General features: G+C 35.5%; 53 protein-coding genes, 1 pseudogene and 1 CRISPR repeat array (1 of these 55 running past the window's edge). Of the genes and pseudogenes, 40 read left to right on the top strand and 14 right to left on the bottom strand.

What is annotated here, in order from left to right:
• The 4 genes in view from AC6UD1_RS06495 to AC6UD1_RS06480 are tightly spaced (at most 31 nt apart) and all read left to right on the top strand, a layout consistent with a single transcriptional unit that may run on beyond the window.
• Nucleotides 1-542: the 3' portion of a MetQ/NlpA family ABC transporter substrate-binding protein gene (locus AC6UD1_RS06495; protein WP_500696375.1), read on the top strand. The gene continues 298 nt to the left of window position 1, outside the view; the window shows 542 of its 840 coding nt (coding positions 299-840); its start codon lies beyond the left edge, outside the window; its stop codon occupies nt 540-542.
• A gap of 9 nt (nt 543-551) precedes the next feature.
• A complete protein-coding gene (locus tag AC6UD1_RS06490; protein WP_500707620.1) occupies nt 552-1,607 on the top strand; it encodes a methionine ABC transporter ATP-binding protein in 1,056 nt (351 codons plus the stop codon).
• Entirely contained in the window at nt 1,607-2,311 is a 705-nt protein-coding gene (locus AC6UD1_RS06485) for a methionine ABC transporter permease (RefSeq protein ID WP_500695429.1), read from the top strand. The genes AC6UD1_RS06490 and AC6UD1_RS06485 overlap by 1 nt, the downstream gene beginning before the upstream one ends.
• Before the next feature lie 31 nt (nt 2,312-2,342).
• Nucleotides 2,343-3,491, top strand: coding sequence for an ArgE/DapE family deacylase (locus AC6UD1_RS06480; protein WP_500707619.1), 1,149 nt, complete (start codon nt 2,343-2,345; stop codon nt 3,489-3,491).
• Nucleotides 3,492-3,614: 123 nt separating this feature from the next.
• Here the strand turns inward: AC6UD1_RS06480 and AC6UD1_RS06475 are convergent, their stop codons facing one another.
• The gene (locus AC6UD1_RS06475) at nt 3,615-4,943 is read right to left on the bottom strand and encodes an enolase C-terminal domain-like protein (RefSeq protein WP_500707618.1); all 1,329 of its coding nucleotides are present in this window, start codon (nt 4,941-4,943) and stop codon (nt 3,615-3,617) included.
• 171 nt (nt 4,944-5,114) lie between these two features.
• Here AC6UD1_RS06475 and AC6UD1_RS06470 point away from each other — a divergent pair, with 171 nt between their 5' ends.
• On the top strand, nt 5,115-6,005 hold the full coding sequence (locus tag AC6UD1_RS06470) for a LysR family transcriptional regulator (protein WP_500707617.1): 891 nt from the start codon (nt 5,115-5,117) through the stop codon (nt 6,003-6,005).
• A gap of 37 nt (nt 6,006-6,042) precedes the next feature.
• Here the strand turns inward: AC6UD1_RS06470 and AC6UD1_RS06465 are convergent, their stop codons facing one another.
• Both AC6UD1_RS06465 and AC6UD1_RS06460 read right to left on the bottom strand, forming a co-directional pair.
• Nucleotides 6,043-7,170, bottom strand: a complete 1,128-nt coding sequence (locus tag AC6UD1_RS06465; protein WP_500707616.1) for a lactonase family protein — start codon at nt 7,168-7,170, stop codon at nt 6,043-6,045.
• Between the two features lie 18 nt (nt 7,171-7,188).
• Complete coding sequence (locus AC6UD1_RS06460; protein ID WP_500695424.1) at nt 7,189-8,406, bottom strand: mandelate racemase/muconate lactonizing enzyme family protein; 1,218 nt, start codon at nt 8,404-8,406, stop codon at nt 7,189-7,191.
• 346 nt (nt 8,407-8,752) lie between these two features.
• Here AC6UD1_RS06460 and AC6UD1_RS06455 point away from each other — a divergent pair, with 346 nt between their 5' ends.
• Both AC6UD1_RS06455 and AC6UD1_RS06450 read left to right on the top strand, forming a co-directional pair.
• A complete protein-coding gene (locus AC6UD1_RS06455) occupies nt 8,753-9,733 on the top strand; it encodes a hydroxyacid dehydrogenase (protein ID WP_500707615.1) in 981 nt (326 codons plus the stop codon).
• A gap of 19 nt (nt 9,734-9,752) precedes the next feature.
• Nucleotides 9,753-11,150, top strand: a complete 1,398-nt coding sequence (locus AC6UD1_RS06450; RefSeq protein ID WP_500707614.1) for an SLC13 family permease — start codon at nt 9,753-9,755, stop codon at nt 11,148-11,150.
• Between the two features lie 92 nt (nt 11,151-11,242).
• Here AC6UD1_RS06450 and AC6UD1_RS06445 read toward each other — a convergent pair whose 3' ends face one another.
• The 7 genes from AC6UD1_RS06445 to greA all read right to left on the bottom strand — a co-directional run bounded on the left by AC6UD1_RS06445 (nt 11,243) and on the right by greA (nt 19,020).
• Nucleotides 11,243-11,389, bottom strand: a complete 147-nt coding sequence (locus AC6UD1_RS06445; RefSeq protein WP_500695421.1) for a hypothetical protein — start codon at nt 11,387-11,389, stop codon at nt 11,243-11,245.
• Nucleotides 11,390-11,457: 68 nt separating this feature from the next.
• A complete protein-coding gene (locus tag AC6UD1_RS06440) occupies nt 11,458-12,126 on the bottom strand; it encodes a type II toxin-antitoxin system death-on-curing family toxin (RefSeq protein WP_500707613.1) in 669 nt (222 codons plus the stop codon).
• An 88-nt stretch (nt 12,127-12,214) separates the two neighbouring features.
• Complete coding sequence (locus tag AC6UD1_RS06435; protein WP_500707612.1) at nt 12,215-13,303, bottom strand: baeRF3 domain-containing protein; 1,089 nt, start codon at nt 13,301-13,303, stop codon at nt 12,215-12,217.
• A gap of 80 nt (nt 13,304-13,383) precedes the next feature.
• A complete protein-coding gene (locus AC6UD1_RS06430) occupies nt 13,384-14,043 on the bottom strand; it encodes a TVP38/TMEM64 family protein (RefSeq protein WP_500696383.1) in 660 nt (219 codons plus the stop codon).
• Between the two features lie 131 nt (nt 14,044-14,174).
• Nucleotides 14,175-16,091, bottom strand: coding sequence for an acyltransferase family protein (locus AC6UD1_RS06425; protein WP_500707611.1), 1,917 nt, complete (start codon nt 16,089-16,091; stop codon nt 14,175-14,177).
• A gap of 157 nt (nt 16,092-16,248) precedes the next feature.
• Nucleotides 16,249-18,390, bottom strand: coding sequence for an ATP-dependent Clp protease ATP-binding subunit (locus tag AC6UD1_RS06420; RefSeq protein WP_500693328.1), 2,142 nt, complete (start codon nt 18,388-18,390; stop codon nt 16,249-16,251).
• Nucleotides 18,391-18,552: 162 nt separating this feature from the next.
• Nucleotides 18,553-19,020, bottom strand: coding sequence for a transcription elongation factor GreA (gene greA, locus AC6UD1_RS06415; RefSeq protein ID WP_500707610.1), 468 nt, complete (start codon nt 19,018-19,020; stop codon nt 18,553-18,555).
• A gap of 186 nt (nt 19,021-19,206) precedes the next feature.
• On the opposite strand from greA, the gene AC6UD1_RS06410 reads away from it, so the two are divergent.
• From AC6UD1_RS06410 to AC6UD1_RS06315, 20 genes and pseudogenes are all read left to right on the top strand, one after another.
• The gene (locus AC6UD1_RS06410) at nt 19,207-20,184 is read left to right on the top strand and encodes an LCP family protein (protein WP_500696385.1); all 978 of its coding nucleotides are present in this window, start codon (nt 19,207-19,209) and stop codon (nt 20,182-20,184) included.
• A gap of 99 nt (nt 20,185-20,283) precedes the next feature.
• Nucleotides 20,284-20,958 (top strand): sugar transferase, encoded by a 675-nt coding sequence (locus AC6UD1_RS06405; RefSeq protein WP_500707609.1) that lies wholly within the window; start codon nt 20,284-20,286, stop codon nt 20,956-20,958.
• 4 nt (nt 20,959-20,962) lie between these two features.
• A complete protein-coding gene (locus AC6UD1_RS06400) occupies nt 20,963-21,748 on the top strand; it encodes a DUF4422 domain-containing protein (RefSeq protein WP_500707608.1) in 786 nt (261 codons plus the stop codon).
• Between the two features lie 15 nt (nt 21,749-21,763).
• Nucleotides 21,764-22,822, top strand: a complete 1,059-nt coding sequence (locus AC6UD1_RS06395; protein ID WP_500707607.1) for a glycosyltransferase — start codon at nt 21,764-21,766, stop codon at nt 22,820-22,822.
• 14 nt (nt 22,823-22,836) lie between these two features.
• Nucleotides 22,837-23,961, top strand: coding sequence for a UDP-galactopyranose mutase (gene glf, locus AC6UD1_RS06390; RefSeq protein WP_500707606.1), 1,125 nt, complete (start codon nt 22,837-22,839; stop codon nt 23,959-23,961).
• 2 nt (nt 23,962-23,963) lie between these two features.
• Entirely contained in the window at nt 23,964-25,397 is a 1,434-nt protein-coding gene (locus tag AC6UD1_RS06385; protein ID WP_500707605.1) for a flippase, read from the top strand.
• A complete protein-coding gene (locus AC6UD1_RS06380) occupies nt 25,390-26,424 on the top strand; it encodes a glycosyltransferase (protein WP_500707604.1) in 1,035 nt (344 codons plus the stop codon). Before AC6UD1_RS06385 ends, AC6UD1_RS06380 begins: the two co-directional genes overlap by 8 nt.
• 18 nt (nt 26,425-26,442) lie before the next feature.
• A complete protein-coding gene (locus AC6UD1_RS06375; RefSeq protein WP_500707603.1) occupies nt 26,443-27,405 on the top strand; it encodes a glycosyltransferase in 963 nt (320 codons plus the stop codon).
• 337 nt (nt 27,406-27,742) lie between these two features.
• Nucleotides 27,743-28,591 (top strand): glycosyltransferase family 2 protein, encoded by an 849-nt coding sequence (locus AC6UD1_RS06370; RefSeq protein ID WP_500707602.1) that lies wholly within the window; start codon nt 27,743-27,745, stop codon nt 28,589-28,591.
• Nucleotides 28,592-28,605: 14 nt separating this feature from the next.
• Entirely contained in the window at nt 28,606-29,472 is an 867-nt protein-coding gene (gene rfbA, locus AC6UD1_RS06365; RefSeq protein WP_500707601.1) for a glucose-1-phosphate thymidylyltransferase RfbA, read from the top strand.
• 19 nt (nt 29,473-29,491) lie between these two features.
• Entirely contained in the window at nt 29,492-30,064 is a 573-nt protein-coding gene (gene rfbC / locus AC6UD1_RS06360; protein ID WP_500707692.1) for a dTDP-4-dehydrorhamnose 3,5-epimerase, read from the top strand.
• Nucleotides 30,065-30,084: 20 nt separating this feature from the next.
• Nucleotides 30,085-31,121: pseudogene (gene rfbB / locus AC6UD1_RS06355) on the top strand (dTDP-glucose 4,6-dehydratase).
• 29 nt (nt 31,122-31,150) lie between these two features.
• Complete coding sequence (gene rfbD, locus AC6UD1_RS06350) at nt 31,151-31,993, top strand: dTDP-4-dehydrorhamnose reductase (RefSeq protein ID WP_500707600.1); 843 nt, start codon at nt 31,151-31,153, stop codon at nt 31,991-31,993.
• Between the two features lie 107 nt (nt 31,994-32,100).
• The gene (locus tag AC6UD1_RS06345; RefSeq protein WP_500693341.1) at nt 32,101-32,544 is read left to right on the top strand and encodes an aggregation-promoting factor C-terminal-like domain-containing protein; all 444 of its coding nucleotides are present in this window, start codon (nt 32,101-32,103) and stop codon (nt 32,542-32,544) included.
• A 113-nt stretch (nt 32,545-32,657) separates the two neighbouring features.
• Nucleotides 32,658-33,416, top strand: coding sequence for an NADP-dependent (R)-specific alcohol dehydrogenase (locus AC6UD1_RS06340; protein WP_500707599.1), 759 nt, complete (start codon nt 32,658-32,660; stop codon nt 33,414-33,416).
• 269 nt (nt 33,417-33,685) lie between these two features.
• Nucleotides 33,686-34,678, top strand: a complete 993-nt coding sequence (locus AC6UD1_RS06335; RefSeq protein WP_500707598.1) for an NAD(P)-dependent oxidoreductase — start codon at nt 33,686-33,688, stop codon at nt 34,676-34,678.
• A gap of 11 nt (nt 34,679-34,689) precedes the next feature.
• A complete protein-coding gene (locus AC6UD1_RS06330; protein WP_500696398.1) occupies nt 34,690-35,679 on the top strand; it encodes an NAD(P)-dependent oxidoreductase in 990 nt (329 codons plus the stop codon).
• A gap of 18 nt (nt 35,680-35,697) precedes the next feature.
• Nucleotides 35,698-36,303 carry a nitroreductase family protein gene (locus tag AC6UD1_RS06325; protein WP_500707597.1) on the top strand — a complete coding sequence of 202 codons (606 nt, stop codon included), beginning with the start codon at nt 35,698-35,700 and terminating at the stop codon, nt 36,301-36,303.
• 123 nt (nt 36,304-36,426) lie between these two features.
• Nucleotides 36,427-38,154 (top strand): YfhO family protein, encoded by a 1,728-nt coding sequence (locus AC6UD1_RS06320; RefSeq protein WP_500707596.1) that lies wholly within the window; start codon nt 36,427-36,429, stop codon nt 38,152-38,154.
• A gap of 128 nt (nt 38,155-38,282) precedes the next feature.
• Nucleotides 38,283-39,329 (top strand): acyltransferase, encoded by a 1,047-nt coding sequence (locus tag AC6UD1_RS06315; RefSeq protein ID WP_500707595.1) that lies wholly within the window; start codon nt 38,283-38,285, stop codon nt 39,327-39,329.
• Nucleotides 39,330-39,390: 61 nt separating this feature from the next.
• On the opposite strand, the gene AC6UD1_RS06310 is transcribed toward AC6UD1_RS06315, so the two are convergent.
• A complete protein-coding gene (locus AC6UD1_RS06310; protein ID WP_500707594.1) occupies nt 39,391-40,518 on the bottom strand; it encodes a DUF3290 family protein in 1,128 nt (375 codons plus the stop codon).
• Between the two features lie 317 nt (nt 40,519-40,835).
• Between AC6UD1_RS06310 and AC6UD1_RS06305 the strand changes: the two genes are divergently transcribed.
• From AC6UD1_RS06305 to AC6UD1_RS06285, 5 genes are all read left to right on the top strand, one after another.
• A complete protein-coding gene (locus tag AC6UD1_RS06305) occupies nt 40,836-41,453 on the top strand; it encodes a hypothetical protein (protein WP_500707593.1) in 618 nt (205 codons plus the stop codon).
• Nucleotides 41,450-42,649: a hypothetical protein gene (locus AC6UD1_RS06300; RefSeq protein ID WP_500707592.1), complete on the top strand. Its 1,200-nt coding sequence runs from the start codon at nt 41,450-41,452 to the stop codon at nt 42,647-42,649. Before AC6UD1_RS06305 ends, AC6UD1_RS06300 begins: the two co-directional genes overlap by 4 nt.
• A 322-nt stretch (nt 42,650-42,971) precedes the next feature.
• Entirely contained in the window at nt 42,972-43,421 is a 450-nt protein-coding gene (locus AC6UD1_RS06295; RefSeq protein WP_500707591.1) for a helix-turn-helix domain-containing protein, read from the top strand.
• The gene (locus AC6UD1_RS06290) at nt 43,421-43,681 is read left to right on the top strand and encodes a hypothetical protein (protein ID WP_500696409.1); all 261 of its coding nucleotides are present in this window, start codon (nt 43,421-43,423) and stop codon (nt 43,679-43,681) included. The genes AC6UD1_RS06295 and AC6UD1_RS06290 overlap by 1 nt, the downstream gene beginning before the upstream one ends.
• A gap of 107 nt (nt 43,682-43,788) precedes the next feature.
• A complete protein-coding gene (locus AC6UD1_RS06285; RefSeq protein WP_500707590.1) occupies nt 43,789-45,624 on the top strand; it encodes a putative glycosyltransferase family protein in 1,836 nt (611 codons plus the stop codon).
• A gap of 45 nt (nt 45,625-45,669) precedes the next feature.
• Here AC6UD1_RS06285 and AC6UD1_RS06280 read toward each other — a convergent pair whose 3' ends face one another.
• Nucleotides 45,670-45,912, bottom strand: coding sequence for a Txe/YoeB family addiction module toxin (locus tag AC6UD1_RS06280; RefSeq protein WP_500707589.1), 243 nt, complete (start codon nt 45,910-45,912; stop codon nt 45,670-45,672).
• 14 nt (nt 45,913-45,926) lie between these two features.
• Complete coding sequence (locus AC6UD1_RS06275; RefSeq protein ID WP_500707588.1) at nt 45,927-46,199, bottom strand: type II toxin-antitoxin system Phd/YefM family antitoxin; 273 nt, start codon at nt 46,197-46,199, stop codon at nt 45,927-45,929.
• A gap of 181 nt (nt 46,200-46,380) precedes the next feature.
• On the opposite strand from AC6UD1_RS06275, the gene AC6UD1_RS06270 reads away from it, so the two are divergent.
• Complete coding sequence (locus AC6UD1_RS06270) at nt 46,381-47,127, top strand: hypothetical protein (protein ID WP_500707587.1); 747 nt, start codon at nt 46,381-46,383, stop codon at nt 47,125-47,127.
• A gap of 69 nt (nt 47,128-47,196) precedes the next feature.
• On the opposite strand, the gene AC6UD1_RS06265 is transcribed toward AC6UD1_RS06270, so the two are convergent.
• Nucleotides 47,197-48,243, bottom strand: a complete 1,047-nt coding sequence (locus tag AC6UD1_RS06265) for a zinc-binding alcohol dehydrogenase family protein (RefSeq protein ID WP_500707586.1) — start codon at nt 48,241-48,243, stop codon at nt 47,197-47,199.
• A gap of 131 nt (nt 48,244-48,374) precedes the next feature.
• Between AC6UD1_RS06265 and AC6UD1_RS06260 the strand changes: the two genes are divergently transcribed.
• The 7 genes from AC6UD1_RS06260 (at nt 48,375) to csn2 (ending at nt 56,508) form a co-directional block, all read left to right on the top strand.
• Complete coding sequence (locus AC6UD1_RS06260) at nt 48,375-48,872, top strand: methylated-DNA--[protein]-cysteine S-methyltransferase (protein ID WP_500699003.1); 498 nt, start codon at nt 48,375-48,377, stop codon at nt 48,870-48,872.
• Between the two features lie 129 nt (nt 48,873-49,001).
• Nucleotides 49,002-49,760: a hypothetical protein gene (locus tag AC6UD1_RS06255; protein WP_500707585.1), complete on the top strand. Its 759-nt coding sequence runs from the start codon at nt 49,002-49,004 to the stop codon at nt 49,758-49,760.
• A gap of 92 nt (nt 49,761-49,852) precedes the next feature.
• On the top strand, nt 49,853-50,293 hold the full coding sequence (locus AC6UD1_RS06250; RefSeq protein ID WP_500707584.1) for a helix-turn-helix domain-containing protein: 441 nt from the start codon (nt 49,853-49,855) through the stop codon (nt 50,291-50,293).
• 94 nt (nt 50,294-50,387) lie between these two features.
• Nucleotides 50,388-54,461: a type II CRISPR RNA-guided endonuclease Cas9 gene (gene cas9, locus AC6UD1_RS06245; RefSeq protein ID WP_500707583.1), complete on the top strand. Its 4,074-nt coding sequence runs from the start codon at nt 50,388-50,390 to the stop codon at nt 54,459-54,461.
• A gap of 193 nt (nt 54,462-54,654) precedes the next feature.
• Nucleotides 54,655-55,560 carry a type II CRISPR-associated endonuclease Cas1 gene (gene cas1, locus AC6UD1_RS06240; protein ID WP_500707582.1) on the top strand — a complete coding sequence of 302 codons (906 nt, stop codon included), beginning with the start codon at nt 54,655-54,657 and terminating at the stop codon, nt 55,558-55,560.
• Nucleotides 55,538-55,843 carry a CRISPR-associated endonuclease Cas2 gene (gene cas2, locus AC6UD1_RS06235; protein ID WP_500707581.1) on the top strand — a complete coding sequence of 102 codons (306 nt, stop codon included), beginning with the start codon at nt 55,538-55,540 and terminating at the stop codon, nt 55,841-55,843. Before cas1 ends, cas2 begins: the two co-directional genes overlap by 23 nt.
• Nucleotides 55,843-56,508: a type II-A CRISPR-associated protein Csn2 gene (csn2, locus tag AC6UD1_RS06230; RefSeq protein WP_500707580.1), complete on the top strand. Its 666-nt coding sequence runs from the start codon at nt 55,843-55,845 to the stop codon at nt 56,506-56,508. The genes cas2 and csn2 overlap by 1 nt, the downstream gene beginning before the upstream one ends.
• A 30-nt stretch (nt 56,509-56,538) precedes the next feature.
• A CRISPR array of direct repeats spans nt 56,539-57,630; the repeat unit is 36 nt; unit sequence GTTTTAGTAGTACGTCATTCTAATGAGATTAAGAAC.
• Nucleotides 57,631-57,671: the final 41 nt, after the last annotated feature.

The following is a 57,671-nucleotide window of genomic DNA, read 5'->3' as shown; positions in this document are numbered from 1 at the left end:
GGAATAAGCAAAATCATTCTGACATTGTTTCCGTTGGTAACACCTACATCGCTCCTATCAGACTTTATTCAAAGAAGTACAAGAACGTTAAGGATATTCCGGATGGTGGGACGATTGCCGTTCCAAACGATACTTCCAATGAGAGTCGTTCGCTTTACCTCCTTAAGAACGCGGGACTTATCACTTTGAAAAACCAGAAGGGCTTTTTAGGATTAAACGCCATTCAGAGTAATCCGAAGCACTTGAATTTCAAAGAAGTGGATGCATCACAAACCCCACGAGTACTAAACAGTGTCGATGGTGCCGTTATTAATAATACTTACGCCGTTCCCGCTCACTTAGGTGATAAGGAAACAATCTTTACCGAACCACTCAACAATGATTCGAAACAGTGGATCAATTTGATTGCTGCTAACAAGGACCAGAAGAATAACAAGAACTACAAAGACGTTGTAAAATCATTCCAGACCAAGAAGACCGAGCAACTGGTCAAGAAGTATTATGGAAACACCGAAATTCCTGCTTGGAATCGTAAATTTTAGGAGGAACTAATGAGTAATAATATTGTGCAATTCAAGGACGTCTCAGTTACGTTCAAACAAAAAAAGAATGTGATTCACGCCGTTTCCGACGTATCGTTGAAAATTCCCAAAGGTGAAATCTTCGGAATTGCTGGCTACTCCGGTGCCGGTAAATCGACGTTAGTTCGAACCATTAACCTGCTACAAAGACCAACCGACGGGGAAGTCGATGTGTTTGGGAAAACCTTCTATAAAAAAGAAGGCGACCAAGTTTCTTCAATTAATACGAAAGAGTTGCGTGACGAACGGCGCCAAATTGGGATGATTTTTCAACACTTCAACTTACTTGAGGAACAAAATGTCCAACGCAACGTTGAATTCGGATTAAAGCACAGTGGTCTAAAGGAAAAAGAACGTGAAGCGAAAGCCAAGAAGATGCTCGACATTGTTGGTTTGGGTGATTACCTAAAAGCCTATCCATCCCAACTCTCTGGTGGTCAACAGCAACGAGTAGCGATTGCTAGAGCGCTCGCTAACGACCCTAAGATTTTGATCTCTGACGAAGCCACATCTGCACTTGACCCTAAAAATACCGATCAAATCTTGGATTTACTGAAAGAATTGAACGAGAAATATGGCTTAACGATTATTCTGATCACCCATGAAATGGAAGCCATCAAACGCATTTGTCAGGAAGTTGCCATCATGAGTCAAGGAAAAGTGGTTGATGTTGGTAATCTACTTGATATCTTCGTTGATTCGAAGAATCCAACTACCAGAAAGATTGTTGGAAACAGTTTCAACGCACTTGAAATCTTGAAGTCGATGAACATTGACGTTAACAAGCGAAATCTAGTTCAGTTGACGTATCTATCAGATGACATTAGCGATCCAATCATCGTGAGCTTGTACGAGAAGTTCCATATTTCGGCAAGTATCATCTACAGTAATATTGAAAAATTGGGTGAGCAGGTCGTTGGAACGTTGATTGTTGATTTACTTGGAAGTCAAGAGGATCAAGAAGCAGCGGTTAAGTACCTTAATGGTCAAGACATCAAGGTCACTGAATTGAAGGAGGCAGAATAATGGGAGCTTGGTTTGCAACTCATTTTCCCAACGTGGTTTCACAGGGATTAAATGGTGAAGAAGGCTGGATTACAGCCGTTAATCAGACAATTTACATGACGTTTTGGTCCGCAATCTTTGGTGGAATTGCAGGAATCATCTTTGGAGTTTGTTTAGTGATTTTTGCGGATAACGGGATTATGCCGTGTCATCCACTGTTCTGGATTATCGACAAAGTTGTTTCGCTATTCCGAGCCGTTCCATTTATCATCTTGCTGGCCTTCATTGCCCCAGTGACGCAAAAGATTGTTGGAACCCAAATTGGAACGACGGCCGCTTTAGTACCTCTATCAGTCGGAGTCTTTCCGTTTTATGCGCGGCAGGTTCAAGTCGCCCTGGAGAGTGTCGATCATGGCATCATTGAATCAGCGGAATCACTAGGGGCCACGAACTGGGACTTAATCTTCGGCGTGTACCTTAGTGAAGCGCGTTCAGAGTTGATTCGAGTATCAACCGTAACTTTGATTAGTTTAGTTGGTTTAACCGCAATGGCCGGTGCCATTGGTGCTGGTGGTCTTGGTAACATGGCCATCTCATATGGGTACAACCGTTTCGCAAACGACACGACCTTGGTCGCAACAATCCTAGTTGTCATCATGGTTCTAATTATTCAAGTTGTTGGTGATGTCTGGGCTAAGTTTGCTAACCACGCCGATCGCGGTTAATAAATAAGAATTTAAAGAAGGGTGTTTAAGAATGGAAAAAGCAGAGAAAATCAAAATTCTACAGGATTTAATTCAGATTAAGTCCGTGAACGGTAATGAAATTGAGATCTCAGAGTACTTGTCGAAGCTGCTGAAAAAGCACGGTATTGACAGTAAGATTTTTCCGTTTGGCGACGGTCGTGCCAACCTGATTGCTGAACTTGGAACTGGTGAATCTGGGAAAGTACTGGCTTTAGAGGGACATCAAGACACAGTGGCAGTTGCTCATCCGGAAAATTGGAAGCATGATCCGTTTAAGGGTGAAATCGTGGGTGACAAGATCTACGGTCGTGGTGCCGCTGACATGAAGAGTGGGCTAGCGGCCGAGGTGATTGCGCTCTGTGAGTTAGCTGATAAGGGCGAAGTTCCTGATGGGAAGATTCGTTTGATTGCGACTTCAGGAGAAGAATTCGGTGCTCCTGGTGCTTATAAGATTGAACCAAAGTATATTGATGATGTGGACGCTATGATTGTTGGTGAACCTTCCGATGGTGATGTCACCTACGCTCATTCTGGAAGTCTGAACTATCAGATTACTAGTACTGGAAAACCAGCGCACAGTTCGACTCCTGATTTGGGTTTGAACGCTATTACGGGTTTGGTTAAATACATTCAAGCTGAGCCGGATTTCTTCAACGATTTACCAGTTGATCCAGTGCTTGGCAAAGTCCAACACAGTATCACCGTCATTAACGGTGGGGAACAGGTTAATATCATTCCTGGTTCGGCTAGTTTGCTTGGAAATGTCCGTCCGACCCCTGCATTTAATAACGACAACGTGATTGAATTGATTCAAACAATCGTTGATAAAGTGAACGACGAGACCCCATATCACCTCGAATTTAAGTTGGTTCACAACTTTTATCCAATTGAAACCGATAAGGACAATCAGTTCGTCCAGGATGCTTATGAGGTTACCAAAAAGGATTATCAGAATCGCAAGCCCGAGTTGATTGTCAATAACGGTGCGACTGATGCGAGTGTTTACGTTCAGGAAAACGACAAAATGGCCGTGATCTTATTAGGTCCCGATAAGAACAACACGTCACACCAGATTAACGAGTATACGACACTTTCGAGTTATCTTGATACGATTAATGCTTATCAAGATATTGCGAACGATTTCTTTGCAAAAAAGTAAAAAAAGGCCTTGAACTGTGGAGTTCAAGGCCTTTTTGTGTGGTTAGTTATATTTTAGAAAGCATTTTAATATATCTACAATTGTTGAATACAGTAATTTGTTGCTTTGCGTGAATTGTTTATATTAGCGAACTAAGGCAGGTCGTTTTGGATCAAACTTCCAACCTGGGATCAGATATTGCATTGCCTTTGCATCGTCACGTGCACCAAGTCCTTTGTCAATGTAAAGTTTATTTGCGGCTTTAACAGCATCCATATCAAGTTCTATTCCAAGGCCTTCGTTTGTGTGTGGCACAGTGATTTTCCCATTTTCAATTTTATATGGATTCTTAGTTAAGTTTTGACCATCTTGCCAAATCCAATGAGTATCGATATCGTAGACATTTCCCGGTGCAGCTGCTGCAGTATTAACGGCCATTGCTAACGAGATATCGAAATGATTGTTGGAATGAATGCCCCAATTTAAATCGAATGCTTCACATAATTGTGCAACTCGAACAGCACCTTCCATTGTCCAGAAATGAGGATCGGCTAGTGGGATTGAAACTGCGTTTAATGCAATGGCATGAGACATTTGACGCCAGTCCGTATCCACCATATTAGTTGCGGTTGGCATATGAGTTTTTTTCAAGAATTCTGAAAGAATTTCACGTCCAGAAAATCCATCTTCAGCACCACAAGGATCTTCAATATAATGCAGAACACCTTTAAGTTCACCAGCATACTTTAAAGCTTCTTTCAATGACCAGCTGCCATTTGGATCTAGATCGAGTTTTGCAGTGGGGAATGCTTTATGGAGAGCCTTCATTACTTCAACTTCTTTTTCACCGTCCATAACTCCACCCTTTAATTTAAAGGTTTTAAAACCATAGCGATCCTTTGCAGCTCTTGCTAATTTAACTATTGATTTAGCATCCATAGCAGGTTTACGACGTAATTTACCCCATTCATCAGAATTATCATCGTCTTTAATATAGGGTAAATCTGTCTTTGAAGGATCACCAATAAAAAATAAATAACCTAAAATACCAACATTTTCACGTTGTTGGCCGTCACCTAATAATGCAGCAACGGGAACGTGAAGGTATTTACCCATTATGTCTAAAAAGGCAGTTTCTACAGCAGTAATAACATGAATCGTCGTACGTAAATCAAAAGTTTGTGTTCCACGACCACTTGCATCGCGGTAACCATACTTTTTTTGTATTTCTTGAAGCACATGTTTATAGTTTCCAATAGAACTACCTAAAACAATATCTTTTGTGTCATTTAAAGTGTTGGTAATTGAATGACCTCCTGGCACTTCGCTTACACCAGTAAGTCCATTATTAGTTGTTAAAATAACTAAGTTACGAGTAAAGTAAGGACCATGAGCGCCGCTTAAATTCAATAGCATGCTGTCATAACCTGCTACTGGATATACCTCCATTTTTACAATTATTGGTGTTTTCATTTTAAATATACTTCCTTTGTTATTTATTTATCATTCACATAATTGTATTGTAATAGTCATAATAATGATGAAACAGTCACAAAAATGTCAGTATGGGAACCAAAAGTACATATGTATTATATTAGTTAATAATGTCACATGAGCTACAATGATAAAGTGGAGGTTTAGCTAATGGATATTAATAAATTGCATACTTTTTTGACGATTGCTAAGTACGGGAGTTTTAGAGCGGCAGCTGAGAAACTTTACTTGTCACCACGTGCAGTATCTAAACAAATGGATCAAATTGAAAATGAGTTGAAGGTTAAACTTTTTACCCGACAGAAGAATAACACTAGTTTAACGACAATCGGGCGTGAATTTATTGTCACAGCGACTGATATTTTTAATAGTTACATGGATGCATATAATAAAATTCAGTTAGAAAATACGCATGATGATCGCAAAGTCATTGTGGGATTTTCGTCACCTAATCAAGCTACTATTATGCAAAGAAAATTTTCTAATGTTTTGGCGAAAAAAGATGATATCCAACTCGAACTTCGAGAAGAAAGTGGGCAACAGTTGCTTAGTCTGGTTAAAGACGGTCAAATTCACCTAGCTGTCACTCCTGAATATTATCCGAATTTGACTTATGGAGACAATATTGGGGTAAAACGACTTATAGTTGGCAATATGGTTGTTGGAATTAGTCGATTGGATCCATTGTCTAACCAGGCAACAATTGATTTGAGTAATCTAGGTAATAGATATGTATTTTATTATAGTAATGTTCAATCAACGTATTTGAGAGATATTTTCTTCTCGAAATATAATAAGATTTTTCCTAGGGGCAATATTATACGAGTGTCTTCAATTGAGCAACGTGATATGATGGTCGCTACTAATAAAGGAATTGGGTTTTATCCAGAGCCATTGATATCAGTTGAAAATGTGCGAAATCCAATGATTAATTTCTTGAAAATAAGTGCTAAGGAAAGTTCTTATTATGCTTCCGTGCTACTTTATAATAAAAAAGAAGAAAACCCTGTAGTTCGTGATTTTTTAAAATATATTAAATAAAAAACGTGAAGCTTTTTAAAGCTTCACGTTTTGATTTTTAAGCTAGAAAATCCGTAGCCTCTACCACTCGAACACAAGCATCATGTTTAATATGGCGTTGAACTACGTGTAGAAATCCACTTTCTATATCACGTTTAAATAAAATTAAATCATTAGTATTTTGGTTTGCACAAAGAATAAAATTGCCATCTTTGCTTATTCCGAAATCTCGTGGAAAAACGCCCTCAGTTTTAATTTGTTGGTTTTTTTCTAGACGTCTTCCGCTATCTAGAACGCGATACATTGTCAAAGAATTGTGGCCTCTGTTGGAAATATACAAATGATTTTCATCAGAAGAGAGGCGAATTGCAGCAGATCCATTATGTCCGGCGTACCCTTCTGGAATATTGGAATAATCTTCGATAAAAGCTAGTTTGCCAGTTTTGGGATCGTATTCAACGACAGCAACTTTACTAGCTAGTTCTCCTAATACATAAATATAGTTGGTTTTGCTAGACATAGCGATTTGTCTAGGACCAAATCCTGGTTGCATTTTCAATTCGTAAACTAGTTTAAGCTTGGCGTTTCTAGTATCGACGTCAAAAACGAACAGCTTGTCACATCCCAAACCACAAACGATTAATCGACCGTCTGGTAGTAGTCGAGCATAGTGAATATGGGCGTGATCCTGTTCGACTTTGGGCCCGTTTCCCTTGATTGGATAGGTATTACGAGATAGGATTTGATAATTATTATCCATTTTATAAGTGTGAATAGCATTGGTATTGTAGTTTGCTGCAAATAAGATCTTGTGATTAGTATCAATTGAAATATAAGATGGAACGGTATATGTCAGTTCATTCCAAAAGTATAAGTTTTTTGTAGCATCATACGCTTCATAAGATCCATGTTGTTTTGGTAAATAGTTCTCAGAAGTGATTTGACCTGTTAAAGCATCAATAATGGCGACCCCACCTTCATTTTCGTTTTTTGTTAAAACGGTAGCGATTTTTTGATCTTTGTTGGAAAAGTTAAAAAAGGCTGGATTTTCAACTTTAGCAAGTAGTGAAATGTCAGTTATTTTTTCTTTATCAGTATCCAAAGTTGCTACGTAAAGTCCCTTTGACTGGTTGTTCTTAGTGTAATTATCACTTGTGTATCCACCTAAAATAAATTTATCGATCATGTTGGTTCACCCTCCTCGTTATTTAACGGTTATCATTTTGCTTGAAGCAATTGTTTCATCAGTTAATTCTTGACCAATTCCTGGACGATTGGGGATGTTTATGCGACCATCGACTGCTTGAAAGTCGTCGTACTTACAGGTTGAACGGTCTTTAATGTTTCTAGCGCGTTGATAAACTTCGTGAATTAAAAAGTTAGGAATAACTGCCTCAACTTGAAGGGCAGCCGCAACTGCAATTGGACTTCCACAAACGTGTACTTGGGCATTAACATCGTACGTATAAGCCATATCACAAATTTTTTTAGCTTCAGTGATACCACCACAAAGGCATATGTCAGGCTGAGCAATTTTGATTGACCGATTTTCAAAGAATGGTTTAAATCCAAATCGAGTAAAGAGTCGTTCTCCAGTTGCAATTGGAATATTAACTTTTTCTGAGACTTCCTTTGTGTTGTCAGGATTTAATGTTTGAACGGGTTCTTCATAATATAAGATATCTAGGTCTTCGATGGCTTGACCGATTTTTATTGCTGAGGTGGTATCAGAATTAGCATGCATATCAATTATTATGCCCAAATTATTTCCACCAGCTTTTCTTACTGCTTTAACCCGGTTATAAGCAACATTCAATACATGCCTAGAAATGGTCCCGCGAGTATTAAAATCTTCACGTCCACTAGGATCATTACTAAGTAGAATTGGATCGAATTTCATGGCATCGTAACCTTCTGCCATAACTCGTTTTGTAACCTCAGCATATTCATCTGGAGTATAAAGTTTTAGTTTTTTGATATTTTCACCCCAATTGTATTGTAATTGGCTAGCATAAGAACGTAAGTGATCATTCGTTTTGCCACCCAACAATTGATAAACAGGAGTGTGATAATATTTGCCTTTGATATCCCACAGAGCAATATCAATAGCACTAATTGCGGCATCAACAATAACTCCTCCAGCAATCCCCCAATAGGTGGTTGTTAGGAGTTTATTCCAAATCTTTTCAATGTTTAGAGGATTTTCTCCAAGAATAACGTGACTAAAGTCTTGTAGCATTCCAAATCCACCACGATATCCTTTTCCGTATGCTAGCCCAGCTTCACCAAATCCCGAAATGCCTTTATCGGTGTTGATGCGAATTACCAAGGGACTCCAAGCCTCTTGACTACCAGATCCATTTCCACTAAAACTTGGGTCTTTACTAGGGATTTGCATAATATCAATACTAGTGATTTTCATAATTAACCTCCTTAAAAATATAATTCCTATGCTGATAATAGTTATATTTTTATTTGGCTGACAGATACTTTTGGTTCCAATCACTTACTTATGATTCACGTTTATTATGAAAGAATTTTGTAAAAAATCAGAATACATACATTTGAAATCAATCAGCAAAAAAGATTCAGCGTAATTGGTTGTGATATTTTTTGCTATTTTAATTTGGTCTAATTATTACTACAGCTACTATTAGTTCGCCTGGAGACGTGTTGGTACCTTTATAATAGTGAATTATGTCACTTATAATCAGTTTAAAGTAACAAATTGTTATTTTAAACTGATTATTTATTAGGAGGTTACTTTTATGAAGAAAGTACTCATAAGTGAAAAAATTGATGATGCGGGTATCAAATTACTTAGAGACAATGGCTTTCGAGTGGTAATTTCACCAGATACTGATTTAGATACGATGAAAGAAGAAATTAAAGATGCTTATGCTGTTATAATGCGTTCATCACGTTTGTCAGGTGAAATGATCGCAGCGGGCAAAAAATTAAAAATCATTTCAAGAAATGGAACTGGAATTAATAACGTGGACGTGGCAAGTGCTACCAAACACGGTGTTTTGGTGGCAAAAGTAAATGGTGCCAATTCTTTTGCAGTTGCTGAATATGCTATCGCTACCATGCTGATGTTAACCCGAAAGATTGTAGCTGATGATAAAGCGGTTCGCGAAAACAAGGATAAATTAAGTAGATACGGATCCATGCCTAATTTTTCTAATGAAATGGGACTTAATGGAAACGAATTACGTGGAAAGACATTGGCGATTCTTGGTGTTGGAAGAATTGGACGTCAGTTAGCCAAATTCGCAGAAGCATTTGAAATGAATATTATTGGATATGATCCACACATTAAAGATGATCCAATAACGATGTACAAAAGTTTGGAAGATGTTTTACCAAAAGCTGATTTTGTTTCTATTCATATGCCATACACTAAAGAAACTGCCAATACTATTGGGTATAAACAGTTAAAAATAATGAAAAAATCGGCGTTTATCATTAATTCAGCTCGAGGTGGAATTATTAATGAAGCGGATTTGGCCCAAGCGTTAAACAATGGAGAAATTGCTGGGGCAGCCTTGGATTCGTTTTTGCCAGAACCTCCAAAGCCTGATAACCCTTTATATAATGCAAAGAATGTATTCATGACTTCTCATATGGCAGGGACAACAGTAGAAGCTAACCGTGCACTTGGGAAAGGGGCAGCACAAGCAATTATTGATTTTGCAAATGGAAAAATGCCCGAGTTTACTGTAAATCCAGGAGTTTTTAAACGTTAATTAGAGGAGGTGTTGAGTGATGAAGTATGGAAAGTTAGTTGCAGGTATTATCGGTTTAGTATTAGGAATTATTATTGCATTCTTTATTCCGGTGCCACACGGATTAACTCATGCTGCAATGGTTGTTTTGGCCACCCTTGTAACGGCTAATATTTTTTGGATTTTTAATGTTATTCCTAGTTTTGCCACTGGGTTACTAATGTTATCTGCTTGGGTAGTTTTTAAAGCGGTGCCGTTTGAAACTTCGTTTGCTATATTCTCATCGACCACGATGTGGATCATTATTGGTGGACTTGCATTAGGAGCCGCAGCAACTAAGACAGGTTTAATAACACGAATCGCTTATAAGATTATGTCTTATTTCCCAGCGAACTTTAGGGGTCAAACGGTGGCGTTGTTTCTTTCGGGAACAATTGTTGCTCCGATGATTCCGAGTGCTCATCCAAAGGCAGCAATGAGTACGCCAATTGCTAAGGGGATTAGTGATGCTTTAGGATATAAACCTAAAAGTGCTGCAAGTTCTGGTCTTTTTTTGGCAGCAATGTGGGGATTTTTCGTAACTGAAGGTAGTTTTTTAAGCGCAACTGCCCAAAATTATGCTTTTAAGGGGCTTTTGCCAACAAAATATCAATCTGTTCTTTCATGGGGAAATTGGTTTGTTATGATGATTCCTTGGACCATTATTATATTGTTAGTAGGTTATTTTTTATTGACATTTCTATTTAAACCAAAAAATGATACTCCAATATCCAAAGAATTCATTAATTCTCGATTAACAAAATTAGGACCAATGTCGAAAGCAGAAAAAATTACTGCAATTTCTATCTTACTTGCCATCATCATGTGGATCTTTGAGCCAGTTATAGGTATTCCATCTGCGGTTACTGCTATAATCTGGGTCAGTTTATTAGTTGCTATGGGGGTATTAACCCCCAAAGATTTTAAGACAAGATTAGATTGGTCTACTATTATTTTTATTGGTACAGTTATGGCTTTAGGGAATGTTATGCAAACTGTTGGACTGACTACTTGGTTAAGATACATTTTAAAGCCAGTTATTGGGCCGATCATTGGTAATATTTGGATTGCTGTCATTATTTTGCCAATCGTGATTTACCTGATTAAGTTTGTAGTTGTTTCTCTAATTTCAACAGGGACCCTTGTTACGCTTGCATTGCTTCCATTTGTTACACAGATGGGTTTTAGTCCAGCTCTGATTGTTATTATTGTTACAACAAGTGTCAATGTATGGTTACTTAGTTATATGAATGCGCCATTTTTGACTGGTTCGGCTGCCGTTCAAGATGGAATGGCATCTCGATCTTCTTTAGCCAAATCTTCAATTGGATACATGGTTATTAATATTATTGGAATGCTTGCTTGTGTTCCAGTTTGGCAATTCATGGGATTAGTGTAAATTAAATTTGTAAGTTAAAAATGATAGCATGAAAGCATAAAAAAGAAGCCTCCTTCGAGACTTCTTTTTATTATTAAAAACTATTACCAATTTTATATCTTAGAAAGCATCTTGAGTGCTTTTATTACCTTAGGGTTATCTGTTACTTTCTTATTAGCTTCTTCATTAATTCTTTTACGGTTTTTGGGATCCATTAATTTATCGAATAATTGGTTCAGCTCTTTATCGGTTATATTCATGTTAATTTCTCCTTTCTTAAACCATTATCTATACTTTCAATACGTGATATTTTATAAATTTAGTTTTGTCAAACGCCAAATGTAGATTGCATTAAATCTAAGTCTAAATAACAATGAGAGGTAACATATTCTTTTAATTCAGCTTGTGACATGCTTTTTTGAGCAATTGCAACGGAAATCTTATAGAGAGTCATGTCATCATGTATATCAAATGTATAATAATTATTACTAAGGAAGGTGAGGGCAGCTAACATGGCTGTTCTTTTGTTACCATTTGTAAAAAATTGGTAGCTTGCTAGGGAATGCCAAATATAAGTTGCCTTATCAATAATGGTAGGATGAAGGTCTTTATTAAATAAATATTGATTAATTTGGCCCAAAATTCGTTCTAAACCTGCCTGATCATTTAAACTGTAGATATTTTTTTCTTTAATTAGAATTTCGGCTTGTTTATTGATATTTTTCATTTCAGGTACACATAAATTAAATTGTGGCAAAGTCAAGACTAATCTGTCAGTTAAATGATTATGGACATTAGAAACTGATAATTTAAGTGCGTTTTTTTCATTGGTTATTGATTTGTAAAAATGTAGATTAATTTTTGTTATTTCTTTTATATTAAGTGTTTTTTTGAGTAATTTTTTATACTCATTAATTTGTTCTATTTTACTGTTTTGATAGTTTGTGATTATTAAGGCTTGAGGTAATTCTCTGTTTAGCTGCTCATCTATTGACATATTTAAATTCCCTTAATATACATACGCTAAAAATACATTAAATTTGCGCATAAAAAAAAGAGCTTGGTAATCAAGCTCTTTTTTAAAATTACCATCTTAAGATAGCTGCAACTTTCTTGTCAGTTGGCATATCGTCAGCAGGCAATACAGTAACGTCACCATCAAGGCCAAGAACCGTCAATGCTAATGAGTTTAATTCATTAGCTGGACGTGAACCTTCGGCGTTAACTTCAACGTCTTCACCGTTGTCTTTGCTTTGAACGTAAGCATCCTGTTGGATGATTAGGTTAGCAATTCGGTCGTCAATGGCAGCCTTCAAGATTTCATCGTAGTCATCGGTGGTCTTCTTAGCACCGTCGGCTTTGTCATAGACGTCTTTCATTGATTTCTCACCATCTGAAACGAAGTTATCATGGATGGTTTGAGCAACTTCTTGGACGTTTTCGCCAGCATTCTTAACGGCGGCATCCATTTCAACGTGTTTGTCTTCAACCACGTATGGGTTGTGAGTAGCACGGTTGAAACGGCCTTCGTCTTCAGCGTTTGCAACAACTACTAATGGATTGTGGTCCTTGTTTGAAACATGCTTTTGAACATATTTGTCAACCAATTCGTAGTATTCGTGAGTGTCCCACTTAGCTCCGTTCTTTCTAGGATCATCTTGGGTCTCAGTCTCGGTCTTGTCTGAGTCAAATGGATCTGGAGTATCGGTATCGTCATCAACAACGCTCAAGTCGTTAACGTGAAATACTTTGAAGTCGTCACGTTGTAAGAACAACATGTCAAAGTCAGGAACAAATTGGTATTGTCTTACGATTGGTAAGATTTGGAGTCTGTCTGAGAATGAGAATGCTGTTTGTGGAGCGTAGTTCAATTGAGCAACTTCGATGGAATCGTTAGTTACGTACATGATGATCCCCTTAGCAATGGTTGCCTTAGGTTGTAAAGTCTTTAAGTAGTTCTTAATTTGAAAATCATAGGCGTTCCAAAGTTCTGGTTTATATTGCTTTTGAAATGCTTTTTTAGCAGTGTCAACCAAACTATTGATTTGGGTGTTGTCTCTACGAGTATTGTCTTCCTTAGGATCCAAGGGTACAGTGATTGTTAAAACTGGGCCATTATCGGATTCCAAGTCAAGCAAGTTTTTAATTTGATCTTTTTTGTCATGCTTAGCCATAGTAAAACCTCCATTAATAAATTGTTACTATACTCTACTATATTACCATTTTTAAAAACAATTGGAAACGGGTACCTCGATTAGAGTTTATCGGTTACCAGTCGTTTAATTAAAAAGAACACAATGAGGGCAAAAACGACGATGATACCGATTAACACCATCAACTTCTTGAAACTCCCTTGCAAAATCGTGTCACCACCAAGCGAATAGATGATTGAGATGGGAATGCTTCCTAGAATCGTCGCAATCTTCACTTTCTTGTCTGGAAACCGTTTCTTATCCTGATTGGCCTGAAAACTGACTAGAAACGTTGGGATAAAGGGGATCGAATATCCGATAATCAGACCGAGGAGGGGATGCTTTAAGTGTTTAAAGTGTTTGGCATACTTATTGTTCTCATATTTTCTAGCAATCCCTTTAAATGATGAAACAATCTTAGTCGTCCCAAAGTTTCCGGCTGAAAGTCCAATCACGTTGATGATAATGCCAAGCCATTTTCCAAAACAAATCCCAGTGATAACGCCGACAACTGCGACTGGTGCCCCTGGAATCATGGTCAAGATGTACAACAAGAAGATCAATAAGACAGCATCAATTAGACCGTGGTCACGGATTTCTTGAATCGCCGTGCCGCGGGTAGCGGGATTGAACATCATTTTAATCTCTGGCCAATAATCCATGAATAGGATGTAAAAGAAGAGGACGGCGATGACAATGCCAAGGTATTTTAAAATGTCCATGCGATGTTCTTTAATGAATTCTACGATGATAAAAGACTCCTCCAAATGTTATAGCTATATCTTATAAGAAAATCTTAGCCACGTCTATTCTTTCGAAAAAAATAAGCCAACCATTTGGGTTGGCTTATTAATTATTTTTCGGCGTGCTTCAAAACGTTTTGAGCGATGAAGGAAGCATACTTTGGCGTTCCTTGCACGTTAGGGTGCGTCTGGTCTTGATAGAGGTACTGTGGATGTGACTTAGCATAATCATACCAGTCGATCACATACAGGTTCTTATACTTCTTTTGAGCCTTCTTTAGAAACGAATTAACCTGGTTCTGCCATGGCTGGGTCGGAACGTAGGTGTTAATCCAGAAGACGTGCCGGTTCTTTCCCGCAATTTCCATATACTGTTTCATTGTCTCATCACTAATGGCACCGTTAGTTCCAAGGCCGATAATGACGTTTTTACCCAACAAACCTTGTTGTTGCATACTCTTCATGATGGCAACTCCATCTTGAGGGTGACGCGAGGTGGCAGCATCAATGTACAGTTTTGGAAAGATCTTTTGCAGATTATCGCGTCCAGATAACATGACTGAGTCACCAATTGCACTTCCAGAGAGGTTCTGAGCTTCTTGGAGTTGTTGCTTGGTTAGGCCGTCTTTTTCCAGCTTCTTATTGACTTTCGTGTTCTTTGATTTTTTACCGGATTTGATTTCTTTGGCTAGTTTTTCGTTGTGCTTATCTTGCGCCTTAGAGTTCTTTTGAATTCGGTTGGCCAGTTGCGTGTGATTGGCAGCCTTCGGATTAACCGTGGTTGATTGGAAGATACCAACCGTGCCAATGGTTAATACAATAATTGCTAGGACCTTTAGGACCATGTGGTGCTTAAAGCACGCGGTCAGCCAATCTTTAATTTGGTCAAGACTCATCTTGTAAACGTGAAAGAGAGTCTTGAAAAACTCAGGGACCCGATGGTAATCGTATTTTGCGAGCGGAACCTCAATGAAGCGGTACGATAATTCTGAGATAACGATGATAATCGCAATTTCGATAAGAGCATACAACCATTGATGATCAGCTACATCCTTAAATTTGTCGGCAAAGAAAACAAAAACGGGGAACTGATAAACATAGATTTCGTAACTTCTAGAACCGATCCAATCAAATAACTTGTTGGTTAGGATGCGATTCCAGTGACTATTAGGATGAACAACCGCCATCATGGCCATTATGGTAAAGATTGAGAACAGTGCCATGCCACCATGATACAAAAACGGTGACTGTGAACCAGTGGTAACGATGATCCAACCCATTCCTACCATTCCGATTAAACCAAAGACGTCCAGTAGAAATGACTTTTGGTTGTCATTATCGCGTTTCTGGGTACTCGGCCAGAAAACGGCCAGGGCAGCGCCAAAAAGAATTGAGAACATTCGGGTGTCAGTCCCGTAGTAAACTCGACTAGGATCACTACCAGGATGATACAGAACGGCCATTAAAAGGACTGAAAGAACTGATAATAAAATGACAGTGTAAAAAATGGGGTGTTTGTTTCCGTGGAATTTTTTAAGTAAGAAGTAGGCAATTAGTGGCCAAATTAGGTAGAATTGTCCTTCAATTGCTAGGGTCCAAAGGTGAGTAAATGGGGAAGCACTTCCAGCAAAGTTCTGGAAGTATGATTGACCATTCATGATTTCCCACCAGTTATATACGTAAGCTAAGTTAGATACGACGCTCTGCCATAGATTCGCTAGTAGATTACGTTGAAACAATGTTATGTATGCAGCGGTCGCAAATAACATCGTAATGAGGGTGGGATACAGCCGCTTTAATCGTTTTGACCAAAAGTAGCCGTAGCGGAAATGGTTCGTTTCATGGTATTCGGTAATCAGATGGTCGGTAACCAAATATCCTGACAACGTCAAAAACACCGGAACCCCTAGGTATCCTCCGGTAAATACGCTAGGTGACAGGTGGTATAAGATGACACAGATAACGGCAAGTGCCCGTAAGCCGGTGAAGCCGGTAATAAACCGACGTTTTGTAGTTTTATTATTCATATTATTGGATCCCTAATTATTAGTTTGTATAACAGCAAGTCTAGCACGCAAAGACCGCACTGTATACGGGTTTCAGCAAATCTTAAGAAAAAGATTTTGGGCACAAAAAAACATCTACCAGAATTGGTAGATGTTTTTAAAAATATAACTAACTTAATTAGTCACCACTAGCAAGTTTAGTCTTGTCAGTATTCTTAGTGATTTCGATGGTGTCTTTTCTAAGATCAGCCTTAAGATGTTTAACATCTTGGTGATCCAAGTAGTACATCGCAATCTTATCTCTTAATTGTTGTTCGATTACTCGACGTAATGGACGAGCACCCATGGCTTCATCGTAACCTTGGTCCATCAACCATTTCTTAGCATCTGGAGTTACGTAAAGTTCCATGTCTTTTTGAGCTAAGGTGTCATTTAAGTTACCGATCATCAGGTCAACAATCTTGCTCAAGTCTTCCTTAGTCAAGTGTGAGAACTCAACAATGGCATTGAATCGGTTCAAGAATTCAGGTCTGAAGTATGGAGCCAACCGGTCCATAATTGACATGTCCTTCTTGTTGTTCTTGCTCATTGAATCGTTTCCGAATCCGGCGTTTGAAGTAGCAATGATAACGGTGTTCTTAAAGTCAACCACGTTACCTTGACCATCAGTCAAACGACCATCGTCCATAACTTGAAGTAATAGGGTAATTACTTGTGGGTTAGCCTTTTCAATTTCATCAAGCAATACGATTGAGTATGGGTTTCTTCTTACTTGTTCAGTAAGGGTATTACCATTGTCACCGTAACCAACGTAACCAGCTGAAGTACCAATCATCTTGGATACAGCAGTTACATCTTGGTATTCTGACATATCAAGTCTGATGATTGAGTTTTCATCGTTGAACATGTCTTTAGCCAATTGCTTAACTAATTCAGTTTTACCAACACCAGTAGGTCCAACGAATAAGAATGAACCAATTGGACGGTTACCCTCGTCAAAACCGGCACGGTTTCTACGGATAGCGTTAACAACTAGGTCAACAGCTTGGTCTTGGCCAATGACACGGCCCTTAAGACGAGTATCCATACCTTTCAATCTTTCAAGGTCGTTAGCACTCATTTGTGAAACTGGAATACCAGTTAATCTTTCAACTGAGTCAGCAATGTCTGATACCTTTGCAACTGGACGGTCAGTGTTAGTGTCGTCACTCTTAAGTTTCTTTTCAATATCTTCGATCTTAGTCTTTGCTTTAGCTGCATCTTCGTACTTTTCAGCTTTAGCTGCGTCTTCTTTTTCCTTCTTAGCATCCTTTAATTCACTTTCAAGGGTAACCTTGTCAGTAACAGGGTGCTTTGCGGCTAAGTGAGCAGCGGTCATATCGATCAAGTCAATGGCCTTATCAGGTAATGAACGTTGAGGGATGTATTGAACTGAGTAGTCAACGGCAGCTTTTAAAACATCGTCAGGTAAGGTAACTTGGTGATGATCTTCGTAAGCTTTCTTGATGCCCTTCAAGATTTCAAGGGTAGTAGCTTTACTTGGAGCGTCAACAGTAACGTCATTGAAACGACGTGCAAGTGCAGAGTCTTTCATAATGGTGTTTCTGTATTCGTCTTGAGTGGTGGCACCAATAACTGAGATTTCACCACGGCTCAAAGCTGGTTTGATCATGTCAGCTAAACCTTTACTTCCAGATTCGTCACCAGAAGCACCGGCACCGACGATTTGATGAATTTCATCAAAGAATAGGATAACGTTTTTACGTTCTTCAACTTCTTTGATTAATTTTTGAATATTTTCTTCGTATGAACCACGGTATTGAGTACCGGCTTCAAGAGAAGATAAATCGATTGAAATGATTTGCTTGTCTTTGATTGCGCCAGGGACATCACCCTTAACGATCTTTTGAGCTAAACCTTCAACGATGGCAGTCTTACCAACACCAGCGTCACCAACTAAAATTGGGTTGTTTTTGATACGACGACTCAAGATTTCAGCGGTTTCTTGGATTTCTTTGTCACGTCCAATAACTGGGTCAAGTAAACCTTGTTTAGCTTCATCAGTTAGGTTTCGACCAACTTTATCCAAGTAACTTTCAGCTTTCTTTTGTTGCTTGGCGTTGTTGCCTCCGCCGTTTCTACCACGACGACCAGGAATTTGACCTGATTTTCTCATTGCTTCAACTTCTTCAGGAGTAAGTTCGTGACCGTTAACAACGTAACGAGCATTAGGGTTTTGACCCATTCCTCCATTCATTAGACTATTAAATAAATCGTCCATTCCGTTTCCGAATGGATCATTTCCAAAATTGTCTGCCATGTGCAATTTCCCTCTTTCCTATTTTCACCACTTGGTGAGTTTATAACTACATAAGATAAACAATAGGAACATATCTCAAGTTCCAATTCTAATTATACCAGTTTTGAATCGAATGCATAGTAATTAGCTCATATCTACCGGGTTTGGTCAACGTTGGTCAAACTATTTCCCTTGACTGGTGCCGATTTGCAAGATTTTTAATTTATAGTTTACTTCGGGGGCTTTTACTGAAATTGTTTCATTAAGATGATGACCTAGTAATGATTTTCCAAGTGGAGAATCGTAAAAAATTTTGTTTTCATTTAATTTAGAGAATTCAGCTTCTTGTTTCCCCACAATAAGGAAGGAATCTAAATCGCCGTCTTCTAAAAATTGCACTTTAACCTCGCTACCAATGCCGATTCGGTCATTATCAGGCTTTCTAACAATCTCAGCATATTGTTCCTGTTTTCTAAAATAACGCAAGCGACTTTCTAATCGATGGAGTTCTCTTTTAGACGTACTGTATTCCGCGTTTTCAGAACGGTCACCCAGAGCAGCGGCATCGTGTAAGGCTTGGATTTTTCCCGGACGATTTTTTTGCAGCTTTTTGATTTCATCTTGAATCTGTTTGTAGCCGTTGCGTGTCATTTTATTAAAGTATGTCGCCAACTTAGTTCACCTCAGTCCTTTTTCGCCCAAATTTTAACATAATGTAGTTTAAATAATGGTAACAAAAGGTAACTTATTGCCTTATAAAGTTTTCATCGTTAGCAGCTTATGATATTATTACACTATGATTAATTCAAAATCGATTTTATTCTAAGGAGAAATAGTATGAGAAGCCGTCACATGGAGAAGAAATCTCATAAGACTCGTAACATCATTATTCTAGTTGTGATCGTGATTGTAGCGATTGTTTTAGCGTTTTTAGGGTATGGTGCTTACAAGTATAAATCTGCATCAAATGAAATTAACAAAGCTTATAAGAGTGCAGGAATCAAGAAACAACGAGATACTGACGCGCTGTTAAATCATAAAAAACCAATTTCAATCCTATTACTTGGGACTGATACGGGTGCTCTTGATCGTGATTATAAAGGTCGAACCGATACTTTAATGGTTGCCACTCTTAATCCAGAGACCAAGAAAATGACGCTCACAAGTATCCCACGTGATACTGCCGTTAATATTCCCGGGTATCCACAGTATTCACCATCTAAGATTAATGCCGCTTACACTTACGGAAGTGCTGGGACTGCCATTCAGACCGTTGAAAAACTGTTAAACGTTCCAATTGATTTCTATGTCTTAATTAACATGGGTGGCTTAAAGGAAATCGTTGACCAAGTAGGTGGAGTGACTATCACACCAACGTTGTCCTTTAGTTATGAAGGCTATAACTTCAAGAAGGGTCAACCAACTAAGATGGACGGAAAAGAAGCACTTTCTTATTCAAGAATGAGATATTCTGACCCAGCTGGTGATTATGGAAGAACAATGCGGCAACGTCAGGTTCTCCAAGCCATTGCAGCTAAGGGTGGTTCGGTATCACATCTCATGAATAATGACTTCATTAGTTCAATTGCCAAGTCCAGTCAGACTGATTTGGACTCAAGTGATTTGACGAAACTTGCTACTAGTTACCGAGAACACGGTGACTTTGTTGATAATCATCTTCAGGGTGAAAACCAGATGATTGAGAACTCAGCAATGCAGGTGCCAACGGAAAGTCAATTGCAACAGACTACCAACTTCATTCGGAAGAATTTAGGTTTGCCTGCCGCTAAGACTGGAACCGCAGCTTATCACTAGATTTAAATAGCAACGAAATGTTCTCCTAAGTTTATGAGGAGGACATTTTAGCGTAAAGGGTAATTAAAGCCTAAATATTTATTTTCGGGAGAGTTTATAGTGGAAAATACAACAGATAATAATAAATCTAAAGAAAGAGAATATAGTCCCAAAAATACGTTATTTTATCGTTGTATAAAACGGGTGTTTGATATTTGTGTATCAAGTGTGGCGTTAATTTTTGTGGGTATTATTTCAATATTTTTATTACCGTTATATTTGTTTGGTAATAATCGAGGCCCAATGTTTTATAAACAAAAAAGGATTGGCTTACATGGTCAACCCTTTTACATATACAAATATCGCTCAATGGTTGTGAATGCTGATGAAATTCTTAGATCTAATAAAGAATTATATGATGAATATGTAAAGGAAGGATATAAATTACCTTATGGCAAAGACCCACGTATTACGAAATTTGGTAATTTTTTGAGGCAAACATCATTGGACGAATTGCCGCAATTCTTTAATATTTTTATTGGCAATATGTCTTTAATTGGGCCCCGTCCAGTCGTTAAAAAAGAGCTAATTGAGTATGGAGACAAGGTAAATGAATTTTTGTCTGTGAAACCTGGTGCAATGGGGTATTGGCAGGAAATGGGGAGAAGCGATATTACTTATCCTAAACGATGTGACATAGAACTTTATTATGTAGAACATGCTTCTCTAATATTTGATACTAAAATCATGTTAAAGAGTTTTAAAAGTATTTTTGCAGGCAAAGGAGCTTATTAATAAGATGAATATTAAAATATTAGTTGCTTCACACAAAGATGCTCCAATGCCGAAAGACAAAGATTTATATTTACCTGTGCTTGTTGGGTCAGATAGAAATTATCATAATCAGAAAGGCTTTCAGCTTGACAATCAAGGTAAAAATATTTCATCCAAGAACCCTAATTATAATGAATTAACAGCTATTTATTGGGCATGGAAGAACTTACACAACATTGATGCAATTGGCCTTGTCCATTATCGGCGATTTTTTAGTATGCATCATAAGCGTTCTATAAATGGAGTTTTAACAAAGAAGCAAGTCGAACAATTATTAGATAAGGCACCTGTTATTTTACCGCGTAAACGAGATTATATTGTTGAATCTAACCAATCCCATTATGAACATGCACATCATAAAGAACCGTTAATCAAAACTCGAGAAATTATTTATCAAAATTATCCAAAATACCTTGAAGCTTTTGACAAACAAATGAATAGCAGAAAGGCACATATGTTTAATATGTTTATTATGAAAAAGAGTTATTTTTATAGTTACTGTGAATTTGTGTTTGGCGTACTTGGGAAAGTAGATGAACAAATAGATATTTCTGATTATTCTGTCCAAGAGGCAAGAGTGTTTGGATATCTTTCTGAAATGTTGATGGATGTGTGGATTAAAACCAATAGTGTTCAGTATACTGAATGTAACTGGATTCAAATCGGGGATCGTCACTTGGCTAAAAAGGCTTGGGGATTTGTAAAACGAAAGTTTTCTAGTAACATCAGCAAAAACGAAACACACTATTAATACTAGGAGAGGTGTATGGAAAAAGTACTAATCATTACTCCATTTATGACTGGTTTTGGAGGAACTGAAACTGTTATAAAAAATTTATTTGATGCTTATAATATTTCTAATCATCAATATCAAATGGAGTATTTAAATGTTGGTGGTTGCAATAATTATGATTGGTGTAAAAGTATAAAATTAAAAAAAATTATAAATATTCCAGGTAATCATTTTACTAGAAGATTTGAATATCTTGCTGTACTGCCATTTATACTAAAACATCAAATTAGTTTAATTCATCCAACTAAAATTATCTCAACCAATCCATATATTTGGATGCTTTGTTATCGTATGAAAAAAATATTTAATTTTAGATATGAAGTTTTTGCTTGGTATCATTATTCATTAGCAGCAAAACCTATAAAGAAATCTATTCTTAAAAGTGCTGATAAATACTTATCTATTAGCAGTGGTATAACAAAAGAACTTGAAGATAATGGCATACTGTCTTCAAATATTTCTACAATTTTTAATCCAATTAAGAAACAACAGCAAACAATTAATCCTACAAAAAATGTTAAGAAATTTATTTATGTTGGGCGTGTAATGCTAGATGGTCAAAAAGACTTAAGAGAATTGTTTGATGGCCTAAGTAAATTGGATGGAAATTTTGAATTAGATGTTTTTGGGTCTGGCGAAAATGATGAAATAGATAATTATATTAAATATAAAGGATTATCTAATAAAGTAATATTTCATGGCTTTAGCAATAATCCATGGGAGAATATTAAAAATGCTGATTTTCTTTTGTTGACTTCTAAATATGAAGGATTTCCTATGACTTTGTGTGAATCTATTTCTAGAGGATTACCAGTTATATCTTCTAATTGTCCTACGGGACCTAATGATATTGTTAATGATACCAACGGAAGACTGTATGCTACTAATAATTCTAAAGAATTTGAGAACTTGCTAGAGCTTGGTACGAATGGGAATATTAATGTTGGAAATAGAAGTGAAATTAAATCTTCAATATCTAAGTTTTATAATAATAATTATTTAAAAAATTTTGAGCAAGCGTTATTAATATAAAAGGGGTTTTTTCTGTGTCGAAAAAAGATTATTTAGTGGTTGGTTCTGGATTATTTGGATCAACCTTTGCATACGAAGCTGCTAAACGCGGTAATCACGTTGAGGTGATCGAAAAACGTGATCACGTTGGTGGCAATATCTATACCAAAGAAGTAGAGGGCATCCAAGTTCACGAATATGGAGCTCATATTTTTCATACCAAAATGAAAGACATCTGGGACTACGTGCATCAATTTGCGGACTTTAACAACTACGTTAACAGTCCCATTGCCAACTATCACGGTGAGATTTATAACATGCCGTTCAACATGAATACCTTCAATAAACTCTGGGGTGTTAGAACACCAGCAGAAGCTAAGGCTAAGATTGAAGAACAGAAGCGGAGTGCTAATATTCCGGATAAGCCAACTAACCTGGAAGAACAGGCTATCTCACTGGTGGGTCCTGACTTGTATGAGAAATTAGTAAAGGGCTACACCGAGAAACAATGGGGCAGAAAAGCCACTGATCTCCCGGCCTTTATCATTAGAAGAATTCCAGTTCGATTTATTTATGATAACAACTACTTTAGTGATCCATACCAGGGAATTCCAATTGGTGGATACACTCAAATTATCGAAAAAATGCTTGCTAGCGACTTAATCGATGTTAAAACTAACACTGACTTCTTTGATAAAAAGGATGAATATTTGAAGTCCGGTAAACGCATCATCTTCACCGGAATGATTGATCAATTCTTTGAGTATCAGTTAGGAGCTCTTGAATACCGGAGCTTGAAGTTTGATACTGAAGTGAAAGACGTTGACAATTATCAAGGAAATGCGGTTGTCAATTATACCGATGCTGAAACTCCATATACCAGAGTCATTGAACACAAGCACTTTGAGTTTGGGAAGGGTAACAAGCACAAGACCGTAATTACCCATGAATATCCCAAGACATGGCACCGTGGGGATGAACCATACTACCCAATCGATGATAAAAAGAATCGTTCTTTGTACAAGAATTACGTAGAATTAGCTGAAAAAGATGCGCCAAATGTTGTCTTTGGTGGCCGCTTAGGACAATATCGCTACTACAACATGGATCAGACCATCATGTCAGCTTTGAGACTAGTTAAAAACGAATTTGGTGAATAAATTTGGGTAAAGTAATTAAGAATTATTTGTATAACGCGTCTTATCAACTATTCGTGTTGATAGTTCCCTTAATCACCACTCCTTATCTGGCCCGTGTTTTGGGACCACAAGGAGTTGGTATTAATTCATATACAAATGCTAATATCCAATACTTTATTATTTTTGGAAGTGTTGGGGTCGCACTCTACGGTAATCGGCAGATTGCGTATGTGCGAAACAATAAGCAAAAACTAACCAATACGTTTTATGAAATATTCTTTATGCGAATAGTAACAATTGGTATTGCTTACATCGCCTTTTTTATTTTTTTAGCTCTCGTTCATCGTTATCATAGTTATTATATTGCGCAATCTTTCTCATTGCTTGCGGCAGCTTTTGATATTTCCTGGTTCTTTCAAGGGGTGGAAAATTTTAGAGTAACGGTATTAAGAAATTTTGTTGTTAAAATAATTACACTTATTAGTATTTTTGTATTTATAAAATCGTATAGTGACTTATGGTTATATATATTTATTCTTTCTATGTCACTTTTAATTGGAAACTTGACTTTATTTCCAAGTTTGAAAGGATATTTAGGGAAAGTCGATTGGAAAAGCTTTCACTGGTTTAGGCATTTTTGGCCATCAATGGTTTTATTCGTTCCTGAGATTGCCACTCAGATCTATTTAGTGGTTAATAAGACGATGCTGGGGGCAATGACCTCCGTTACGGCGGCTGGTTACTTTGATCAATCCGATAAGATTGTTAAATTATCATTAGCGGTCGTTACCGCGACTGGAACTGTTATGCTTCCACATGTGGCAAATGCATTCATGAGAGGGGAACGTGGAAGGGTAAAGAGATATTTATATCAAAGTTTTGAATTTGTTACTTCTTTGTCTGTGCCGATGGCGTTTGGAATTGCGGCAGTTGCACCAACTTTTGTACCATTATTTTTTACTCACAAATTTTTACCTGTTATTCCTTTAATGATGATTGAATCTATTGTGGTTGTTTTTATTGCTTGGAGCAATGCTATCGGAGTCCAGTATCTTGTGCCAACAAACCAAAATAAAGCCTACAATTATTCGGTCATTATTGGTGCAATTGTTAATATCGTTGCCAATGTTCCTTTGATTTTACTGTGGGGAGCAGTTGGTACAGCAATTGCAACGGTTTTGTCAGAAGCAAGCGTAACTAGTATTCAGTTATATGCTATAAAAGGTCAGATTGATTTTAAAAAATTATATCGGGGATTTTTCAAATATTTAACTTCAGGATTTTTAATGTTTCTTTCTATACTCATATTGAATAAATTTTTACAAGTAAAATGGATGAATCTTATTTTTGAAATTTGTTTGGGGATAATAATTTATGTATTGATTATTTTAATATTAAAACCAAATCTTGTTTCGGTAATAATAAGTAAAGTAAGCTCTAGGAGAAAAGATGAATAAGTATATAGTTGATGTGGCAAGGAGGAAGTTTAATGATGCTTCTACTAAGCCCAAGTCTGACATTAACAAAATTTTAGTAGAAAAATGTGGTTATAAACTATTATTTATTAATAAATTGCATCCTCATATTATTGATGCTAATTTTTTTGTTTCATCAAGAATTAAAAATGCTTTTAGTAAAGTATCATTTAAAATTGGCGATATTGTTGTTGTTCATTACCCTATAGATTCTGGTAGAAAATTTGAGAACATTTTAGTTAATGAGTTACATAAAAGAGGAATAAAAGTTATTGCTTTTATTCATGATGTTAATTCATTGAGAATGAGTACAGGAGTGTATTCAGATATTAAAGAAGAATCCAATGCTTTGAACAAATTTGATGTTGTAATTTCTCCAAACGAGTTCATGACAAGTGAATTAAATAAAAATGGATTCGAAAAACCGGTTGTCAATTTAAATATTTTTGATTATTTAAATAATTCAAAATGTAAGCCAAATAATAAAAACTATAAGAATAATATCACATTTGCGGGGAATTTAACTAAGTCTCCATTTTTATCTGATTTTGAGGTGCGTAATCCACTGCATGTTGACGTTTATGGAAACAAGAATAAGAACCAAATAATAAATAATAGCTTAAAATACCATGGATCTTTAACCCCTGAGGAATTGAGTGTTAACCTTGGAAAGGGTTTTGGATTAGTATGGGACGGAGACGATTATAAGACCGTATCGGGTATGGTAGGAAATTATTTAAAATTTAATAATCCATATAAAGCATCATCTTATCTTAGTGAAGGAATGCCCTTGATAGTATGGGACAAGGCTGCAATTAGTAGTTTTGTTAGAAATAATAAGGTAGGAATAACAGTATCAAGTTTAGATGATTTAAATAAAATTTTAAATAATGTGTCAGATGAAGAATTTGATGTGATGTGTAAAAATGCTTATCATGTTTCTAAAGAATTACGAGATGGCCATTTTACCGTGGATGCTATAAAAAGGGCAGAAAATGCATTAAGCTAGATTGTTTGGGTGAAAAATATGAGTGGAAAGATGACAAATTGTGACTTTAAATACGCAAATAGAATTGGCTCCATTGTTATTACATACAATCCATCTATTCATCTCTTAAAAGATAATATTGAAGCAGTTAAAGAGCAAGTTACAAGTGTTGTGGTTGTTGATAATGGATCTAGCAATATAGAGGAAATAAAAAAATTAATAAAGCAATATCAAAATGTATTTGTTTATGATCTTAAATATAACTATGGAATTGCATTTGCTCAAAATTATGGAATGAAGATTTTAAAAAAGGAAGGATTTCAGTGGGCTTTTATGCTTGATCAAGATTCAGTTATTCCTCCCAATTCAATCAATTATTTGACTAATTCAACACAATTTCATAGTCAAGATAGCGGAATTTTAACTTTACAGTATTCCTCAAGATCTTCAAAAAACACTATTTTCTTGCCAAATAATTTAAATATGAATCAGATAGACATGGTTGAAGTAAAAGAAGCTATTTCTTCAGGAAATTTAATTCGTATTGATGCTTGGCATAAAGTCAATGGATTTGATAATTGGATGTTTATTGATTGGGTTGATTACGATTTTGACGCTCGTTTAAAAATTTGTGGATACAAGATTTGGGAAACCAAATATGCCATGATGGAACATGAAGTTGGGACTCCCATGAATAAACCGATACTATTTAAATTACTACATTTAAATAATGAATTATCGAATCATGGTGTATTGAGAGAGTATTATATAGAAAGAAATCAAATTGTTTATGCTAAGAGATATCCTGATAAATCAAAACATAAACCAGTTATTCAAGTAGTCTCTACAATTTTTCAATTGAGAAAATTAATAATCTTTTCAAAACCAAAATTCAAAAAATTCCTTTATATGTTTAGAGGAATTATTGACGGAATAAGGTATAATGTAGATGATGATGAGTTTTTTCAAAACTTTATTAACATTAAAAATAATAATTTATAAAAAAATAAATAGAATCGCACTAAAAATAAAAGCTTTTAATTATATAAAAGTTTTTATTAATTAATTGTTCATTAGAAAATGATTTTTAATAATATCTTCTTTTTTTATTATGTTTTTTAGTGTCCTCGTTGTTTTATTTTACTTTTTAAGTTGTATTCAAATTGTTTGTATCATGCTATGAATGTTATTTTCGAAATAATAATTGAGTGAATATTTTCTTCCTTCTGGAATCATTATTGGAAATTAATTTTTATTATCGGTTTCTGCATACGATATTTTTGCTCAGTAATTTATGGCAACCAAAGTAAACATTGTGTTTATAGTAAGGAGAGATAATATGGAATTTTCATTAGGTTGTGTCATCGTTACATATAATCCTGATTCAAATGATTTGTTAAATAATTTAAGTATTTATGAAGGCGCTTTTGATAAAGTTGTAGTGATAGACAACTCATTGAATGATGATTTAAGAGAAGAATTGAGTGATATGAATGTTGAATATATCCCATTATTTAAGAATACTGGAATTGCCAATGCACAAAACATCGGTATAAAACAAATTATTAATGATGTTGATGGAATTGTTTTTTTTGATCAAGATAGTTATATGACCAAAGATAATATAAATAAAATGGTTTTTGACTATAATTCATTAGATAATAAAGAAAGAATTGCATCAATCTCTCCATGTGTAAATGATTCTAAGGGTAAAAGAAAGATTTCGTATGTTGATCAAGTTATTTCTTCAGGCTCGATGATACCATCTGAGGTTTTAAAAGATGTTGGACTAATGGATGCTAAGTTATTTATTGAGTTTGTTGATTATGAATGGTGTTGGAGAGCCATTAAAAATGGCTATTTGATTGCAATTGATAATGATATACCTATCAATCATCAAACGTTAAATGTTACAAAAGTATTGGGAAGAGATATTTCCTCTCCAACTAGGACTTATTATTATTTTAGAAATTTGACGACTTTAATTAGAAATCATAGTTTCTTAAAAAACACATCTTCGTGGTGGGCATATAAAGTATTTAAGCATGTAATATTTGAATTAGTATTTTGTTCAAATAGAAGAGAAAGATTTAAGAACATGATGAATGGTATGGGTGATGCTTTTAAAGGTATTACTGGAGAAAATCCAAGATTAATTGAAAAAGAAAAAACTCAAAGCTTTTTTTAGGAGATTATTAGGTAATGAAAGGTATAATTTTAGCTGGTGGGTCTGGAACAAGACTTTATCCAATAACCAAAGCAACATCAAAGCAATTAATTCCTGTGTATGATAAGCCCATGATATACTATCCGCTTTCTACATTAATGTTGGCTGGTATAAAGGATATTTTAGTCATTTCTACTCCAGAGAATACTCCACTATTTGAACAATTGTTGGGAGATGGTTCTTCACTTGGCATTAATATTTCATATGCCATTCAACAACATCCAAATGGACTAGCAGAGGCATTCATAGTGGGAGAAGACTTTATTGGAAAAGACCCTGTATGTTTAGTTTTAGGTGATAATATTTTCTATGGAAGTGGATTATCTGGTATTCTTCAATCTGCTGCTAATATAACTGACGGTGCTACTGTATTTGGTTATCACGTTAAAGACCCAGAACGGTTTGGAGTTGTTGATTTTGATGATGATATGCGTGCAGTCTCCATTGAAGAAAAACCTAAACATCCTAAAAGTGATTTTGCTGTAACTGGATTATATTTTTATGATAACGATGTGATTAATATTGCAAAAAGTATCAAGCCATCAGCTCGTGGAGAATTGGAAATTACCGATGTTAATAAGGCTTACTTAGATAAAAACAAGCTTAATGTCAGACTCTTAGATCGTGGTTTTGCATGGTTAGATACTGGAACTCATGATTCATTACTTCAAGCTGCTAATTATGTTTATACTGTCGAAAATAATCAGAATCTAAAAATATCATGTTTGGAAGAGATAGCTTATCGTATGCATTATATTGATGCTGATCAGGTAGAAAAATTAGCACAACCCTTAAAAAAGAATGATTATGGTAAATATTTATTGAGATTAATTAACAAATAAGGAGAATAGTATGTCACAAATTAAAGTTTTAAATACTAAATTAACTGATGCTAAAATTATTGAACCTACCATTCATGGTGATAATCGTGGGTTCTTTAGTGAAACATATTCAGAAAAAGATTTTAATGAGGCGGGTATTACTACTAACTTTATTCAAGATAATCAATCATTGTCAAGCCAAGCAGGTGTACTACGTGGATTACATTTTCAACGTGGCAAGTATTCTCAAACTAAGTTAATTCGTGTAGTAACTGGAGCTGTTTTAGACGTAATCGTTGATATTCGTAAGGGATCTCCTACATATAAAAAATGGGATGGATTTATAATTTCTGAAAGTAATCATCGTCAATTATTTGTTCCTAAAGGTTTTGCCCATGGTTTTGTTACTCTTACTGATAATGTTAATTTTTGTTATAAATGTGATGGATATTACGCTCCTCAAGCTGATGGTGGAATTACTTTCAAAGATCCAGATTTAAATATTGATTGGCCAATTGATTTCGACCAAGCTATAATTTCAGAAAAAGATGCGAAATTACCCACCTTTGTAGAATTTGAAAAAGATAATCCTTTTGTATATGGTGAAATTTAATTGTGAAATGAGGGCTTATAATGATTGAACCTAAGAACATACTAGTTGCTGGTGGAGCTGGATTTATTGGATCGAATTTTGTACATTATATAATTAATAATCATCCTAATGTGCATGTTACTGTCCTAGATAAACTAACTTATGCGGGAAATAAAGAAAATTTAGCAGATTTACCTGATGATCGAGTTAAGTTTATTCTAGGAGATATTTGTGATGAATGGATGGATGATAAGGTTGTTAGAGATGTTGATGCGGTTGTGAATTATGCTGCAGAAACGCATAATGATAACTCTTTAATTGATCCAGATCCTTTTATTAAAACTAATATATTGGGTACTTATCGATTAATTCAAGCTTGTCGTAAACATGGAATTAGATATCATCATATCTCTACTGATGAAGTATATGGTGATTTACCTCTGAGAAAAGACTTGCCAGGACATGGTGAAGGAAAAGGTGAAAAATTCACTCCAGGCTCACCATATAGACCAAGTAGCCCGTATTCTTCGTCAAAAGCCAGCTCAGATTTGCTTGTTCGAGCATGGGTTCGTTCATTTGGGTTAAAAGCAACAATTTCAAATTGTTCAAATAATTATGGACCATATAATATATTGAAAAATTTATTCCAAGACAAATTACAAATATTTTAAGTGGAATTAAACCTAAATTATATGGGTCTGGCGAAAATGTTCGTGATTGGATTTATACTGAAGATCATTCCCGTGCGGTTTGGGATATTTTGACTAAAGGACGTATTGGTGAAACCTATTTAATTGGTGCAAATGGTGAAATGGATAACAAGCACGTCTTAGAAATGATTCTTCAAATGATGGGAAAGTCCTCAGATGATTATGAGCTTGTTAAAGATCGACCTGGACATGATATGAGATATGCTATTGATTCATCGAAATTAAGAAATGAACTTGGTTGGGAGCCAAAGTATACTAACTTTAAAGATGGACTTCAAAAAACCATTGATTGGTATTCAAATAATGAGAATTGGTGGAAGCCTAATAAAAATAAAGTTGAGACAAAATATATTGAAAATGGTCAATAATTATTAATAATTAAAAATGGAGTATCTGTATGAGTGAAATTTTAGTTATTGGATCAACGGGACAATTAGGACATGAATTATGTGATTTGCTAGAAAGTAGAAATGTTCAATTTGATGCTGTATCATCTAAAGAACTAGATATAACAAATTCTGAAAATGTAATGAAATTCTTTAAATTGAATAAACCTCAAGTTGTTTTTGACTGTGCTGCTTATACTAATGTTGATGGTGCTGAAGAAGATCCAGGGAAATTGACAAATGAAAAAGTTAATTTTCTTGGCACAGAATATGTTGCTAAAGCTAGTGAAAGTGTGAAAGCAACTTTGATATATGTAAGTACAGATTACGTTTTTGATGGAACAAATCCTAATAAATATTTACCAACCAGTGAGCCAAATCCTAAAAATGAATATGGGAAGCAAAAGAGACTTGGTGAAAGGGCAGTTCAAGAAATTTGTACCAAGTATTACATTATTAGGACGTCATGGGTATTTGGTAAATATGGCAATAATTTTGTATATACAATGCGTAATCTAGCAGAAAATCACGATGTTTTAAGAGTGGTTAATGATCAAGTTGGACGTCCAACATGGACAAAAACATTATCAGAATTCATGTGTTTTGCTGTTAAAAATAACCTTCCTTATGGAATATATCAATTGTCTAATGAAGGTGAAGCAAGTTGGTATGAGTTTGCAAAAGAAATACTAAAAGACAAACAGATTAAAATTTTACCAGTTACTTCAGATGAATTTCCACAAAAAGCATATCGTCCGCGTCACTCAGTTATGGATTTGACTAAAGTAGAAAATACTGGGTTTAAAATTCCATCTTGGCAAGAAGCATTGAATCAATTTTTGAATACTATATAATACTAAATTCCCATTTCTGCAATGTTTTTTAACATCCGTGTAATATTTTACTAATATTATTGAAATTTTTTCCCCTTAATGTATTGACTGTTGAGAGGAGGAACAAAATGGAGTGGAAACATATTATTCTTACAGCAGTTAGCGTTACAGCTATTTTTACCACGGGCATAGCAGTCGCAAATAGCTCACGCGCTAATGTTAATGCTGATTCATCGCGCTACACCACCGTTAATAAGCTAGTCAAATTTCGAAAAGCACCACACGCCAATAAACCTGTCAAAGTTATAAAATCAGAAAGTTCAGTGTCGAAATTAAGTCCGTCAGAGATGACAGCTAAGAATTGGATTGCTTATCATGAATCACGTGGTGAGTATCATGCTGAGAATCCAACTAATCCACAAGTGTATGGCAAGTATCAATTGACTAAGACTTACCTTCACGGGGATTACTCGAAGGAGAATCAAGAACGTACTGCTGACAACTACGTTCATGATCGTTATGGTTCATGGCAAAATGCTAAGAAACATTGGGAAAGTAATAACTGGTACTAAATTAGTTTTAGCGCGGAAGGCTCATGATGAAAGTCATGAGCCTTTTTGTGTGCGTTTATAAGGGTTCATGATACAGTTAAGTCGGTAAATGACTAAGTAATGGAGGGATAAATATGACAAACAGATTAAAGAACAAAGTTGCAGTTGTTACTGGTGGAACTCATGGAATTGGTTACGCCATTGCTAAGATGTTTGCAAAAGAAGGGGCTAAGGTTACCATTACCGGACGTAATGAGGATAAAGGCCGTCAAGCCGCTGATGAAATTAATAAAACTTATCCTGATTCAGTAAAATTTATTACCCAAGATGTTTCTGACCCAGATCGTTGGCCAGAGGTGTTTGAAGAAACCGAAAAAGATTTTGGACAAGTAACTACCTTAGTTAACAATGCTGGGATTGCTATCGGGAAATCCATTGAAGATACTACGACCGAAGAATGGCACAAAGTTTTAAGTATTGATCTTGACGGAGTCTTTTACGGAATGCGTGAAGGCATCAAGCAAATGAAAAACAAGAACGTTGGTGCTTCAATTGTGAATATGTCATCGATCGAAGGCTTAGTTGGCGACCCTGGTTTAGGAGCATACTGTGCGGCTAAAGGTGGCGTTCGGATGATGTCGAAATCCGCAGCAATTGATTGTGCACTAAAAGATTATGGCATTCGGGTCAATTCAATTCATCCGGGTGGCATTCAAACCCCACTAATTAAGCCTGATTTTGCTAAATATGTATCACAACGTTCTAAAACGCCAATGGGACACCTAGGTAAACCAGAAGACATCGCATACGCAGCGGTTTACTTGGCTTCTGATGAATCTGAATTCACGACTGGTAGTGAGTTAGTGGTCGATGGTGGATACACGGCTCAATAAAAATCTGCGTGAAAAAAGACGACTTTTTTGAAAAGTCGCCTTTTTATTTCGTTAGGATTGCGTAAATACCAGCGATGACCAGGATGATCATTACCAATGCCATTACAACGATTCGTTTAACTTGAGTTTTGTGAAAATTATTAAATTTGTTTGCCATACTATTCTCCTCTGATTGGTTATGAACATTTTAGCATTTAATAAGAGAAAAGAATTGCATTTTAACCACGATTTAATTCATAATTGGGTTGTTAAGATAAGGAGATAGTTTAATGTTTAAAATAACAATTTACCATGCTGATGCGATGCAGAAGCAATACTTTGAAGATTATAATCAAACAGAATTTGACTTAAAGTTTGTCAATGAAAAGTTAACGATGGCCAATGTAAGTCAGGCTCAGGGATCAAACGGGGTTTTGATCGACGGGATGTGTGACGCTGATGGTACAATCGTTGACCACTTAGCCGATTATGGCGTTGAGTACTTGTTTACTCGTTCAGTCGGAGTCAATAACATTGACATTAAGCGGGCAACCGAAAAGGGCATTAAAGTTGCTAATGTGCCCGACTATTCACCACATGCGGTCGCTGGATTAGCTTTTACCCTTGGAATGACGCTTTTTAGACATGTTGCTCAAGCAACCGCCAACACGCATGACGCTGATTTTCGTATCTTACCATTGTACTTTAGTCGTGAGATTCACGATTCAACGGTTGGAATCATTGGTGCCGGTAGGATTGGAACGGCTGAAGCACAGATGTATGATGCGGTTGGGGCAAACGTTTTGGCTTATCAACGGCATGCTGATCCTGATAATCATTCCGTTAAGTTTGTTGACATGGATGAGTTACTTACAAAATCGGATATTGTTTCCATTCACGTTCCACTCACTTCTGGCACGGAGAAATTAATTGGCAAGACCGAACTCGATCAGATGAAGAACGATGCCATCCTGGTCAATACAGCTCGGGGCGGTGTGGTTGATAACAACGCCGTTGCTGACGCCGTTGAAAACTTTGAAATTGGTGGTTATGGAACCGATGTCCTACTAGATGAAGGTCAGATTATGGGTAAAGAATTCAATAGTTTGGATGATGTTCCTAATGCTGAAGACAAGAAGCTAATGAAGAACTATCCCAATGTGATCGTCACGCCACACATGGGTTCGTTCACCGAGGAAGCCAATAAGGACATGGTTCGGATTAGTTTTGATAACTTTCAAAAAGTGATTGAGACTGGAAAACCACTTCATCCATTAAACTAAGGAGAGATATAATGGCAAAGATTACTGCTTATGATGTAAGGCCATTTGAAAAAGAATACTTTGTGGATTTAAATTCATATGACTTTGATTTAAATTTGGTTGAAAGACCATTGAAGATTGATACGGTTGACGAGGCAATGGGCACGGATGCCATCCTGATTGACGGTTCCTGTGTCGCTGATAAAGATGTCTTGGATAAGGTCAAGGATATGGGAATTAAGTATCTGTTTACCCGTTTTGTTGGGTACAACAATATTGACCTAGATGCTGCTGAAGCAGACGGGATCATGGTTGCTAACGTTCCCAGTTATTCACCATACTCCGTTGCCGAATTAGCACTCACGATGGGAATGGACCTCTTCAGACACGTTGCCCAGGCAACGGTAAATACAAATAACGCTGACTTTCGGGTCCTGCCAACGTATTTTAGTAATGAAATTCATGATGCAACCGTTGGAATTATTGGAGTTGGTCACATGGGTAGTGCGGAGGCCAAGTTATACCACAATCTTGGTGCCAATGTGCTTGGCTATCAACGTCATCCAAATGACAATCCAGATGTGACTTTCGTTGACGAAGACGAATTGTTAAAGAAGTCGGACATTGTTTCACTTCATGTTCCTTATGTACCGGGTGAAAATGATGAAATGATTGGGGCTCCAGAATTAGCCAAGATGAAACGGAACGCTATTTTAGTTAACACGGCGCGTGGTGAACTGGTAGATACCAAGGCCGTTACGATTGCATTGTCGGGTAGTAACATTGGTGGTTACGCTGCTGACGTGATTATTGATGAGAATCAGATTGACGGTAACGAATTCAACTCATTAGATGATCTTCCAAACAAAGACGTGTTAGAATTGATGAAGCGTTATCCAAATGTTATTATTACTCCGCACATGGGTTATCTGACTAAGCCAGCCACGGTTGACATGATTAAGGTTAGTTATGATAACTTCCACGAAGCAATGACAACGGGGAAGACCAAGAATCAAATTTGACGAAAGAAGTTTTGGAACATGGAATTAAAGAAACAATTCTTAGATCTTGAGAAGAATCGTCGGACCATCTATGACTTGGGTAAGGACGTGCCTTTCTCACAGGACGATCTATATACTTATATCAAGGAATTAATTAAATACACACCAAGTGCCTTTAATGGGCAGACGGTTCGAGCTGTGATACTTTTCAACGAGAATCATGATAAGTTGTGGGATATCGTTGAAGATGCGCTTAGAGAAAAGGTACCTGCCGACGGGTTCCTTCGAACTAAAGCGAAAATCTCAACTTTTAGGGATGCCTATGCCTCAATCTTATTCTTTACTGATATGGATAAGGTCAAAGAATTGCAAGGTCAATTCAAGACCTATCAATACGAGATGTACAACTGGTCCGAAGAAGGACAAGGAAACGCTCAGTTTGCCGTTTGGACTGGCCTTGAAGAGAATGGACTTGGTGTTAACATTCAACACTATGACCCATTGATTAATGCTCAAGTGGCTTCAACTTTTGATATTCCGGATCACTGGCAGTTAAGGGCTGAGATGAACTTTGGTTCAATCAATACCCCAGCTAGCGAAAAAGATTTCATGGATGATAGCAAGCGATTTAGAGTTCTTAAATAGAATAATACGTAAAAGAGCGTGAAGATTTTGTCTTCACGCTCTTTTTGTATGTAAAATTAAATTTCTTATTTTTTAAAAATTCTGATATTATTATCATGTAACATGAATAGATAATTTTAGGAGATGGATCAAATTAATACAAAAAAATTGGAAATGTATATACATAAACATAGTAGTTTAATAATATATCTTTTCTTCGCATTAATAAGTTTGCTGTTAATATTACCGTATTTTCATGGTGGGGTTGTTTATAATCAATTTGATCTTCAATTTCATATTTCTAGCATTCAAGAAAATTATTTAAACGTAAAAAGTGGAAATTGGAATTGGATACTTCCAGATATAAATACGAAAACATTTAGTAGTTTTGGGTATCCTAATAGTTTGTTTTATCCGATTTTTACTTTTTTGCCTGAAATTTTCATTCATTTAGCTGTTAAAGATGCATGGGTTTCATATTTAATTTTTGCGTTGATAGTAAACTTCTTGATTCTTTTATCGATGTTTATTTTGTGTCGCAAATTAAAGATTTCGAAGATTGCTTCTGTAATTGGTGCTTTAATTTATGAATTATCAGGTTTTAATTTTGTTTGGCAATTTAATAATGAAGATATATCACAGGTAATGGTTTTAATGTTTCTACCCATTGCGTTTTATGGGGTTTATCAAATCATTCTTGGTAACTATAAGAAGTGGTACATCTTATCAATTGGGATGTTTTTGATTTGTATGACTCACATTGTTTCTTTGTTAATTGTGTCGATGTTTGTGTTTTTCTTAGCTCTGTACGTTTTCTTTACCAATTATAGTTTTCGTGACAAATTAATAAGAATTGGAAATTTAGCTTTATCAGCCGTTGTTACTGTCTTATTATCTTCCTTTTTCTTAATACCATTATTAGTAAATATGCATTACGTGGGAAACATTTCTGTGTCTATCCTTCAACTAGATAAGTTTACAATCAATTTGCAAAATTTCTTCTTTAACTACTTACAAAATAATAATGCAGTAACCAATTGGACTGAACTTTCTGGTATTGGAATTTTAGGATTAATTTCAATCATTTTGATTTGTCTGGCATGGAAACATTTAAATAGAGAATACCGATACTTAGTATTAGGATTAATCATTTTTGGTTTACTAACCACTAATTTGTTTCCTTGGAACTTATTTCAAAATGTAATGAAGTTTCTGCAATTCCCAATTAGGTTCATGCTGATTGTTTCATTTCTTTTGGCGGTTTTAGGTGCCAAATCTGCTCAAGTTGTTATAAATGAAAATTTGATCAGTTCTTCTAGGAAATTTAGTGTACTTTTTATGTTATTTCTTACTTTTATTGGAATGTGTTTTGCAACTTCAACTACGGAATATTTAAAGCACGGAGGAAGACAAGTTTTGACAAAAGAGCAATTTGAAAGGGTTGGTCCAATGTGGGATACATTAGATTATTTACCTCAAGTTTCTCAGCCTATTAGAGATGATTTATTTAAACATTCAATTCCTAAAATGAATCCTAGATATATGAGCTTAAAGCAAGGTAAATATTCAACTTCGTGTAATGAGATCAGTTATAAATTATATTCGAATAAAGATTTAGCTAGTATAAGACTTCCTAATATTTATTATCCTGGATTTCATGCTTATGTAAATAACAAAAAAGTACCGATTAAAGTCGATAAAAATAAAGCTATTAATATTCCAATTAAAAGGGGAACGAACAATATTGAAATTGTTTACAAAAAGACTGTGGTTCAAATCATTACCCTGTTGTTTAGTCTGCTCAGTTGGATTTTATTAATTAGTTGGATTACTTATAAAAAAGTTGTTAAAAAGAGAAGCGTGAAAAAATAAATATATAAGTAAATAAACGTGAAGAAGTCATTCTCCACGTTTTTATTATGCTTAACTAGTGTTTTTTGTTAGTTAAAAGTTTGATATAATTGTAATTATGTTAAATATTACATAATTTAGGAGAAATTATGAAAAAGAGATTAACTTATATTGATGTTATTAACATCATTGCTATTATATTTGTATTATTTATCCACTCATCGTGGAATTATAATAATGACGCATTAGGAGTATTTGATTCTATTATCAGAACAATTGCAGTTCCAGCAGTTTTTTTATTTTTAATGAATTCTGGAGCAACATTACTTGGGTATCGTGAGAAGTATGACACACAAGTATTTTTTAAAAAGAGGTTTTTTAGAGTTGTGGTTCCATTGCTTGTGTGGAGTATCGTTTACTATATAGTTGACTCAATGCTTAATAATCCACTTCCAGATGTTAACTTTGTCCATCACGACCCTAGTATTGGTGATTTTATTACTAGTTTTTTCTCTGGAAACATTAATGGGGCTTTCTGGTTCTTTTACTGCATTATTGCATTGTATTTACTTACGCCAATTTTATCGGTGCTTTCTAAAAATCATAAAAATGTTTTATTTTACATTGTAGTATTAGACTTTCTATTTAATAGTTTGTTTTTGTATTTGAATAATAACTTATTCCATATGGATTTATCTCCATATATTTTCCCAATTACTTCTACTAGTTATGTTGGATTCTTTATTATGGGTTATTTGATTAAGGTAGGATACTTCGATGAAAAGTGGCTAAAGATCACCAAATGGATAGCTTTTGCTGCGTTAATTATCTCTATTATCATTGCGTTGTTTACTTTTAAAGGATTGCCTGATTGGCTTAATAATCTTAAAGAATATGGTAGTCCTTTGCTATTTTTGTATGTTATTGGTTTATATCTTTGGATTAAATATTTTGTTGAATCGTATACGATATTTGTAAAACCTAAAGTTCAAAGATTGTTAGCTAATATGGCTTCAGTTAGTTTAGGTATTTACATTTTACATCCATTTTTCTTAAAACTGTTTATGCACATTACACATACGGCCTTCAGTAGTTGGCTTGACATTCTGGTTATGCCAATGTTTACTTACGTAGTTTGTGGATTAGTAGTTTATCTTCTTAAGAAGATTCCATTTGTTAAGGATATTTTACCTTAACGATATATATATATACAAAAATAAGCCCAATCCATCTGGATTAGGCTTATTTATTTACTATCTATTTAGTTTTCTTCAAATTTTTTCGCTTCCTTGGATACAACACAAGGTCTAGATCACCCTTAGATCCAAATTGACCTAAGTAGACGTCCTGAATGGTGCATCCCTGTTTCTCACACATTTGTTCAACTTGATCGTCACTTAAGTTACGACGTTTAGCAACGTTTTCGTTTAGTTGACCATCGGTAATAATCGGGTAGTTCATGGTAGGTTCATCATTTAACGTTACGGTCAATTGGCCGTTTTCTTCAAGGGTGGCGTTTTTAACGTCCTTAAAGTCGTTAACCCCATGAGTTCTGAGTTTAAAAGCAAGCTGATTAGCAGTTAGACCGTTCCGCAATGCACGGTTGACGTTTACGACACCATTTAGAATCAGTATCTGCGGACTTCCGTTGATCAACTTATTCAGCGTGTTACTCGTTCCGGTCAAGAACTTACTTGCGAAGACGATGACGGACCAGATTAACAGGATAATGACAAATTGAATTGGAGTGATGTCTTGGTTGTAAATAACACCACCAATAATTCCACCAAGAATATAGTTTTGGAGTTGATCGACGGCGTTTGACGGAGCCAGGTTACCCTTACCAGAAAGGTTAATCTGTAAGACAATCATGATGAATCCAATCAGGAACTTCAAGAAGATGGTCCAATATTGAGAGTCACTACTACTCCACGTGAAGCCACCCTTGTTGATATGCTTGGGTTTAGATACTAGTTTTGTTGGGGTGACCGTGTAGTTGGTCATGTCAGTATTGAAGTGAACCACGTAGGCGTCTTTTCCCGCTTGAATCGTCATTCCATCAACCAGATTATTGCTACTAGCATACATCTGGTTTAGCGGAACTTTTTTCTGTTTACTGATGTTTTTCATGATTTGGACGGTCTGAGTAGTTTGACTATCAGCGTTTTTTTGCTGAAAGACTCGGCCCGTCTGCATCGCGATAATCAGTGCCCCTAACATCGTAACTAGGATGAATAGGCTTCGAAATCTTAGATTACTTCTATTTCGATAATAGAAGATCCCAGTTCCAATGATGACCAACGCAATCACAATGATTAAACCAATAAAGATGTAGTTGGTAAAATTGAAATTGTGGGAAATAAATGAATATGAATAAAGCTTCACTACTCTCACTCCAGTTCTGTATTAGTTATGTAACAATTATACTCAATTCAGGCGGTTTGTGTTTTATATTTAGCAAGAAATTAACTTTTATTTCTTAATATCCGTAATTTACTGTGAAAATCAGTGTATGCTATCTGTATATGTACTAAAATTGTATTAATTCAAAATCAGTGAAAGTGATATAATGACTTGTGCTATAATAGCTTTGTTATTAACGTGTTTATTAATCAAAATTAATATATACATTAATCGTATTATTAATTATAAGTAGGAGTGGTATTATCAAATATTCAAATACGCAGTGGTTTATATATAAAATGTCAGAAATTTTAGCCAATAAATTATTTATATTTTCAGTACTGTTAGTAGCATTTATTGTTTTAGTAATTGGCTATGTTATGATCAGAAATAGTTACAATCATGATAATAAAGTTGGAAATATCCATGGCATAAGACAAAACTATAAGAAATTTGGTATATGGCTAGTTTGTATTGGAATTGTACTCATCGGGATCTTTTTTGTAGTTTCTAAGTACATTAAGAAGAAGGTGGTTGATCCTAATGAAATTGTTCAAACTAATAAAACTAACTTTCATGAGGTAGGAACTATTAGTAATATTAATCAAACAGACGATAATTATTCGTATGAAATTAAAGTTAATGGTAAGCACAAAAACCAAACTATCTATGTCTCAATGTTGGATAAACCAGTTAGTATGGACGTTCAGCCACCTGTTCATCCCTTTAGTGGAACAATAATTACTCAGCCAGTGATTAGTAATGCAACAGTGGGTAGTAAAGTGACCTTAAAATCATACTTATATGATTTTAAGTATAAAAATCATAAAGAAATTGATCCTAATGATAGTTCTTCAGAAAAACAAATAAAATTATTAAATGAGAATAATATAAATGGGGTTGTAACAGAGAAATGATAAAAGATTCAATGGCTTTTTTAAGAAAAAATGAATCTTCATTATATTTATGTGCGTTAATTATTGGAATACTGAATGTGCTGATTATAACTAGTGTAATAGTAAATATTTATCCAGTTGTTGGGCATGTTTTAAGATTATTGTTATTGGTGTCTTTATGTTATATAGTATTTAAAATATTTTTTATTGATGATTTAAAGCCAATTTATTTAATTAGTATTTTTATATTATTTGTTTTTGTTTTTATAAGTGGTTATTTAGCAAAAGACTTTAATTTATTATATGTAGTCATTTTTTTAGCTGGAATGAAAAATATATCAATAAAGGAAATTATTAGAACTGAGATAATAGTCTCATCCTGTGTTATAGGAGTAGTTATAGTACTTTCAGCATTTGGTGTTTTGCCTAATTTGCAATTTGCGAGGAATGGATTAATTAGAAACAGTTTAGGATTTATTTACCCTTTATTATTATCTTCAGCAGTGTTTTTCTTAAATGTTGCTTTGACTTGTTATTTACTGATTAATCAAATACAACGTAGGAGAAAGGTTTTTTCTATATTGATAATGGCATGTATTACTACTGCTATATATTGGATTACTGATTCTAGAACAGATTTATTACTTAATATATCTTTACTAATTGTTTTAGTGTTATCTTGTTTTTCATTTAACATAAAGGGTAATTTATGGAAGTTATTTATTGAATTAACGCCTATATTTATTGGATTTTGGACAATTATATCAATGATTTTCTATAAAAATGATAAGATATGGTTTGCGTTAAATAGTTTGTTTAGTAATAGGTTAGTTTTGGTTCATAATGCATATTTAAAGTATGCACCTGGAATGTTTGGACAATTTATCAAACAACGTGGCAATGGTGGAGAAGTAGGAGACGTTCTTCATTACTTCTATATCGATTCTAGCTTTTCAAGATTGCTGTTTATGGATGGCTACATTGTGTTTGTAATGGTAATAATTTTAATTACTATCGGATTATGTAAGTTACTTTCTAAAAATACTGTAATTGCATCATGTTTGGGTATTGTTGTATTGATTACTTTGGTTGAGGGTGTTTTTACAGATCATATCTTTTATTTAAATAATGTTGCTCTGTTTATGATTGCCGGTCAAATCATGGAACTGATAAGTCAACGTGGTTCTAGTGAGAACCTTTTGAAGAGTTCTATATAAAGCTTATTGAAGTGTTTTGTAATTACTAGGGTGAATCTAGTAGTTACAGAGCGCTTTTTTTGTGAGTAAATTTAGTTCAAAACAGATTTATGCTATTTTTTTACGTATTTCATAAAAATGCGTAGTCTTTTAATTGATGGTTATGTTTTTTGAGAGAAACACATATGCTATAATTAAATTGAACTACTATAGGTGGTTTGATTTTTGACATTTATTAATAAACATGAGGTTTGTTTGGTGGTAAGAAATATAAAAGAACAAAGAAGAAAGTGGAAAATTAGCAAGCGTGAAATAAATTATCATTTTAAATGAGGTGAATTATATGACACGTAAGCTCTTTAATGAAGAATTAAATAAATATGACGTTTATCAAGATGTTTTTCCTACTGAAACAATCAAAGTTAAAGATGAGTCAATTACTTTAAGAATGCATTATTTAAAAGATTCGGAAGGTGAGCTTTGGGTTGATTTTAATGATCCTGAAGAAAATTTGCGTGTCGCCTTTAATAAATATCGTGAAATAAAGGGATTTATGTCGCCAATCGAAGTGAAAAAAGTTCGGAGACGATATGGTTGTACGGTTCGAAAATTTGCTAAAATTCTTGGGATAAGTTCAAGCATGCTTAATCGGATTGAAAATGATAAAATAGTTCAAACGAAACAACAGGATAATTTATTTAAAGCGGCCCAAAATTCAGCAATTTTTAACGCATGGACGACTGATCATCATGATTTTGCTACCAAAACGGGAAAATTAAAGGAGTCTTTTTAATGGAGTCAAAAAGTAAAGAGGAAGCATTAAACAAAAAGATTAAGAATCTGCATAACTTTGCGAACTGGGGTTTAACGCCACTGGTTGTGATTTTTATCGTGGTTTACTTTTTAACCAAGCCAACTTCAATCTGGACGATTTTATTGGCGCTACTAGTGGTCTTTACGACGTTTATCGTCTGTGTAATGGCGCTAGTTTACATTCACCAGAAGAAGAAACTCCAAAAGGAATCCGATCAACAGAATTCTGATCAAAAATAGCGAAATAATGGCGGTACGATAGGTAACCGTCTTTTTTTGTGGCAATTGATTAGTGTATAATCGATGATAATTAAGAAGTTAATCACAATTACTTATAAGAGGAAATCATGAAGAAGAATAAATATGCTAAAACGACGCTAGCGGTTCTTTTAATTTTGTTAGCTGCCCTTTTCTTGGTTGCAATTCAGTACTTTTCACACAGTATCCTACTGGGAAATGACTCGCTCTTTCATTTCAATCGCATTTATGACGTTGAAAAACAGCTTCAGACCAGCAACTTCAACTATTTCATGACTAACTACGGCTTCAATCAGACTGGTCGAATAGTCAACGCGGTTTATGGACCTTACATGGCATTTATCCTAGGCGCAGTTTTGTTATTGACTAAGAGTTGGTTTAGCTTCCAGCTGGTGACAAGTTTTGTTCTATATGTCATCGCCGGACTGGGTTCGTACGGCTTGTTTCGCCGGGTTAAAGTCAATCGTTTTTTTGCCACAGCTGGTGCCATTATTTATTTGTCACAGAACTTCATTACCGGTTGGCAGACTGACGCGCAGTTTCTAGCTTGGGGTGCAGCCATCCTGCCGTTTGCGGTGATGGTGGCCCTTGATTTGCTGGATGGTTCGCCAAAGAAAATTCACGTGACGTTAGCGTTAGTCGTTGCGATTTTACTTGAGATGCACATCTTGAGTGCCTTGTTCACAGTCATTATGTTAGTCCCATTTGCGATCGTTGGCATTTGGCACTCACGAGCTAAGTGGAAGTATCTAGGGAAGATTGCGTTGAACGTGCTCTTAACGTTGATTTTGGCTGGAAACTACTTCATTGGCTTCTTGAACATTTTCGGGAAAAACGAACTTATGCCACCATTTATGATGAAGGACATGAGTACGTATTCGGCTAATTTTAATTTTTATAATAACCTACCCAATGAAGTTGGAATTGTGCTGATACTGACTTGTGTCTTCCAGTTAGGTTACATGATTATTGCCAAAAAGAAGAATCTGACTAACATCGTGGTCACAATTGTGGGTAGCTTGTTTCTCTTAGTCTCATCTGCCATCCTGCCGTGGAACGCAATGGGTGAGAAGTGGACCTACATGCAGAACTTCATCCAGTTTCCATACCGTTTCTTTCCGTATGCGGCAATTTTGTTGATGGTGGGTTTCTTCATGTCAATCAGTCAGATTAGTCGTGACTGGTACGAAAAAATAAGTGCATCGCACGGTGATATTCGTTACAACTACATGAAGATTTTCATGGGAATTGTGGTATCCGTTATGGCGGTTGTTGCGCTCTGGTTTGCGTATTCAAACGTTCAGTATGGTGTAGATGTTTGGCATAACCCGACGAGTTCCCCGATTAAACGTAACATGATTCGGGCCCTTCCAAACGTGGAGACGCCACGCAAGTACATGCCACCAGCTAAGAGTCCGTTTAAGAAGAATTTGAGCGTGAAACAGGTTCGCTTAGACTTTATAAGTGGTAACCTCGATAAACCCTTGCGTGACGTTTCTGAGTCAAATGGGGACTACTTGCCAAATGATTCTGGTCATCCTAACTTTAATTCGGTGGGATCGCAGTACCATGCTGATGTCATGAATAATCATGGCTTTAAAAAACAAGTGGACCATAATGGTGATTTAACCGTTAAGTGGAACGCTGATGCCAGTAAGACTAAGAATGGCTACCGGACGGTTCCGGTAATTTTGTACCATAGTTCGACGGTTAAACTAAACGGGGCCAAACTTAGTCGTAATCAATATCGTGTTTCCGATATTGGAGCGGCAACGGTTAAAGAAAAACCTGGTCAGAATCAGCTGATGGTTGGATACCAAAAGCCAGCACATTTCATGGCAGTAGTTGCTCTGTCTGTATTGGCATGGATTGTGACGGTCGGATACGTGATTGTTAGAGGAATCTATCATTGGTTAAAAAAATAATAGAAATAAAATAGATCAAGACGCGATAATCGCATCTTGGTCTATTTAATAGTGACCGTGAATTGAATAAATGATCACTAGTCTTTCTCTTTTATTTATTGAATATACTACTCTGTCTTCAATGTTAATTCTTCGTGAATATAAGCCCTTTACGGGAGGAGTTAATTTTTCAAATGACTGGGATGCTTCAAATGGATCATCAATTAACGTTTTTATAATTTCATCGATCCTTGATTGATTTGGAGTACCTCTATATTTTTTTAATTGTTTTTTGACTTTGTTTCTCATTTTAACATGGTACATTAAAGATTATTCCAATCAATACCGTTAGTTATATCAGTATAGTGTTTTGGATCTTTGTCTTTCTGTCCTTCAATTGCTTCTTGAAGCTGACCATTATGAACTAGACTCAATGTTTCTTGTAAAGCATCATAATCGTCATTACTCATGATGACAAAGTTATTATCAGGTTGTTTGTTATTGTTTACTTTTATAACATCATGTTCTTTTTTGGCTTTTTTACCTACATTGAACAAGTTGTTTCTTAAATCTGTAATATTCATACTTTGTTCCATTGATAGCATCTCCATTCTTTTATATGTACATACTTCTGTACACTGATGTTTATGTACAGTATAGTGTACATATAATAAATACGCAAGTTTAATGTTATTTAGTTTTTAAAATTATTAATGTATACTTATCTTATATGAATATTAATTCTATGTAATTTTCGTGTTAATTAAAGGAGGAGAAATGATAAATCCATTTTTTCATAGTAAAAATGAATTAAACGCCCAACCTGATCTACAAAAAATTTCTTTTAATAATCTTGTTGGAGCAAACGGATATGGAATTATGTGGACTCCTGTTCCAAATTTTTGTGCTTTCGAGGAGATACCTTGTAAGTTTGAATTATTGCATTATCAAAATAAAGCTGAGAAAGTTTCAAATTCTAATGATTTTAAATATTATGTTACATATGAATGTCCTAGTTGCGGTAAGTATATTAGTATTGGATATGTGTTTAATTCATTAAGGGACACAGAATCTACAATAATCCCATATGATTATGATTTTTCATTTAATAATTTAAAATTTCCATTTGATAATGAGATAAGCAAAAATTTTCCTAAATTTGAAAATATTTATATGCAAACAAGAAAAGCTGACAAACTTGGGTTAAATGAAATTGTAGGAATGGGCTATAGGAAAGCTTTAGAAAATATTGTAAAGTCATATATTACAGAATATGAAGGAAAAAGTCTGCCTAAAAAACCAAATTTATATAATTGTATTGAGACCCTAGATGTGGAATTGATAAAAACAGCTCATATTTCCCGATTAGTTGGGAATGATGAAACTCACTTTGATAGTAGTAAAAATTCTGATTTAAGTTTAGAAGATCAAAAGAATAGTTTAGATTTAGTTGTAAAAAGAATTGAAATGAAGATAAAAGAGTCCGAGTTTGATGACAAATTTGATAAATCGCAAAAGAGTTAATATTTTAATTTATGCCTTATAAGAAAGGAAGGTCCTAGTTATATAACTAGGACCTTCCTTTCTTATTATCTACTTTTCATTTTCATCATTGGCCACCACAACCTTACCAATCATTTGCTTACTTTCGACTAACTTGGTAGCTTTTCGTAAATTTTCGGCATTGATGGGACCAAATTGTTTGGTCATGGTGCTTACTAAATTTCCCTCATCGAGCATGATACTAATCTTATCCAGGATTTCGTGTTGGGTGATCATGTCAGGAGTATGGAATTCGGATTTGGTAAACATGTATTCCCAGGCGAAGCGAGCACGTTTTTCCTTTAATTTACTCATGTCGAGTGACTTACCAGAGCCGGTGATTGATACAATTGTGCCAGATGGGGCAATTAACTCACAGATTTCGTCCCAGTACGCGTCGATGTTACGTAAATCTAAGATGTAGTCAACGTATTTGAAGCCCTGGTCGTGAATCTTTGAAACGATGTCATCGTGGTAGTCAACAACGATGTCGGCGCCGTGATCGAGTTCCCACTGTTTCGTCTCATCTTTTCCGGCAGTGGCAATGACTTTGAGGTTAGCGCGGTGGGCCAATTGGGTCGCAATTGAACCAACTCCACCAGCACCATTGATAATTAAGATTGATTTATTGTGGTTCTGTTCGTCACGGTCGTAAAAGTCAATGTTCATCTGTTCAAACATGGCCTCCCACGCCGTTAGGCTAGTGAGTGGCATGGCGGCAGCGTGAGCATTGTCTAACTTCTTCGGGGCAATGCCAACGATGCGTTCGTCAACCACCTGATACTCACTATCGCTACCTGGACGAACGTGTGAACCGGCGTAGAAGACGCGGTCACCAACACTGAAACGATTGGTCTTAGAACCAACTGCCTCAACGATTCCAACGGCATCCCATCCGATAATTTTCGGTTCTTTTAGTGGCTCTTTTTGAGCTTCACGGGTGAAAACGTCCACTGGGTTAACCGAAACGGCAGCCACTTTTACTAACAGGTCGTGTGGTTCCGGTTTGGGCACTTCGGTGGTGAAATCAAACAGACTCTTGGGGTCATCAATTGGTAGATATTTTGTGTAACCAACGGCATTCATTTCTTTAGTCATAAGCGTTCTCCTTTTTCGTATTCTACCCCTAGGATACCACGCAGACGGCGATAATTGTTTCCCTGGAGTTAGGTTACCATCACATTTTATGATAAAATGATGATATGGAAAGAGTGGGATGAGGTAAAAAAATGCAAAGATTGTATTGGGATTCCGTTCATGTTAACGGGGATAAAGTCTTCTTCACGATTGACGATCATGGATTGAATTTCGTAAGCAGTCCAGGTCAAGGAGTGTCTCAACTGCTTGATTTTTATACGAATGATCATTTTGAGTACGCCAAAAATAGTGAGCACAGCTTGCAGTATCGTAAAACAATTAAAAACTATTTGCGAGGTAAGTCAACCAGTCTTGATTTGCCAACTGATTTTATGGGGTACGGTTCTGATGAAGACCGGTTGGTTTGGAACGAAATTGCCCAGATCCCGTTTGGTGAATTAGTCACTGTTTCTGATTTGGCAGACCGTTCTGGTGTTAGTCAGGATAAAGTGGAGGCTGCCATTTCAAGAAGTCCCATCTGGATCGTGTTGCCACTTCACCGGGTAACGGATCGAAACGGACGTTATCCATACCGGACAAACGAAATGACCCGTGATTTCTTGGTAAATCTTGAGCATCCTAAAAAGTAAATAATGAAATCGAGATTTCAGTCGTGAAGTCTCTTTTATTTTCGATAAATTGATGTGAAATGACTTTTGTAAAAATGAGTGATGTTGTATAGTCATAATCACAATCAATTAATGAATGGAGTATTTAAAATGAAACATATTATTAAGGCAGATAACGGGCGAGTGTTTAAACGATTGGTAGCGACAGGAGTCAACGATAACAGTAATCAGTTTGATTTCAACAAGATCAGACCGATTCCGCAACAAATTAGGGACGTAATCGTCGATAATTATTTGTCAAACGCTGCGATTGGGGTGTACATGGTTAACGTTGACTTTAACCGGGATGACATTCCGTCGACGGTGGAGGCTCTTGCGGCTGATATGAATCACAACGGGGACGAATTCTACGACCACGTCCAGCGTGACCAGCAGAAGTTCCTTTCAACTTTCATGGAGGTCTACGGTCAATTTGAGCAACCCATGGATGACAAGATGAAAGAGGCCACCATTGCTTCGCTTCAACGTGGTTACATTGGGGCTAAAAAGTATTTGATTAAGGACAACATTGATTTAGAGGTCTTTCAGCCATATGATCCAGAGAAAATTTTGCAACCGGACTTAAGGGAAGGCTTTCAGGGAATTGACTTGAATGTGCTCGCTTGGTTATCCAAACAGGGTGAGATGTTGATTAATAACTACATTGCCTTTCAGGCCTTTAATCAGGAAGATTGGACCAACGAGAACTGGCGTATTACCGAAAATGCGTTTGATACTGAGATTGATAAAAAAGAAAACACCATTACTTTTCATACCAATGAAATTGTCGGCTTAACCGATTTATTTGAGACCTTGTTGATTAAGTCGGATTCCCAGGCGGATGATGTGAAGTATATGTATGAGTTGTAGGATGTAAAAAAGAAGTCACCGAAATGTTTTTGGTGGCTTTAATTTTGAAGAATAATGTTTCTGATTAGAAACAAAGGATGGGAGAAATAATGATGAAATTGTTATATAATCCAGAAACAGACCAAACTGGTCAATACCAAGATGTCTACGAAAATAAAACTGTTATTTTTAAGGGCGCAGACATTAATGTTAACGAACATTTTCTCGTTGATGAATCAGGTGAAAAATGGCTTGATTTTAATGATCCAGACGAAAATATTCATAAGATATTTGATGCTTACCGTAAATTAAAGGGATTTATGGTACCAACAGATGTTAGAAAACTCAGGAAAAGTTATGGATTGTCTAGTAGGGACTTTGCTAAAACTTTGGGAATGGGATATGGAACACTGAACCAGATTGAAAATAATCACATTGTCCAGAGTACCCAACAAGATGCATTGTTTCAGATGGCTAGGGATAGAAGTGCTTTTGAAAGGCTAGTGATTGAACATCATGATAATCACAAGCTAGCAACTGAGATGGGATTATAGTAAATGTTTTAAAAGCTGCCAGCCTATTATGGCAGCTTTTTTAATTTTTCTTCATTATGATATACTTGTGATATTAATCATAAAGGAGCTTTCTATGAGTAAAGATAATGTGAAATATAATATTGGCTTAGATATTGGAACCAACTCAATTGGGTGGACTGCAACCGATGAATCCAATAAGTTATTACATATAAAAGGACATAATGCAATCGGGGCACGTTTGTTCAAAGAAGGGGAATCGGCAGCTGAGCGTCGTGGTTTTCGAACCACGAGACGAAGACTTTCAAGAAGAAAGTGGCGCCTACGTTTATTAAATGAAATTTTTGATGAGCATGGCATTTCGGATGTCGACCCATCCTTTTTTGCGCGGATGAAGCAATCCAACGTTTCACCAAGGGATGAGCGAAAATCATTTAATGGTAACATTTTATTTGATGACAAGAATTTTGATGATCAAAAGTATCATGATGATTATCCAACTATTTATCATTTGCGCGAGAAATTAATGACAGAGGATAAAAAGTTTGATATTCGTCTGATTTATTTGGCTATGCACCACATCATTAAGTATCGTGGTCATTTCTTGAACCAAGCTAACGTGAATGACTTTAAAGGTGGGGAAATTGACCTTTCCAAGTCATTTAAAGCGCTAAATGAACAGTTTAAGAATCAGGGACGCACCCTCTTATTAAAAGACAGTAATCTAGAAGATGATACGCAGACGCTATTGGATAATTCACGAAGTCGAAACGATCGGCAAAAAGAATTGAAAAAGATTTTGAATATTCCTAATTCAGATGATAGTAAGGATCAAGCTAAATTAAATCAAAATGCTACCACTGAAATTTTGAAAGCCATTTTAGGAATGAAAGCAAAGTTTAACGTTATTTTTGGTATTGAAGTTGAAGAACCTAAGGATTGGAGTCTTACTTTTAACAGTGATGATTTCGATGACAAAATTAGTAATTTAGAACCACAAATGACTGATGAAGCTAATGAGATTTTGTTGATATTGAAAAAGCTTTACTTTTCAATCAACCTTTCTGACATTTTAAAAGATGCTGAAACTCACAAAATGGCAGGATCACTTTCAGATGCCATGATTGCTAGATATAATGACCACGCTCGTCATCTTAAGTTGCTTAAAAAAGTCATTGACCAAGAAAGTGGTACGAAAAAAGGTAAAGCATTAAAAAAGGCTTATGCTGAGTATATTAACGGAAAGGATGGTAAACCAGTTTCTGTAGAGGAGTTCTTTAAGGATGTCGAAAAGAATTTAAATGATTCGTCAGAATCTCAGAAAATTCAGAAAGACATTGACCAAGGCTACTTTATGCCTAAACAAAGATCGAAAGAAAATGGCGCCATTCCGCACCAGCTGCAGCAACAAGAGTTAGATAAAATTATTGAAAATCAATCAAAATACTATCCATGGTTGAAGGAATTAAATCCAGATGAAAGTCGACAAAAAATAGCTAAGTACAAACTAGATGAATTAGTAGCTTTCCGAGTTCCATACTATGTTGGACCATTAATTGATCCTAAAGATGCCAAGGGTGACAATGGCAAGTTTGCCTGGATGATCAGAAAAGAACAGGGTGCCATTACTCCTTGGAACTTTGATCAAAAAGTTGATCGAATTGACTCTGCTAATAAATTTATTAAACGGATGACCGCAACCGATACTTACTTAATCGGTGAGCCAGTTTTACCAAAGAATAGTTTGTTATATCAAAAGTTCACTGTTTTAAATGAATTGAATAAGTTAAAAGTCAATAAACAACCAATTACGCTTGAGCAGAAACAGTATGTGTATAATCATGTCTTTAAGAACCATAAGCGAGTTTCATTGAAGATGATTGGTGATGCATTAGTAATCAAAGGCGATTATGCTGCACGTCCAGATGTTACCGGTACGACTGATCAACGTAATATGAATAATTCATTGAGTTCATACTATGATTTGCACAAAATTTTTGGTGAACAAATTGATGATGTTGATAAGCAAGAAGATTTTGAAAGAATCATTGAGTGGTCAACGATTTTCGAAGATAGGCACATTTATGCTCTAAAACTGAACAAATTAAACTGGTTAACGTCAGACCAAAAAGATCAGTTGCAGAAACTTCGTTATCAAGGCTGGGGACGCTTGTCCGGTAAATTGTTAGCTGATCGTGGTAACAATAAAGATCAAGTTCATATTGTTAATACTGATGGTGAGCGGATTATTGATGAGTTGTGGAATACTAACCATAATTTCATGGAGATTATTGCCGACAAGGTTTTCAAACAAGATATTGACGACTTTAATGGTGAGCATCTTGAAAAATCAGATATTAACGATGTGATTGATGATTTATATACGTCGCCGCAAAATAAAAAAGCCATCAGACAAATTCTTTTGGTGGTAAATGACATTATTAAGGCAATGGGTGGGGTTGCTCCTCAAAATATTATGATGGAGTTTGCCAGAGAAGATAGTAATGATCACCGTTTAATCCATTCTCGCTCTCATCAATTAGAAGAAGCTTACAAAAAAATCAGTGATAGTTGGTTTGATAATCCTGATGTGAAAGATGAGTTAAAAGAGAAGGTTAAAGATAAGGCTGATTTTAAAGATCGTTTGTATCTTTACTTCGTTCAGGGTGGAGTTGATATTTACGATGGTGAACCACTTAATATTGATCAACTCTCTAGTTATGATATTGATCATATTTTGCCACAGTCATTCATTCTGGATAATTCGATTGATAACCGGGTTCTGACTAAAGAGAAAAATAACCGGGTTACAAAGGAAGATCAACTTCCTGGTGAATTCTTTGGCGCTAAGATGCATAATTTGTGGAAATCTATGCGTGCTAATGGATTAATGACTTGGAGAAAGTACAACAATTTAACGATGAAACCAAGTGATATTGACAAATATGATAACCGTGGGAAGTTTATCAATCGCCAACTAGTCGAAACTCGCCAAGTTATTAAATTAGCTGCTGAAATTATGAATAATCAGTATCAAGAAAATGGGACTCAAATTGTAACTGTTAAAGCTAACTTAACCCATCATATGCGGGAAAAATTCAACTTTTATAAGAATAGAAATGTGAATGATTATCATCACGCTTTTGATGCTTATTTAACCGCGTTTGTTGGAAACTGGTTGCTTCAAACTTATCCAAACTTGAAGCCGTACTATGTGTATGGTGATTTTGAAAAAGCGGATACTAAAAATCTCAAGAATTTCAATATGTTATACAAATTTGAGAAAGACCATCAGTTAAATGATGATGGTCAAATCGAAAATGATAACGACAACATGTTGGGATACATGAAGAAGATTTATCACTTTAAGAAAATGCTGATTGCTAAGGAACTGGAAACAAATCATGGTGCCTTGTATAAGCAAACTATGTTTCCGGCTCCAATTCACGATAAAAAGAAGCGTAAGTTAATTAGTGCTAAGAGTGATCGCCCGACAGACGTTTATGGTGGATATAGCGCTCAAACCAATGGATTTATGGCATTAGTTAAAATCAATAAGCCACACGGTGACGAATATCGTCTATATGGAGTTCCGTTGATGGAGTATAATCAACTTAAAAATGTAGAAGCTGCAAGAATTGATAAACAAGCAATTGATCAGATTATTGATGAACAGTTAACTAACAAAAAAGGTAAGATACCTAAACATCATGTTGTCATTTATAAGATTCGTATTAATCAATTAATCTTGGATGGTAATAAATTATTTACATTAGGAAGTAGTATATATTATCATAATGCTAGTCAATTAGTTTTATCGGATAGTTCAATGAAAGTTTTGTCGCAAAATCCTAAAAATGTAAATATAGAAGACTTTGATAAAGTTTTTAATGAAGTTATTAACAATGTAATAAAATATTTGAATATGTATGAAATTGATGATTCAGATAAACTTACTATGAATTTTAAATCTTTATCTAATAAGGTTGATATGAAAAAAACTTTAGATAATTTATTGTTAACTTTTCACGCAAATCCCACTCATGTAGATATGACTAATATTGGATTACCAACAAGATTTGGAATATTTCAATTAAATTCTGGGATATTGTTATCGTCAAACGCTAAATTGATTTATCAATCGCCAACGGGCCTATTTTCACGAAAAGTTCGAATTTCAGACTTGTAAAATAAAAAAGGAAACTGCCGTTTGACAGTTTCCTTTTACATATGTATGGCCCTTAAGGGCTCAAAAAATAAAACTTAGCTTTCGCGTCGTTTGATTTTAACTCAGTACGTCATTCTAATGAGATTAAGTGTCAGCATTCCGACTGACAAACAAATCATATCGAAAACTATCAACAAAGTCAAGGAGGACTTTTATGGCTTGGAGAAGCGTTGTCATTACTCAACATTCCAAAATATCATATTCAGGAAGGAGGATTATTGTTCAAACGGACTCAAATGTTCATGAGATTTCAGTGGAAGACATTGAAGTTTTGCTGGTTTCCACAACTCAAGCAGTTGTCACTGCTCGTGCGATGGCCGAACTTGCACGAAATGCAGTAAAAGTGATTTTTTCAGATACATTAGGTGAACCAGTGTGTGAAACGGTTGATTATTTACCTAATAATCGGACCTTGTCCCTATTAGAAACGCAATTTAACTGGGATATTCATCGAAAAGAAATTTTGTGGACGTGGATTGCTACCGCCAAGATGAAAATGCAGATTGAAGTTTTGCAAAGTAAGAAAATTGATACCGAGGAGCTGGATTATGAATTCAACAAAATTGAGGTTAATGACGAAACTAATCGAGAAGCAGTTGTAGCAAGAAAGTATTTTCCAATGTTATTTGGGACCAATTTTCAAAGAAGAGACTTTAACCCATATAACGCCGCTTTAAATTATGGATATTCCATCTTATTATCTTTTGTGAATCGTTCCATTGTTGAACAAGGGTATCTCACTCAGCTTGGAATCCATCACCACAGTGATGAAAATCAATTCAACTTAGGGTCAGATCTCATGGAACCATTTCGTCCAATTGTTGATGGATGGGTAAGTGGACAGGATATTAAAGAATTAACCCCAGAAGTGAAAGTTCAATTAGTTGATTTGTTTAATCTTGAATTAAAGTTTAATGGAAAAAACACAATTTTACGAAATGCGCTTAAGCAGCATGTTGCTGACTGTTTGAAGTACTTAAGTCAGGAACAAGATGAAGTGAAAATTGAGGTGGAATTAAAAGATGAGGTATCGAGTGATGCGATTAATCGTAATGTTTGATTTGCCAGTGGATACAAGTGAAGAACGACGGAACTACCGTAAGTTTCGCAAGGAATTAATCAATGAAGGGTTTTTAATGATTCAGTATTCGGTTTATGCACGCGTTTGTGTCAGTAAAGAGTCAGCTCGATTTACGGAATCCAGAATCTCTACATACGCACCAGCGAAAGGCTTGATTCAAACCATGATGGTGACTGAAAAACAGTATAATAGTATGCATTTTATTGCGGGAGAGAAAAAGGAAGACGTTAGAAACACATCTGATCGGACGGTGGTGATTTGATGAAATTAACACTATTTCCCACTGAACCGTTTGAGGTTGAAAATGGGATTTTAACGGTACTTCAAACTAGTAGTCCAAAGTTTTACACGGATTTTATTAAGGTGATGTCTAGTGGAGAGGAAATTACCATTAGTGAAGACGATGAAATTGTTAATTTTGCAAGTAACGTTGCGTATATGAGAGATGTAGTAACGAATCCATCCATATTTGATGTTTTTAAGTTATCAATTCAAAATCAAGTGATTGATAATTTAAATGAAAATGACAGACAAGAGCTATTTCGAATTGATCGAAGAATTAAGGATATTTTTCTTCAGTCGGCATATATGGAAGATGTTCCGCTTAAGATTGATGATGATTGGAATTTAAAGAAAATGGCTAAATACGTTGGAATCCAAATGGTAAACTCATCAGTTGAAACTCCTTATGATATAATTACTAGTGTTCTTAACTTATTTAAAAAATTTAGTTCTAAAAAATTAATTGTTCTTAATGGTTTATTTAATTATCTCAATTCCGATCAAATCGCTGATTTGATTCAGATGGTTAAAGCATTAGATTTGAGGGTATTAATATTAAACTTTTCGGATTCATTTAAGAAAGATGATTTCAAGAAGTGCCGTAATTACTATATTGACGCCGATCTTGTGAGATGGATTGACTGATTTATTGTATATGTATAAATATTACAGACGGTTTTAGTAGTACGTCATTCTAATGAGATTAAGAACTAGGTACATCGGTTTGAATGTCTAGGGTATGTTTTAGTAGTACGTCATTCTAATGAGATTAAGAACTCCATATCAATTACTAAAGTCTTTCCATTTGTTTTAGTAGTACGTCATTCTAATGAGATTAAGAACTTATCCATTCTTATTCCCCCTTTTCGTTTGGTTTTAGTAGTACGTCATTCTAATGAGATTAAGAACTGACAATGATTACCTGTTTAACGGTCTTAGGTTTTAGTAGTACGTCATTCTAATGAGATTAAGAACTTATATAACCGCTTAATATCCTTTGCATTTGTTTTAGTAGTACGTCATTCTAATGAGATTAAGAACGGGATGAGCCTATTTTTTTGTGTAATTTCCGTTTTAGTAGTACGTCATTCTAATGAGATTAAGAACTTTAAACCTAATGCTCTATTTTGCTTATCGGTTTTAGTAGTACGTCATTCTAATGAGATTAAGAACCGACCACGTCACGATTGATAGCGGTAAACGGTTTTAGTAGTACGTCATTCTAATGAGATTAAGAACGAAAAGGAGAAGTCAGCAAATGACCAACTTGTTTTAGTAGTACGTCATTCTAATGAGATTAAGAACCTAAGTTACCAGAGTGAATAGAAACAGCCAGTTTTAGTAGTACGTCATTCTAATGAGATTAAGAACAGGTGATAAATATTTAATTATCCACTATCTGTTTTAGTAGTACGTCATTCTAATGAGATTAAGAACCACTGTTTGTAAAAAAAATATCGCTAATACGTTTTAGTAGTACGTCATTCTAATGAGATTAAGAACGATAACGTGGCCGATTTAGAAAGAGATATCGTTTTAGTAGTACGTCATTCTAATGAGATTAAGAACTACAGACTATTATACCATTCCTGTTTATTGGTTTTAGTAGTACGTCATTCTAATGAGATTAAGAACCTTGGTTCATATCACGTCGTTTTGTTTTCTGTTTTAGTAGTACGTCATTCTAATGAGATTAAGAACCCTGTCTGTGTTATTTACAACAGTGCCATAGTTTTAGTAGTACGTCATTCTAATGAGATTAAGAACCACTGTTTGTAAAAAAAATATCGCTAATACGTTTTAGTAGT

This window comes from Fructilactobacillus sp. X8R1C1 (assembly GCF_059900945.1).
This window is presented reverse-complemented; position numbering and strand designations above follow the sequence as displayed.

Coding starts and splice junctions, on each gene's coding strand:
- AC6UD1_RS06275 (WP_500707588.1), bottom strand. CDS start 46,199: ATGGAACAAAGTATGAATATTACAGATTTAAGAAACAACTTGTTCAAT.
- AC6UD1_RS06345 (WP_500693341.1), top strand. CDS start 32,101: ATGGAGTGGAAACATATTATTCTTACAGCAGTTAGCGTTACAGCTATT.
- AC6UD1_RS06480 (WP_500707619.1), top strand. CDS start 2,343: ATGGAAAAAGCAGAGAAAATCAAAATTCTACAGGATTTAATTCAGATT.
- AC6UD1_RS06325 (WP_500707597.1), top strand. CDS start 35,698: ATGGAATTAAAGAAACAATTCTTAGATCTTGAGAAGAATCGTCGGACC.
- AC6UD1_RS06270 (WP_500707587.1), top strand. CDS start 46,381: ATGATAAATCCATTTTTTCATAGTAAAAATGAATTAAACGCCCAACCT.
- rfbD (WP_500707600.1), top strand. CDS start 31,151: ATGAGTGAAATTTTAGTTATTGGATCAACGGGACAATTAGGACATGAA.
- AC6UD1_RS06300 (WP_500707592.1), top strand. CDS start 41,450: ATGATAAAAGATTCAATGGCTTTTTTAAGAAAAAATGAATCTTCATTA.
- greA (WP_500707610.1), bottom strand. CDS start 19,020: ATGACACGCAACGGCTACAAACAGATTCAAGATGAAATCAAAAAGCTG.
- AC6UD1_RS06450 (WP_500707614.1), top strand. CDS start 9,753: ATGAAGTATGGAAAGTTAGTTGCAGGTATTATCGGTTTAGTATTAGGA.
- AC6UD1_RS06400 (WP_500707608.1), top strand. CDS start 20,963: ATGAATATTAAAATATTAGTTGCTTCACACAAAGATGCTCCAATGCCG.
- AC6UD1_RS06335 (WP_500707598.1), top strand. CDS start 33,686: ATGTTTAAAATAACAATTTACCATGCTGATGCGATGCAGAAGCAATAC.
- AC6UD1_RS06370 (WP_500707602.1), top strand. CDS start 27,743: ATGGAATTTTCATTAGGTTGTGTCATCGTTACATATAATCCTGATTCA.
- AC6UD1_RS06305 (WP_500707593.1), top strand. CDS start 40,836: ATGTCAGAAATTTTAGCCAATAAATTATTTATATTTTCAGTACTGTTA.
- cas9 (WP_500707583.1), top strand. CDS start 50,388: ATGAGTAAAGATAATGTGAAATATAATATTGGCTTAGATATTGGAACC.
- AC6UD1_RS06460 (WP_500695424.1), bottom strand. CDS start 8,406: ATGAAAATCACTAGTATTGATATTATGCAAATCCCTAGTAAAGACCCA.
- AC6UD1_RS06455 (WP_500707615.1), top strand. CDS start 8,753: ATGAAGAAAGTACTCATAAGTGAAAAAATTGATGATGCGGGTATCAAA.
- AC6UD1_RS06490 (WP_500707620.1), top strand. CDS start 552: ATGAGTAATAATATTGTGCAATTCAAGGACGTCTCAGTTACGTTCAAA.
- rfbA (WP_500707601.1), top strand. CDS start 28,606: ATGAAAGGTATAATTTTAGCTGGTGGGTCTGGAACAAGACTTTATCCA.
- AC6UD1_RS06250 (WP_500707584.1), top strand. CDS start 49,853: ATGAAATTGTTATATAATCCAGAAACAGACCAAACTGGTCAATACCAA.
- AC6UD1_RS06380 (WP_500707604.1), top strand. CDS start 25,390: ATGAATAAGTATATAGTTGATGTGGCAAGGAGGAAGTTTAATGATGCT.
- AC6UD1_RS06475 (WP_500707618.1), bottom strand. CDS start 4,943: ATGAAAACACCAATAATTGTAAAAATGGAGGTATATCCAGTAGCAGGT.
- cas2 (WP_500707581.1), top strand. CDS start 55,538: ATGCGATTAATCGTAATGTTTGATTTGCCAGTGGATACAAGTGAAGAA.
- AC6UD1_RS06290 (WP_500696409.1), top strand. CDS start 43,421: ATGGAGTCAAAAAGTAAAGAGGAAGCATTAAACAAAAAGATTAAGAAT.
- AC6UD1_RS06465 (WP_500707616.1), bottom strand. CDS start 7,170: ATGATCGATAAATTTATTTTAGGTGGATACACAAGTGATAATTACACT.
- AC6UD1_RS06315 (WP_500707595.1), top strand. CDS start 38,283: ATGAAAAAGAGATTAACTTATATTGATGTTATTAACATCATTGCTATT.
- AC6UD1_RS06440 (WP_500707613.1), bottom strand. CDS start 12,126: ATGTCAATAGATGAGCAGCTAAACAGAGAATTACCTCAAGCCTTAATA.
- AC6UD1_RS06330 (WP_500696398.1), top strand. CDS start 34,690: ATGGCAAAGATTACTGCTTATGATGTAAGGCCATTTGAAAAAGAATAC.
- AC6UD1_RS06430 (WP_500696383.1), bottom strand. CDS start 14,043: ATGGACATTTTAAAATACCTTGGCATTGTCATCGCCGTCCTCTTCTTT.
- cas1 (WP_500707582.1), top strand. CDS start 54,655: ATGGCTTGGAGAAGCGTTGTCATTACTCAACATTCCAAAATATCATAT.
- AC6UD1_RS06285 (WP_500707590.1), top strand. CDS start 43,789: ATGAAGAAGAATAAATATGCTAAAACGACGCTAGCGGTTCTTTTAATT.
- AC6UD1_RS06260 (WP_500699003.1), top strand. CDS start 48,375: ATGCAAAGATTGTATTGGGATTCCGTTCATGTTAACGGGGATAAAGTC.
- AC6UD1_RS06435 (WP_500707612.1), bottom strand. CDS start 13,303: ATGGCTAAGCATGACAAAAAAGATCAAATTAAAAACTTGCTTGACTTG.
- AC6UD1_RS06375 (WP_500707603.1), top strand. CDS start 26,443: ATGAGTGGAAAGATGACAAATTGTGACTTTAAATACGCAAATAGAATT.
- AC6UD1_RS06420 (WP_500693328.1), bottom strand. CDS start 18,390: ATGGCAGACAATTTTGGAAATGATCCATTCGGAAACGGAATGGACGAT.
- AC6UD1_RS06395 (WP_500707607.1), top strand. CDS start 21,764: ATGGAAAAAGTACTAATCATTACTCCATTTATGACTGGTTTTGGAGGA.
- AC6UD1_RS06255 (WP_500707585.1), top strand. CDS start 49,002: ATGAAACATATTATTAAGGCAGATAACGGGCGAGTGTTTAAACGATTG.
- AC6UD1_RS06320 (WP_500707596.1), top strand. CDS start 36,427: ATGGATCAAATTAATACAAAAAAATTGGAAATGTATATACATAAACAT.
- AC6UD1_RS06340 (WP_500707599.1), top strand. CDS start 32,658: ATGACAAACAGATTAAAGAACAAAGTTGCAGTTGTTACTGGTGGAACT.
- AC6UD1_RS06280 (WP_500707589.1), bottom strand. CDS start 45,912: ATGAGAAACAAAGTCAAAAAACAATTAAAAAAATATAGAGGTACTCCA.
- AC6UD1_RS06425 (WP_500707611.1), bottom strand. CDS start 16,091: ATGAATAATAAAACTACAAAACGTCGGTTTATTACCGGCTTCACCGGC.
- AC6UD1_RS06485 (WP_500695429.1), top strand. CDS start 1,607: ATGGGAGCTTGGTTTGCAACTCATTTTCCCAACGTGGTTTCACAGGGA.
- AC6UD1_RS06295 (WP_500707591.1), top strand. CDS start 42,972: ATGACACGTAAGCTCTTTAATGAAGAATTAAATAAATATGACGTTTAT.
- AC6UD1_RS06470 (WP_500707617.1), top strand. CDS start 5,115: ATGGATATTAATAAATTGCATACTTTTTTGACGATTGCTAAGTACGGG.
- AC6UD1_RS06445 (WP_500695421.1), bottom strand. CDS start 11,389: ATGAATATAACCGATAAAGAGCTGAACCAATTATTCGATAAATTAATG.
- csn2 (WP_500707580.1), top strand. CDS start 55,843: ATGAAATTAACACTATTTCCCACTGAACCGTTTGAGGTTGAAAATGGG.
- AC6UD1_RS06410 (WP_500696385.1), top strand. CDS start 19,207: ATGAGAAGCCGTCACATGGAGAAGAAATCTCATAAGACTCGTAACATC.
- AC6UD1_RS06265 (WP_500707586.1), bottom strand. CDS start 48,243: ATGACTAAAGAAATGAATGCCGTTGGTTACACAAAATATCTACCAATT.